The sequence below is a fragment of the Chloroflexota bacterium genome (assembly GCA_011322445.1).
In the GTDB taxonomy this organism is placed as follows: domain Bacteria; phylum Chloroflexota; class Anaerolineae; order Anaerolineales; family DRMV01; genus DRMV01.
Genome location: DRMV01000020.1, coordinates 57672 through 114586, shown reverse-complemented (window position 1 = coordinate 114586; position 56915 = coordinate 57672). Strand labels below are relative to the sequence as shown.

The following is a 56915-nucleotide window of genomic DNA, read 5'->3' as shown; positions in this document are numbered from 1 at the left end:
CGCCCGCGAGCAATACTGTGTCGGCGGTGGGGGGTGGAAGGAACTGCCCGTCGCGGCGAATGCCGATGACGTACACGCCGTGGCGGGCGCGTAAGCCGCATTCCCGCAGACTGAGCCCGACCAGCGACGAATCGGGCCTTACAATGGCTTCGTGGAGCACTTTATCCAGCAGGTAAGAGCGAATGAGGGCGTCGCTCTTTTGCAGCAGGTCTTCGTATTCCGGCGGTCGGTGGGGCAGGAGCACGTTTTTGAGCACGACCATCAGGGCTACCGCCGAGATGACCGCGGGAAGGATGAGGGGGGCTTGCTCGAAAATTTTGAACGGCTGCAGTGAGGCCGCCCCTAAAAACTCGTTCATGATGATGGTGGGTGTTGCACCGATGAGGGTCAGCATGCCGCCGATGATGGTACCGACGCCCAGGGGAAACACCAGGCGGCTGGGCGGAATTTTGGTTTTGCGGCTGGCGCTCATGACGGCGGGCAAGAGCACGGCCGCGGTGCCGATGTTGACCATGATGGCCGAAAGGGCTGCTGCTGTGCCCATGAGGATGGCGATGAGGACGGATTCGTTCCCCCTGGCGAGCCCTACCAGTTGGTCGCCGAGCCAGCCAGCGGCACCGCTGCGCTGCAGCGCGCCCCCGATGATGAACAGCCCGAACATTGCCATGACCGCGTTGCTGCTGAAGCCGGCAAAGGCTTCTTTCCACGAGACGAGGCCAGTCGCGCCCAGCGTGAACAGCACGCCCAGCCCGATGATTTCCGGGCGCAGTGCATCGGTGAGCAACAGCGCCATGGTGACCAGAACGATGAGCGAGAAAATGAGGATCTGCATGGAGGGCCTCAAAAGAGCCCCCACCCGGCCTACTTGCACAAAGGCGGGCGGGGCGCTCGGCAGCATGTTTTAGATTGTACTACGGGGGCATGAAGGCGCGGGCTGTTCGCGCGTAACGCGGGCTGCTGGCCTTCGGGAGAAGGCCGACAGCGGGCTGCTTTCCTGCAAAAGGGCGTGTGGAGGGGCTTGACGCCTTCCTGAAAATGCATTATACTGACCGCACCCCACCCCCCTGGGGGGGGGGTAACGGAGGTGTGACATGAAGCACGAAGCAGCTTATCGGCGGCTGAAAACCGTGGAAGGCCACATTCGCGGCATCGAGCGCATGTTGGAAGAAGACGCCTATTGCATTGACGTCTTGCGGCAAATCCAGGCCGTGCAGGCAGCACTGAACAAGATCAGTGCCCTGATTCTGGATGAGCACTTGCACACCTGCGTGATTTCAGCCATCCGCAGCGATGATGTCGAAGAGCGCGAACGCGTGCTGAATGAAATTCTCGACATTTTCGAGGCATTCCAGAAACTATAAGGAGCGTTTGCTGTGAAGGTCACTTATCACATTCCCAACATCACCTGCCACCACTGCATCCATACCATCAAGTCGGAACTGACCGAACTGGAAGGCGTGGCTGCGGTGGAAGGCGACGTGGCCGAAAAGCGCGTCACCATCACTTTCGAGGCCCCCGCCGACGAAGCGCGCCTCAAGGCGCTGCTGGCGGAAATCAATTACCCCGTGGCAGAGTAAGCCGCTCAAAAAACATGAGGCCGCTCTGGTGGGCGGCCTCTGGCCTTCCAGGAGGAAGCACGTATGACCGAAACTCAAGTGGTTTTGCCCATCACGGGCATGACCTGCGCGAACTGCGTGGCTACCGTGGAGCGCAATTTGAAGAAAGTCCCCGGTGTGGCCAATGCCGTGGTCAATCTGGCCTCGGAACGCGCCACCGTGGCCTTCGACCCTGCCGCCGCGGGCCTGGACGACCTGGTCCACCGCATTCGGCGCGCCGGTTACGATGTGGCTACCGGCGAAGCCAACTGGCTGGTGCAGGGTATCGGCGACGACAACGACGCCCGCCGCCTCGAAAAAGCCCTGCGCGCCATCGACGGGGTGCTGGAAGTCAGCGCCAACCTTGCCAGTGAGCGGGTGCTCATCCGCTACATTCCCACGGTGGTCAGCCAGGCCGAACTGCGGGAAGCCGTCGCCGGTGCCGGTTTTCGGGTGGCGACGGCCGAAAGCGCCGATGAAGACGTCGAAGCCCGTGTCCGTCGGGAAGAAATTGCCCGCCAGCGCCGCCTGCTGTGGACGGGCGTCTTTCTCACCCTGCCCCTTTTCCTGCTTTCCATGGGGCGTGACTTCGGTTTGCTTCCAGCGGCTGTGGCGCAGGCCCCCTGGTGGGGCTGGGTGTTCTTTGCCCTCGCCACGCCGGTGCAGTTTTACGTCGGCTGGCAATACTACGAAGGCGGCTACAAGGCGCTCCGCAACGGCGCGCCCAACATGGATGTGCTCGTAGCCCTGGGCTCGTCCGTGGCCTACTTCTACTCGGTGGCCGTCTTGCTGAACCTGCTCCCTGGCCACCTTTACTTCGAAACCTCGGCCACCATCATCACCCTCATTCGCATCGGCAAATACCTGGAAGCCAAAGCCAAAGGCCGCACTTCCGAGGCCATCCAGAAACTGATGAGCCTGCAGGCCAAAACTGCCCGTGTGGTGCGGGAAGGCCGCGAGGTGGACGTGCCGGTGGACGAAGTGCGTGTGGGCGATGTGGTCATCGTGCGCCCGGGCGAGAAAATTCCGGTCGATGGCGTGGTGATTGAAGGCCGCTCCGCGGTAGATGAATCCATGATTACCGGCGAATCGCTGCCGGTGGAAAAGGCCGCCGGCGACCCGGTGGTCGGCGCGACCCTCAACAAACTCGGCCGCCTCAAAATCGAAACCACCAAAGTGGGGCGCGACACCGCGCTGGCGCAAATCGTCCGCCTGGTGGAAGAAGCCCAGGGCTCCAAAGCGCCCATCCAGCAACTCGCCGACAGGGTTTCGGCTGTTTTCGTGCCCACGGTCATTGGCCTGGCGGTGCTGACCTTTGTGGTCTGGTACTTCTTCATTCCCCTGCCTGCTGACGCTGCCACCAACGCCTTCACCCGCGCCCTGGTGAACATGGTGGCCGTGCTGGTGATTGCCTGCCCCTGTGCGATGGGGCTGGCGACGCCCACCGCCGTGATGGTCGGCGCGGGCAAGGGCGCCGAGCATGGCATTCTTTTCAAATCTGGGGAAGCCCTGGAACGCGCCGGGCGCTTGACGATGGTTGTGCTCGACAAAACCGGCACCGTCACCCGCGGTCAGCCCGCCGTGACCGACATTGTGGCGGAAGGCATCGAGGAAGACGAACTCCTGCGCCTGGCTGCCTCGGTGGAGCAGGGCAGTGAGCACCCCCTCGGGGAAGCCATCTGGGCCGAGGCGGGCAACCGCGGCCTGGCATTAGGCGAAGTGGGCGGCTTCCGTGCCGAGGTGGGGCGCGGGGTGGCTGCTGAAGTGGACGGTCGGGCGGTGATGGTCGGCAACCGCCGCATGATGGAAGCCCACGGCATTCCGCTGGAAGGGCTGGCCGAAGCAGCGCAGCGACTGGAAGAGGAAGCCAGGACTGCGATGTTCGTGGCGGTGGATGGCGTCGCGCGCGGCGTGATTGCTGTGGCCGACACCGTCAAAGCGCATTCCGCCGAAGCCGTGGAAGCGTTGCACCGCCTGGGGCTGAAAGTCGCGATGATGACGGGCGACAATCAGCGCACGGCTGAAGCCATTGCCCGGCAAATTGGCATTGACCGCGTGCTGGCCGAGGTGCTGCCCGACGGCAAAGCCGACGAGGTGAAGCGGTTGCAGGCCGAGGGGGAGGTGGTGGCGATGGTCGGCGACGGCATCAACGATGCCCCGGCGCTGGCGCAAGCCGATGTGGGGCTGGCGATTGGCACCGGCACCGATGTAGCCATGGCCACCGCCCCCGTGACCCTCATCAGCGGCGACCTGCGGGGTGTGCCGCGGGCCATTCACCTTTCCCGCCGCACCGTGCGCACCATCAAGCAAAACCTGTTCTGGGCATTCTTCTACAACGTGGTGCTCATCCCTGCTGCCGCGGCCGGGCTGCTGCACCCCATCCTTGCCGCGGGGGCGATGGGCTTTTCCAGCGTCTTCGTGGTCAGCAACAGCCTGCGTTTGCGGCGCTATCGGCCGCTGTTGTAGCCCCGCGCGCCCGCAGTTGCCGTAAACGACGAACCGCCCCTGTGTTGAGGGGGCGGTTTTGGTTGGGGTGGGTAGGCGATGGCGCTGCTCAACGCTGTTTTACCGGGCGGTCTTTGACGGCCAGCCAGAAACCGAGGTACATCACCACCGCGCCCAGGAATTCGCTCACGTAGAGCCAATCGCCCAGGCCGGCGCGCAGCAGTGACCCTCCGATGGCGGGGCTCATCGCTCCCGCGGCGATCAAAATGTTCCCCCACATGCGGGAAGCCAGCACCTGCTTGCGCCAGAACAGGTAAGCGGAATACAACGCGCCGCCGATCAGCGTGAGGCTGCCATAGATGTTGAGCAAAATGGTGAGCACAATCATCAGCGCGGGGCGGCTCATCATGGTGCGGTATTGCGAAGATACCGGCAGGTCGGGGCGGAAGTGCGCCGCCGCGGGCAAGATGCTCGCCGAGAAAACCAGCACCGCGGCCAGCGCCGAAACCGCCAGCAGCACCCACGCGCTCCACTTTGCCCAGCCCTTCCGCCGCACCAGCAGGAACACCGTGCCCTGGCCTAACCACGCAGCGGTGAGCATGGCGCCGCTGAGATACCACAATTTGAGCACCCAGGGGTTGAACGCCGCGCCGAGGATGACTTCCGAAAGCGTGCCCAGGCCATACCAGCCCAACCCCATGCCCCACCAGAGCAGGTGGTTGCCGCCTTTCAGGCGGTAGCGGTTGAGCACCGAGACGGCAAAAGCAAGCGTGACCAGCGTGGAAAGCAGGGAAATGAAGTTCATGGCAGACTCCTGCGTTCAGATGAGACTGAGCACGATCACGGCAAGCAACGCCACCAGCAGGATGCCGATGACCGCTGGCACCAGCCAGCGTGTGGCCCAACTGTGCTCGAAATGAAGAGGATTGCGTTTTTCGCTCATGGTTGCACCCCTGCAACGGGCGAGAGGAAGACCGAGGCGGGTCCATTGTAGTCCTCTTGTGTGGTGGGGGCTATGCAGGTTTTTATATATTTAGATGAGTGCGGGATGAGGTTTTCGTATAGCCATGAAAGCGGAAGGCGTCGAGCGCGCCGGGTGGGGTAGAAGGGAAAGGCCGGGCGACTGGTCGGGGAAGCCGACGCTGGAGCGCATCGCGCGCTTGACACCCCTTCGCGCGCCGTGGTACACTCATCCTGCCACATTGTTCAACGGCTGTGAACAGGATGGGTAGGCGCTGCCCCGCGCGTCCAGAGAGTTGGGTCCTGGCTGGAAGCCCAACCGTAGCAGCAGCGCCGAGTGGGCCTGGGAGCCGCCGCCTGAACCCCGCACGGGGCAGTAGGGCGTGCCGGTTGGCCCCCGTTATCGGGCTGCGAGTGGGCGCCGATGCGCGCCAAGCGGGGTGGCACCGCGGACGGTTACGCGTTCGTCCCCAGTGGGGCGGGCGTGTTTTTGTTTCCCCTGAGCCCCCAGCGCCCGCGCCGTAGATGGTTCGACACCGCAGCCCTTGCCACTGAAGCGCCTGACACCGGAATACTGCAACACCCCTCGTTGATTTTTCCCCTTTGGAGGTTCCTTCATGAGCGATGCAAAACCCAAAAAACGCCTGCTCACCGGCGACCGACCGACCGGCAAACTGCACCTCGGCCATTACGTCGGCAGTCTGAAGAACCGCGTTGCCCTGCAAGACGAATACGAATGCTTCTTCATCATCGCCGACCTGCACACTCTCACGACCAAGTCGTCCAAGGCCGAAATTGCCCAACTGCGTCAGAACATTCACGATATTGTGCTCGATTACCTCGCGGCCGGCATTGACCCCGCAAAGAGCACTATTTTCGTGCAGTCGGCGGTGCCCGAAACCTATGAACTCAACCTGATTTTTGAGATGTTGGTCACTTTACCGCGGCTGACGCGCCTGCCCAGCATCAAAGATATGGCCCGCGCCGCCCAGATGGACGACGAGGCGATTCCCTTTGGGCTGGTGGGCTACCCTGTGCTGCAGGCGGTGGATATTCTGCTGCCGCGCGCCCATCTGGTGCCTGTGGGCAAGGATAACGAAGCCCATGTGGAAATCACCCGCGAAATCGCTCGCCGCTTCAACCGCATGTATGGCGAGGTCTTCCCGTTGCCGAAGGCGCTCATTGGCGAGGTGCCGACCCTCATCGGCATCGACGGGCAGGCCAAGATGAGCAAGAGCCTGAACAACGCCATTTTCCTCTCCGACAGCGAAGAAGAGGTCAACGCGAAGGTGCGCCGCATGTTCACCGACCCCACCCGCGTGCGTCCCGACATCCCGGCCGACCCCGACAAGCCCACCAATGTCGTCTTCCGCTACCACGATATCTTCAACCCCAACAAGGAAGAAGTGGAAGACCTCAAGGCGCGCTATCGCCAGGGCAAGGTGGGCGATGTGGAAGTCAAGCAGAAACTGGCGCGGGCGCTGAACAATTTCCTGGAACCCTTCCGGGAGCGGCGGGCGCAATACGAGAGCAAGCCTGAACTGGTGGAAGAGATTCTCATGGAAGGTACCCGCCGGATGCGGCAGGAAGCCCGCGAGACCCTGGCATTGGTGCGCGAGGCGATGGGGATGTACGGGCTGAACCTGAAGCATCGGCTGGATTTGGAGGAGTCTCCCCCCAGCGCGCTGGAAGGCTGATGAGCGCGAGACTTCCCCAGGCGCCGATAGCACAATAAACCCCAGTTTCGGATAACCGCTCCGGCAGCGTTTGGTCCTTCGTCCTCGCTCCCGCCCTGAGTGGAAGCGTGAGCACTTCGACGCGGCTCAGTGCGAGCGCTGAAGTCGAAGGACGCTCCGCTCAGCACGAAACGCCACGAACAACGCGTTGAGCGGAGATTGCGGAGCAATCGCAGTCGAAACGCGTGACCTGAAGCCCATGTTTGTAAGGGCAAGGGCGAGTCGCCGACTCGCCCTTTTTTGCATTTTTTCTAATGGTGGGGTGTGTGTCGTCAAAGGACAGCGCTTTTTGGCATCTTTGCGTTTCCCTGTTATCCCCCCAGTTTGTGGAGCAAGGCTTCCAGTTCTTCGTCGGAGTAGTAGTAAATCGTAATTGCCCCCCCTTTGCGCGTGCGGGTCAGGCGCACACGCGTGCCGAGGGTGGTTTCCAGGCGGGCTTCCAGGTCGCGCAGTTCGGGGGCTGCAGTTTGGCGGGGGCGGGCGCTGGGGCGTTCCCCTTGCAGGCGGCGCACGAGTTCTTCGGTTTGCCGCACGGTCAGGCGTTTGTTTTCGACGGTGCGCAAGGCGGCTTCCTGGGCTTCGGGGGAAGCCAGCCCCAACAGGGCGCGGGCGTGGCCCTCTGTGATGCGCCCTTCCAGCAGGGCCTTCTGCACCGCGGGGGGCAGTTTCAGCAGCCGGAGGGTGTTGCTGACCGCGACCCGGCTTTTGCCCACCCGGCGGGCAATTTCTTCGTGCGAAAGGCCAAATTCCTCGTGCAACTGGCGGTAGGCTTCGGCGGTTTCCAGGGGGTTGAGGTCGGCGCGCTGGACGTTTTCGATGAGCGCCAGTTCCAGCAACTGCTGCTCACTGGCTTCCCGCACCAGCGCCGGCACGCGCGTCAGTCCGGCGCGTTTGGCTGCCTGCAGCCGCCGCTCGCCGGCGATGAGCACATAGCCCTCGCCCTCGGGCGCCTGTGCCACGATGAGGGGCTGGATGACGCCATGCTCGCGAATGGAGGCCGCCAGTTCGTCCAGCGCCTCTTCTGAAAAGTGGCTGCGCGGCTGACGCGGGTTGGGGCGGATGGCGTCCACCGGCAGCAGCGCCACGCTGTTACCCGGCAGGCGGCTTTCCCCGCCGGGGATGAGGGCGTCCAGCCCTTTGCCGAGTCCGGAACGTTTGCGTGCCATGGTTTACTCCCCGCGGAAGGCATCGGCGGCGCGGCTATCGGCCGTGGGTTCGGCTAAAGTGGGTACGGTCAGCCCGTCGCCTTCCAGAAGTTCCCGTGCTAAGGCGGCATAGGCGCGTGCCCCCCGCGATTGGGGCGCATAGGCCGAAACCGGCACGCCGTAGGATGGCGCTTCGGCCAGCCGCACGCTGCGGGGGATGATGGCGTGAAAGACCTTGTCGGGGAAGTGTTTTTGCACTTCGGCCACGACATCGCCTGCAAGGTTGGTGCGCCCGTCGTACATCGTCAGCACCACGCCCCGCACCGCCAGTTCGGGGAAGAGCGCCGAGCGCACCTTGTCTAAGGTTTGCGTCAGCAGCCCCAGCCCTTCCAGCGCCAGGTACTCACACTGCACCGGAATGATGACGCCATCTTGCGCGGCGACCAGCCCGTTGATGGTCAACAGCCCGAGGGAAGGCGGGCAGTCGATGAGGATGTAATCGTAGCGGTCGGCAATGGGCTCCAGCGCCCGGCGCAGGCGGGTTTCCCGCCCCAGTTCGTTGACCAGTTCCACCTCGGCGCCTGCCAGGGCGGGCGAGGCGGGCAGCAGCGACATTTTGAGGCGCGGGTTGTGCAGCACAAGCGGCGCGGCCGGGGAGGCGCCCAGCAGCACTTCGTAGGTGCCGCCGCGCAGGCGGTATTTGTCCACTCCCAGGCTGGAGGTGGCATTGCCTTGCGGGTCCAGATCCACCAGCAGCACCCGCTGGCCGTAGTAGGCCAGGTAGGCGCCGAGGTTGATGGCGGTGGTGGTCTTGCCGACGCCGCCTTTTTGGTTGACAAGGGTGTAAATACGAGACATAGGCACTCCGAGTGGAACCTCAGGTTTTGGATGCCTTACAGCAGGGCGCGGATTTCATCGGGGGTAGGGGGGGCGGCAAGGCCAGGGCGCTGCACCGAGAGGGCGGCCACCTGGCTGGCAAAGCGAGCCGCGGCCAGCGGGTCGCGGGTGTGGTACAGACGGATGAAGAAGGCCGCAGCGAAGATGTCGCCCGCGCCGGTGGTGTCGGTGGGGCGCGCGGGTGGGGCCGGGATGGTGTGGGCTTGGCCCTGCCAGTGGAGGGTGGCGCCAGCCGCCCCCCGCGTGACCACCAGCACCGGCACCATCTCGGCCAAAGGGGGAATGCGGCTTTCGTCACCGCCCAGGTCTTCCAGGCTGAGGACGGCAGCGGTGGCTTGGGCGAGTACGGTTTTGGCTTCGGGCCATGCCGTGGGGCGGATGATACCGTCATCTCCCCAGGCGCGCAGCCAGCCCTGGGGGGTGACGCCCACGAAGCGGCCGGCGAAGCGGGCGGCCAGCCCTGGGGGCAACTCGGCGGCCACCGGGGCCAGATGCACCAGCGGGGCACGCTGCCACGCCGCAGGGATGCTTTCCCACTTCAGTGGCGCTGCCTGTGCCTGGAGCGCCAGTCGCCGCCCTTGCGGTGTGCTTTCCAGCACAAAGGTGGTGGTGGCGTTTGAGGGCACGCAGTGGACGGCGATGCCTTCCAGGGCACCGCTGAGGGAGGTGTCGGGGCCGCAGGCCGTGACGATGGCGGACTGCAACCCGAAAGCCTGGGCTGTGCGGGCGGCGTAGGCCACACTGCCGCCTAAGCGAGGGCCTTCCGGCGTCAGGTCGCGGCTGATGTGCCCGATGGCGAGGTAATTGGGGGTGTGCACAGAGGAATTATACACGATGGAAAGGCCACGTGGGGGTGGGTGGCCTGGCGCAATCCTCCCATTTTTTATCGCTGGCTACCCTTCCCTCCCAATGAAGGTAGTGGTAGACTAAACCACGACCCAGAAGGGCGATTCTATTGTTTTTTGGAGGTAATCCTATGCGCAGTTTCCTCGGCCGTGACATCCTTTCTTTGAAAGACTTCGAGCGGAGCGAGTTCTTCCGCACGTTCGAGGTCGCCGAACAGTTGGAGCCGATTGCTCGCAATCGCAAGAATGTGGATCTGCTCAAAGACAAGACACTGGTCACCGCTTTCTATCAGCCCTCCACCCGCACCCGCCTGGCGCACGAAGCCGCGATGCTGCGCCTGGGCGGCAAGGTCACCGGCTTTGCCGACCCCAAGATGACTCGCGCCGGCGACTTCTACCGCGAGTCTATCAAAGACACTGTCCGCATGCTGGAATACTACGGCGACGTCATCGTGATGCGCCACTTCCAGCAGGGCGCACCCGCCGAAGCCGCCAAGTGGGCTTCCATTCCGATTATCAACGGCGGCGACGGCTGGGGCGAACACCCCACCCAGATCCTGACCGACCTCTACACCGTTTACCGCGAAAAAGGCCGCATCGATGGCCTCACCTGGGTGGCCGTAGGCGATATGCGCATGCGCACCATGCACTCCCTCGCCTATGCCCTCACCAAGTTCGACTGCCCCATCACTTTCATCGCCCCGCCCGAAATGAGCCTCACCGACGAGTTCAAGGCCGAAATCAAGGAAATGGGGCTCAACTTCAAGGAAGCCGAACACATCGAGCAGGTGATTCACGAGGCCGATGTGATTCTGGTCGAGCCCGTGGTGCAGCCCGACTACACCAAGCCGCGCGACGAGCGCACCGGCGATGTGGGCCTGACACCGCCCAACTACAAAATCACCAAAGAACTGCTGGAAACCAAAGCCAAGCCCGACGCCATCTTGCTGCACTCCTTCCCGCGGATGGATGAAATCCCCACCGATGTGGATGGCACCCGCTGGGCTCGCTACTGGCAGGAAGCCTTCAACGGCGTGGTGATGCGCATGGCATTGCTGGCATTGGTGCTCGGGGCGATGGAATAAATAGTCAAATAGTCTGACAGTCCGGTAGTCTGATAGTCGGGTAGTCGCCTGGTGCCGACTACCCGACTAAACGACTACCTGACTAACCGACTACTCGACTAAACGACTACCTGACTAACTGACTAAGGAGACTATCATGCAAACCGATCTGCGCGGTCGCGACCTGATTGGCGACCTGGACTTCAGCAAAGAGGAAGTGGAAACCGTTCTCGAGGTGGCCTGGGACCTGAAGCGCAAGCGCGCTTTGGGCGAACCCCATGCTTACCTGCGCGACAAGGTGCTGGCGATGTTGTTCTTCTTCCCCAGCACCCGCACCCGTGGCTCTTTCGAGGCTGGCATTGACCAGTTGGGCGGCCATGCGGCCTTCATTGAAAGCCGTACCACCCAGATTTCCCACGGCGACACCGAGCGCGAACTCGGCGAGATCTTTGGCCGCTACTTCGACGGCATCGCCATCCGCCATGTGACCTGGGGCGTGGGCAACCGCTACATCAACCATGTTGCCGAGGCTTCCCGCGTGCCGGTGTTCAACATGCAGTGCGAAATCTATCACCCCTTCCAGATCTTGGCCGACCTGATGACCATGATGGAAAAGAAGGGGCGTGACCTGCGGCGCAAGAAACTGGTGGTTTCCTGGGCTTACGCCTCGTCGTACCTCAAGCCGATTTCCGTGCCGCAATCGCTGATTTTGCAGATGACCCGCTTCGGCATGGATGTGACCCTGGCGCACCCGCCGGAATTTGGCCTGATGCCCGACATCGTCGAGCAGGCCAAGGCGCAGGCGGCCAAGTACGGCTCGTCGTTTGAGGTGATTTCCGACCCCAACGGCATGGAAGAGGCGATGAAAGACGCCGACGTGGTGTATGCCAAATCGTGGGGCCCGCTGATGACCACCACCGACCCCGACGAAGGCAAGCGCATTCAGGATCAGTACAAGCACTGGATTATGGATGCGCGGAAGATGGCGCTGGCGAAAGACGACGCCATTTACATGCACCCCTTGCCCGCCGACCGTGACATTGAGGTCACCAGCGAGGTGCTGGATGGCCCGCACTCGGTGGTCTTCGACGAGGCCGAAAACCGCCTGCACGTCCAGAAGGCCGTGATGGCGCTGACCATGCGATAGGCATCCACAGATTGGCACAGATTTTCACCGATTGGATTTTGAAACCGCAGATTACGCAGATTCCACAGAAAAATCTGTGCTGATCTGTGAAATTTGTGGATTGCTTTCCCCAAAGGAGGTTTCATGAGCACCGAGCGTAAAGTTGCCGTTGTTGCCGTTGGCGGCAATGCTCTCATCAAAGACAAGCAGCACAAGACCATCCCCGACCAGTATGCTGCGGCCAAAGAGACCATGCACCACATCACCGAGATGATTGCCAGCGGCTGGGACGTGGTCATCACGCACGGCAACGGGCCGCAGGTGGGCTTCATTTTGCGGCGCGCCGAACTGGCCGCCCACGAACTGCATACCGTGCCGCTGGATTCCTGCGGTGCCGACACCCAGGGCGCGATCGGCTACATGTTCCAGAAGGCGCTGCACAACGAATTCAAGCGCCGCGGCATGAGCAACCAGGCTGCTACCGTGGTCACCCAGGTGCTGGTGGACAAGGACGACCCGGCTTTCGAGCACCCCAGCAAGCCCATCGGCTCGTTCATGGACGAGGAAACCGCCAAACAGCGCATGGCGCAGGGCTGGCACGTGATGGAAGACGCCGGCCGCGGCTGGCGGCGGGTGGTGCCTTCCCCCAACCCCAAGAAAATCATCGAACTGGATGCCATCCGCACCTTAGTGGAAAACAAGTTCACCGTGGTTGCCGTGGGCGGCGGCGGCATTCCGGTCGTCGAGAACGAAAAGGGCGAACTGGAAGGCGTGGAAGCGGTCATCGACAAGGACTTTGCCTCGGCGCTGCTGGCAATTTCCATGAAGGTGGACCTGTTCCTGATTTCCACCGCCGTGGAAAAAGTGGCGCTCAACTTTGGCAAGCCCAACCAGCAGTGGCTGGACAAGATGACCGTGGCCGAGGCCGAAAAGTACCTGGCCGAGGGCCATTTCAAGCCCGGCAGCATGAAGCCGAAAATCGAGGCCATTTTGCGCTACCTGAAGGCCGTACCCAACGGCAAGGCGCTGATTACCGACCCCGAACACATCCCCGCGGCGTTGCGTGGCGAGACCGGCACCTGGATTGTGCCCTGAGGGCATAAACACACTGGCCTCTGGAAATGCCCAGAGGCCTTTTTTCTGCCTCCTTACTCCTCCCGCAGCACTTCAACCACCGGCAGGCGGGAAGCCCGCCGCGCGGGCAGGTAGGCCCCTAGCGCGGCCACCGCCACCATGCCCGGCAGCAGCAATGCCAGCCCCACCGCGTCGGCAGGCACAGGGATGGGCCCCAGCCCCGTCATTCGCGCCAGCGCGTCGAACAGCGCTTTGGCCGCTGCCACGCCCAGGGGCGCGCCCACCCCGTAGCCAACCACCGCCATCGCGGCCGCCGCACTGAGCAGCGTCAGCAGCACCTGCCCTCGCGTCATGCCTAACGCTTTCAAAATGCCCACCGTGCGCCGCTCTTCGGCCACGCTCAGGCTCAAACTGCTCAGCACCCCCACCGCGGTCAGCAGCCCCAGCAACACCGAAAGCACGATCACCGTGGTCTTCAAGATTTTCCCGATATCTCTTCCCGAGTCGTCATTTTTGAAAATGTTTTGCAACACTTCGCCGTCAAGCCTTTCGCCGAATTGGCTTTTGAGGTCGGCCAGCACCGCATTGGGGTCAGCGTTGGGTTTGAGTTTGATGTAAATCAGGTTGGGCGCCTCTTGCGGGAAAGCACGCAGTGGAAGCAGGAACATCTGCCCGAGGTTGTTTATATCGCGGTAAACGCCCACAATGCGGAAGGTGTGTTCCTGCCCCTTTGCCACGATGACCACCTTGTCGCCCAAATGCCAGCCGTGCTGATGGAAGATGGTGTAGGCCGCTACGGCTTCGTCTTCTGCCTGCGGCAGCCGCCCTTCCAGCAGCATGTTGGCAAACAGGTCCCAATCGCCGCAAATTAATCGGGGGTAGAGGTCGCGCTTCCCGCCCTTCAACCGCACGCCGGTCATGGCCTGACACGCGTATGCCAGCACATCGTCGCGCCCTTCCACTGCCGCGATCACCTTGCTGGACGAAATGCCATTCTCCGCCCAGATCGCGAGGTCGGCGTTGGGGACGATGCCCATCCCCATAGGGTCGCGGGTGAACTCGGCAACGGTTGCGCCGAGGGAAAGGGCTACCGCGATGGCCAGCGCGCCCACGGCCAGCCCCAACGAGGTGAGCGCGGTGCGGGTGGGCGTCGCGAACAGGCTGGTCAGGCCATAGGCAATGGGGAAAGGCAGGCGGGGCAGGCGCACCGGACGGCGGCGCGGCGGCTCCATGCCTTGGCGGATGGCGGTCACCGTGTCCAAGCGGGCGATGCGCCGCAGGGGGAAGGCCGCGGCCAGCCCCACCAGCGCCAAAATCGCGGCCAGCACGGCCAAAAGCGCTCCCAGCGGCGGCAAAGGCGTGCCCACCGCGTAGGTCTCGGCCAGTTGGGCAAACACCCCGCGGGAAATGGGGATGCCCGCAGCCATGCCCACGGCCGCCGCGCTCAGCGCAATGAGCAGATATTCGCCCAAGTACATCAGCGACAGTTGCCCGTTGGTGAAGCCCACCGCCCGTAGCAGGCCGATCTGCCGGGTCTGCGAGCGGAGCGCGCCGGCCACCGCGTTGGCAATCAGAAAACCGGCCACCACGAGGGCCATCACGGCAAAGGCCAGCACAAACACCGACTGCATTTGTTGCCCAAAGCCCGCCAAGCGGCGTATCAGGAGCCAGGTGTAGCCTTCCACCGTTGCGTCTGCAGGGAAGGCGTGGCGCAGGGCTTCCAAAACCGCCTCCGCGCGCTCAGGCTGGCGAATTTGCAGGCCTACATCCCACGAGTCAGGCCTCACCCCGTGCGCCTTCATGGCCGCGGCCAACGTCCCTTCCCCCGTGTAAGCGCGGGCGGGCTTGCAGTTGGGATAATCGCAGAATTCTGAGGTGATGAAGGTGCCGCTCACGGTGAAAGTGTTGGGCGTTTTGCCAAGCCACACTTTCACCGTGTCGCCCACATGCACGCCCAAGGCGCGGGCGAGGTTGTTATCCAGCGCGATTTCGGCGGAAGCAGGCTTGGGCGCGCGGCCTTTCACCCACAGCAGGCGGGCGATTTTGCGGTTGGGGTTCAGGTCGCGCAGCAACACCCCGGCTTTTTTGCCGTTTGCCGCCTCCACCGTGGCGCGGAAGGTTGCCATCGGCTCGGTGGCGGCGGTGACTTCGGGGTTGGCGTGGACGGCGCGGCGCACTTCCTCCGCCGAGACCGTCTTGCCATCAACGCTGAGCCAGATGTGCGCGCCGTTGGTGGAGGCCATCAGGCGGTCGTAGATCCGATAGCCGGAAAAGTAGCCGAACACGGCCACCACCAGCAGCAAGGCCGCCGCGGCTAAGGTGAGGAAAACCAGCAGGTGCTGGCCTTTGCGCGAGCGCAAATTGGCGCGGATGGCACGCCATACGGCTTTCATCGTTCCACCTCCACCAGTTTGGCGATGACCTGCGCGGGGTCGCCGCCGCCCGCGGTGTGCATTTCGGAGACGAAGCGGCCGTCGCGCATGAAAATCACCCGTCGGGCGAAACTGGCGACTTTGGGGTCGTGGGTCACCAGCAAGATGGTCTGGCCTTCGGTGTTGAAGCGGCGGAAGAGCGCGAGCACCTCGTTGCCGCTGCGGGAGTCCAGGTTGCCCGTGGGCTCATCGGCTAAGAGGACGGTGGGAGTGTTGATGAGCGCGCGGGCGATAGCCGCCCGCTGCTGCTGCCCGCCGGAGAGTTGGCTGGGGAAGGCGTCCGCCTTGTCGGCCAGGCCCAAGGCCGCCAGCAACTCGTCCCGCCTGTGGGCCACCTCAGCGGCCGGGCGCCCCGCCAGCAGGCCGGGCAAGTCCACGTTGTCGGCCACGGTGAGGTTGGGGATCAGGTTGTAGGCCTGGAACACGAACCCCACGGTGCGGCGGCGCAAGATAGCCCGCTGCGATTCGTTCAAGTCGTTCAGCCGATGGCCGTCCAGCACCACCTCGCCCCCGGTGGGGATGTCCAGCCCGGCCAGCAGGTGCAGCAGGGTGGACTTGCCGCAGCCCGAAGGCCCCATCACGGCCACGAATTCACCGGGTTCCACGCTCAGGTCGACGCCGCGCAGCGCGGGCACGGCAACGCCGTCGTTGCGGTAGGTCTTTTGCAGGTTATGGGCTTCCAGTACCGGCATGGTGATACCTCCTGAATGGGAAAGTTGGGCGCGGATGATGGTGGACGATTGTGGATTTTTTTGTGTGTCAAGGGGTCGCCAAGGGCGCCAAGGGCACAAAGGACGCCAAGGGAAACGCAGAGACGCAGAGAAAGCAAAGAACGCAAAGAAAAGTTTTTTCTGTGTTCTCTGTAAATTTCTGTGTCCTCTGTGGTTTTCTTGCTCAATCGGTGTAAATCTGTGTCAATCGGTGGATGATGACGCCAAGGGCGCAGAGGAGATTAAGAGCCACCACAGCCCATTCACCTCAGCACCTTAATCCCTCAATCCCTCAATCCCTCAGTACCTCACTCCCTCAACAACTCTTCCTCACATCGTTCCAACCATTTCAAATCAGCCTCCAAGTGCAACTGTAAGCCCTCGGCCAGGAGGCGGCGCTCCTCGTCGGGGTCGGTGAGCAAGGGGGTGAGGTCGGCCATGGCCTGCAGGAGGGTTTGGCGCTGCTGCCAAATGAGGGTTTGCAGATCAGCCGCGCCGGAGCGGCGGGCGAGGAGTAGTTTGAGGTAAAAATCCACCCGCAGGCGGGCGGAAGGCCGCGCGGGTTCAGCCAGCCAGCGGGCGAGGGCGGCGCGCCCCTGCTCGGTGAGCGAGCATACCTTGCGGTTGGGCAGCAGTTCCTGTGGCACCTCGTGGCAGGTTACCAGGCCATCGCGCTCTAAGCGGGCTAACGTGCTGTAAATCTGGCCAATGTTGACCGACCAGGTATGGCCTAACATGGCCTCGAAGGCCTGCTTGAGGTCATATCCGTGGCGCGGCGCTTCGTCCAGTAATCCTAAAAGGGCGTATTTAAGCATATGCCTACTCCGTATGTACTGCATACTCAGTATATATTGAACAAAGAGAAAGGTCAAGAGAAAAAATGAGGGGGTTCAAGCGGGAAGACAATCGGATACGCTTTCTAAACTTGGCGCTGGCGCTGGATGCTCGCGCCCGGCGCGAGGGGGTGGTTTACTTGCTCTAAAAAGAAGATGTACGGGGGCACTATCAGCGTTTGGCCACATACAGAACTTTTCCACCCGATTTGGCACGGTCACTACTTGCCCACGCGCGTGCAGGAAGGCCGCCTTTATGCTATGATGAGATTATGAACAAATCTCCTCGAGTGCGGGCCGTGCTGGTGGACGACCACCCCGTGGTGCTGGCCGGTCTGAAGAGCGTGCTGGAAAGGGCCACCGAGGTGGAAGTAGTAGCCGCGGGAACCACCGGGGCCGAGGCCCTGCGCTTGGTGTCCGACCACCGGCCCGAGGTGCTGGTGCTCGACCTGCATTTGCCCGACATGAACGGCCTGGAAGTGCTCCGGCGATTGCGCCATCTGGGCTACCCCGTGGCCGTGCTGGTGCTCACCGCGGCGCGCGACGAAACGCTGATGCTCACCCTGCTGCGCGAAGGTGCCCAGGGCTATGTGCTCAAAGACGAGGCCCTGGAAGTGCTGCCCCACGCGGTGCGCGCCGTAGCCCGGGGGGAAACCTGGCTCAGTCCCTCGGTCGCCACCCAGGTGGTGCGCCGCCTGCGCGCCGAGGCCGCGGCCCCATCCTCGCCGTCGTCCTCCGGGCCCGTGCCGCCGCTGACCCGGCGCGAGGCTGAGGTGCTGCGCCTGCTGGCCCAGGGGCTGGACAACGCCGCCATCGCCGCGCGGCTGGTCATCACCAAACGCACCGTGCAGAACCACATCAGCGCCATCTACGCCAAACTGGGGGTGCGTTCCCGCACCGAGGCCATGCGCCTGGCCATCGAGCGGGGCTGGGTCAGCCTGGGGGAATCCTGACATGCGCGGCCCAACGCGGGTGCTGTATGCCTTCGCGATGCTGGGCATTCCTCTGTTTCTGCTCACGGAGGGGCGCGCCGCGTGGCTGCTGCTCCCCCCGGCGGTGCGCACCGCTTACTGGCTCCCCGCCACGCTGCTGGCGCTGGTGTACTGGCTTTCGGGCAGCGTGACCCTGCTCTTCTACGCCCACCGCTTAGACGCCCGCCTGCTCTTTCTTGCCTCCCAAACCCTGGGCCTGACCCTCTGGGCACCCTTTGCCTTCCCCGACCCGCACCAAGCCCCCTTCCGCACCATGACCATCAGCGTGTTCGCCCTTCACGCCACCGCCCCCCTGCTGCTGCACCTGCACCTGAGTTTCCCCCGCCTGTGGGGAGCAGTCGTCCAGCGCCGCCGGGTGCTGGGTGCGGCCTATGGCCTGGCTGCGGTGAACGCATTGGCCTGGCTGCCCCAGGTGGCGCCCTGGTGGGCAGGCGGCATCCTGCTCACCGTGGGGATGCTGCTGGTCGCCAACGGCGTGCTCATCGGGCGCTATCGCCGTGGGAACACTCCGGCGGAACAACGCCACCAGCGCATCATCGTCGTGGGAACCGCCCTTCCGGCCTTGACAGTGCTCCTGGGCGACCTGTTGCCCACCCTGGCCCAGCAACCTTCCCGCTTGCCCACCTGGGGGCTGGCGGCCCTGCTGGCCGTCACGCCCTTGAGTTACGCCTACGCCATCACCCGCGGCCGCCTGCTGGGGTTGAGGCAATGGGTCAACCGGGCCTTAGTGTACCTGGTCCTCTCCCTGACCATCCTGACCATCTACCTGGTACCCTTCATCCTCTTTTCCCTCTGGCATCCCCTGACCCAGCCGCTGCAACTGGTGCTGGTCTCGGCCCTGACGCTGCTGGTGGGGGCATCGTTTCAGACCGCGCGCCGCTATGTACAGCAGAAGGTAGACCGCCTGCTCTACGGCGGCTGGTACGACTTCCCTACGGTGGTCGAGGGAGCCAGCGCGGCCTTGCAGCGGGCCAGCACGCGGGCCGCGGTGGTGGACATCCTCGCCCGGCAGGTGCCCGCGGCCATGAAGGTGCGCCACGCTCACCTGTGGCTGGGGGAAGCCACGCAAAGCACTCCCCCGCAGCCAGCGTGGGCCGAATTCGAGTATGCCTTCCACCTCCCGGCGCGCTGGTGGGTAGGCAGCCACGGCGACGGCGAACCCCTTTCGGCCCTGGACATACGCATCCTGCACACCGTGGCCGCCCAGGCTGAAATCGCGCTGAGCAATGTGGCGCTCATCGAAACCCTGGAGCGCCAACTGGAGGAAATCCGCGCCAGCCAGCAGGCCCAGCAGCGGCTGCAACACCAACTGCTGCGCTCGCGGGAAGCCGAGCGGGCCCGCCTGGCCCGCGACATCCACGACGGCCCCATCCAGGCCCTGGTGAGCCTCAACCTGCGCCTGGGTCTGCTGCGCGAGACAGGCGACCTGCCGCCGGGCATGGTCTCGGCAGTGGATCACCTCCGCGGGGAAGTGCGCGAACTCATCCATGAACTGCGCTTAGTGTGCACCGAACTGCGGCCGCCCATGCTGGATACGTTAGGGCTGGCCGCTTCCCTGCGGACTTACGGTGCAGCCTGGGAGCAGCAGTACGGCCTTCCCCTGACCCTGCACCTGCCGGAGGATGAAATCGGGCTGCGCGCCCTCCCCGACGAGGTGGCCGTCAACCTCTTCCGCATTGCCCAGGAGGCCCTGACCAACATCGCCCGCCATGCCCAGGCCGCCCACGCTTCCCTGGCCCTGCGCTGGGACGGCCGGCGGCTGGAGATGACCATCGCCGACGACGGGCAGGGTTTTGCGCCGCCCGCAGCCCTGAACGACCTGACCACCCAGGGGCACTTTGGCTTAGCGGGCATCCGTGAGCGGGTAGAACTCATCGGCGGGCGCCTCACCCTCACCACGGCTCCCGGCGAAGGCACCCACCTGCGGGTGCAATGGCCCTGGCCAGACGCCACGTGATGCCGGTACCCCGGTACCATGTTCTCGTTCTCAAGTTAGTACCTCAAACGGTACGCCGCGCCGATGCGCTTTCAGGGGGAAAAGGCTAAGGTAAAAGGGCAAGTGTCGTGACCGCCTTGCCCGGAGTCCTTATGTCTCAGGTGCTCATCATCGACGACAACCCTGCCTTTCGCAATCAACTGGCTGACCTGTTGCGCCGGGCCGGTGCGGCGCGGGTGCACACCGCCGCCGACATTCCCCAGGCCTTAGCGCGGATGGCTGGCTGCGCTTACGACCTGGCCGTGGTGGATGTTCTGCTGCCCGGCACCAACGGCCTGGAAGGCGGGCGCCTGCTGCGGGAACGCTGCCCCGGCCTGCGGATCGTGCTGGTGAGCGCCTACCCGCAATTCGCGGCCGCAGCGGCTGCGGTCGGGGCCGAAGCCTTCTACGCCAAAGATGACCTGGACCTGGCGGCCGTGCGCGGCTGGCTGCGAGAGGAGAGGTGAGGACACCCCCGCTGGAGCGAAGCGATCCCTCTTTTCGGCCAGCGTGGAAGATGGATCTCACCCTTCCCCCAAGGAGGAAAACCCATGAACCGATACCGTTGGCTATGGCTCGTGATGCTCGTCTTCGCGGTGACCGCGTGTAGCCGCACAGCGGCCCCCGGCCCGCAATCGTGGATGGATTATCCCCTATCCGGCGACACCTTTGCCGTGGGCGAGGCCGTGACCGTGCTTTCCCACCATTACGCGCCTGCCGGGGTGGCCGAAATCACCCTGCTGGTCAACGGGGTGGCCTATCGCCGCGATGCCTTCCCCACGCCCGGCGATGATTTTGGCTCCCTGGAGCAGGCGTGGGTGCCCCCCGCTCCTGGCACGTACACCCTGGCCGTGTATCTCACCGATGCCCAGGGGCAACGCGGCCCGGCAGCCTCGGTCACCATTGAAGTCACCGGGCCAACGCCGGTGCCCACCGTGGCTACGGCGACCACCCTGCCGCCTACTCCAACTTCCATCACGCCCACACTGACTCCAACGCCTACCCTCACTCTCACCCCCACGCCCACTTTCACTCCCACCCCCACCGCCACGCCCACCTTCACCCCAACGCCGGACACCACGCCGCCACCCGCACCGCAACCCTTTGCGCCTATGGACGGCTCCACCTTCGCCTGCCGCTCCGAGCAGACCTTAGTCTGGCTTCCGGTGGACGACCCCAGTGGCGTAGCAGGCTACTATGTCAAACTGGAAATGGAAACCCAGGCCAACCAATGGCAACCGGTTGCCGGGTATGGCCCCTTGAAAGAACGCCAGGTCGCCGTGCAGGTGCAATGCGGCGGTCATTATCGCTGGATGGTGCGGGCGCAAGACGGCGCCGGCAACTTCAGCAATTGGTCCACCCCCTGGTATTTCACCATCCAACTCCCCTGACGGAGGACAATCATGGGTAACGCCACAGTTTCCAAACACAAAGCCGGGCTGCTGGCTCTGGGATGTCTGGCGCTGTTCCTTTGGGGCCTGGTGCTCCTTGGCGGGGGGTACGTGCTTTATCAACTCAACCGCCGCCCCACCACCCCCGGCTTAGTGCTCTTCCAAAGCCCGCTGGAAGGCGCCCAACTCACCGCCGGCGACACGGTCCCCGTGCGGGCCATGGCCCGCTCATCCCAGGGTGTGGGCCGGGTGGAACTCTGGGTGGATAGCCGCCTGTTTCACACCATCACCCCTCCGGCGGGCACCCACCCCACCGCCTTGCCCATCGAAACGGTCTGGATTCCCGCAGAAGGGGCCCACGCCCTGGTGGTACGGGCCTACAACACCCAGGGGAAAGCCTTCCTGGCCAGCGTGCATGTGACCGCAACCACCACGACCTCCTCCGACCGCGACGACGACGGCATCGCCGACGCGGCGGACGCCTGCCCCGACCAGGCCGGCCTGGGCGACGGCTGCCCGGCCCCCAGCGCCGCCGACCGCGATGGCGACGGCTTGCTGGACACCGCCGACCTCTGCCCTGATACCCCGGCGGCCCCCACCACCGACGGCTGCCCCGATGCCGACGCTGACGGCGTGGCCGACCCCCGCGACGCCTGCCCCGCCGAGTGGGGAGCGGGCATGGATGGCTGCCCTGTGCCCGAAGAAGCCCTGGCCGACGACGCCCCTGCGGGTGAACCGGGCGCTGTGGTTCCCCCCGGCGGAGAGGGCGGCATGCCTCCAGACGGTGACAGCCCACCCGCGGAGCCGCCCGGCGGTGGTGACGGCGGCATTCCCCCCGGCGGCGACGGCCCGCCGGCCGAACCCCCGCCCGCGGATGCCGAGCCTGCCCTGGATCCCGGCCCCGGGCGCTTCTTCTCCCCCGACACGCCCATGGTCGGCCAGGTGGAGATTGACCTCCAGCCCCTGCACACCGACGGCACCCCGTATGTGGACCTGTTCTGCTACCTGCGTGTGGACGACGACCCACCGGTGCGCTTTGAGTTTGAGCGCACCATGGCCCGGGAAGGCGAGGAAGTCTGGTCGCCGGCCGAGGTCTTCGGCCCCGGCACCGCTTCCGACACTCTCAGTTTGCGCTTCCGCCACGACCTGCGGGAACCCCTGGGGCTGCGCCTGGAGTGCTTGGCCCACCAGGCAGGCCGTCCCCCGCTGTTGATGGGCGTAGTCACCGGCCGCCACGCGCCGGAGACCTGGGATGGCCGCGTCCACGATATCACCTTGGGCGGCGCGTGGGGCACCTATCGGGTGTGCCACCCCAGTTGTGAGGAAGCCGCGTTGCCGCCGCCCATGCTTGAGTCCCTCACCTTCGGCCCCCGAGGCGACGGTCCCTTCCAGTTGCACTGGCAGTGGGAGGGGCAGGAAGAGGCGCTGAATCACTTCGAACTGAAGGTGGATTCCTCGAACAGCGACTGGGGCTGGACCTTGGCGATTTCTCACCCTACCTGGCGCTCGCTGGACGTGAGCGATTTGCAGCCCGCCTGCGACGAGCACCTCACCCTGCAAATGCGGGCCTGCCGGAACGCGCCCGACGGCGGCGCGCTCATCTGCTCGCCCTGGAGCAACCGTTTGGTATGGGACGGCCTCCCCTGCATCAGCAGCGTTCACATCACTTTCACCGGCATAAGCGTGCACGACCTGCCCAACGACGAAGGGAACCGTGATTCGGTAGGGCCGGTCGGATTCGCTGAATTCTGGGCTGAGACCGGAGGGCAACACCAATACTTCTTGTGGCACCTTAGGCCTCATGGCCGGGCATGTCGCCTGGGGCCGCGCCTCACGCGGGGTACTTTCAGCATCGAACGCGACATCTTCGGCTGGATGCAAACCCAAAACGAGAGTTGCATCGGTCAAGGGTGTCCCCACTACGAAATGCCCGATTCCACCACCATCGTTTTGCCCTACGAGCCCGGCCAACCCATCTTTATCGGCGCCATGATGGCAGACTGGGATTGCTGGACACTTGCCGATTCCCTGTTGCATACCTACACCGTCTTTACCTTCACCCCTGCCATGCTGCGAGATTTGAGTTCCCCCCAGCAAGGCGTTATCCGCGGGCCTTACCTCGATGTGCATTTCCTCGTGCGCCCTTCGCGGTACCCGTAAGGGAATGCCCGGCGGCCTCCCCCCACCCGTAGGGGCGACCCCGCCGGGGTCGCCCCTACGCCCTTTTCGGAGTGCGGTGCCTTGGCACCGCTTTGGAAAGCGGCCCTTCGATGCACTCAGGACAGGCAACTCGTCGCCGCACTCCAAAGAAAAACCGCCGACAGAGGCGTTTTGCCACCACGCAGGTAATTACAGAAAATCTGTCGGCCCAAGGAGGTTTTATGAACAAACCCCACTTCCTTGTACTGCTGACCCTGGGCATCCTGCTGAGTTGCAACCTGGGCCGCACGCCCCTCACGGCAGCCCCGGCGCAGAACCCGGCCCAAAGCCCGGCCACCGCGCCCCCGATGACCGCGGCCCTCGAGGCGGCTACCGCCCCGCCTTCCGGCCAGGAGGGCGGCCCGGCACCCACCGCGGCGCGCATCCGGCCCCAAGACCTGGAATACTTAGGCGCTTTTCGCCTGCCCGATGCTTCGGGCGGCTCCAGTTGGGCCTACAGCGGCCAGGGGCTCACCTACATCCCCGGCGGCGACCCCAACGGCCCGGACGACGGCTTTCCCGGCTCGCTGATGGGCTTCGGCCACGACCAGGAGATGCAGGTCTCGGAAATCAGCATCCCCGCGCCGGTGCGCTCCCGCAACCTGGACGACCTGCCCACCGCCACCACCTTGCAGCCCTTCGCCGACCTCAGCGGCGGCCTGTTCGACCCCCAGGCCGTGGACCTGCCCCGCGCGGGCCTGGCCTACCTGCCGCCCCAGGAAGGCCAGCAGGAGGCCCACCTGTACTTCACCTTCGGCGCCCACTTCCAGGAGTTCGGCGAGCCCTCCTTGGGGCGGCGGGGGCTGAACCTGAGCCAGGGCGCGGCCGATGGGCTGTGGGTGTGCGACGGGTATTCCCCCTATGTCACCGACGACTACATGTTCGCCATTCCCCCGGCATGGGCTGCGGCTTTAGGTGGCCGCGCCTTGGCGGTGGGGCGGGCCCGCGAAGGCCCCTGGAGCGGCCGCGGCCCGGCCCTCTTCGCCTTAGCCCCCTGGCAGGAAGGCAACCCGCCCGCGCCCGGCGCCACGCTGCACACCGTGCAGCCCCTGCTGCTCTACGGCCGGCAGGAACCCGGCGCTACGGACATCGTCAGCGACGAGACCACGGCCATGCAGGGCTACGGCGACGCGGATCACTGGTGGGGCGGCGCGTGGCTCACGGCCGGGGACAAAGCCGCGGTGGTCTTCGTGGGCACCAAAGCCGTGGGCCAGTCCTGGTACGGCTTCGCCAACGGCGTGGTGTGGCCCTACGAATGCGCGGAGCAAAACCCGCCCACCTGCCCCGAAGTGCCCGACTGGCCCTACGACGACCGGGGCTACTGGGCCGAGGGCTACCAGGCGCAACTCATCTTCTACGACCCCGCCGACCTGGTCGCGGTGGCCCGCGGCGAAAAGGAAACCTGGGAACCCCAGCCTTACGCCACCCTGGTGCTGGACGACGTCCTCTTCGACCCGCACATCCACCTGGAAGCGTACAAACGCGACCTGGTGGGCGCCATGGCCTTCGACCGCGAGCGGGGGCTGATTTACATCATCGAGCGCCTGGCCGACGAGGACAAGTCGGTGGTGCATGTGTTCCGCGTGCAGCCGCGAATGGAGAACGGGTAGGGGACGGCACTGCTGCCCCTACCCATCACTGAATACAAAAGGAGAACCTCATGCGCCGTATTTCATCTTTCTTCCGCTTTTGGCCTTTCACCGCGGCCTTGCTGCTGACCTTTGGGCTGGCCGCCTGTAACCTCCCGACCACGCCTGCGCCTCAAGCCACGCCGATAGCTCCCGGTGGCACCACGGCGGCCCCAGGGCTGCCCCTGCCCGTGTGCGATTCCGCGCACATGGGCGCCCTGACCCAAACCAGCCCAGGCGACCGGGCGGTGGTGGACACCCTGACGCCGGAACTCACCTGGCAGTACGGCGACGCGACCACCCCCTGCGTGCCCGACCACTTCGAACTGTACTTCTACACCGGCCCCACCTTCGACGACGCCACGGTCGTCCGCGAAGCCCTGCCCGCCACCGCGCGGCGCTGGACGCCTCCCACCGCGCTCCAGCCCGCCACGGCTTACGCCTGGTCCATCCACGCGGTGGGCTCCGATGGCCGGGCCGGTGCCTCGGCCGGGCGAATCGTTTTCTTCACCGGCCCCATGTGCGACGCGGGCACCGCCCTGGCCGCGCCGGTGCTGCTCGCCCCCGAAAACGGGGCGGCCTTCGACTACCCCGCAGATGCCTTCGTTTGGGACTATCCGGAGCCCTGCCTGCCGGACGGCTATCGCATCGAGGTATCCACCGCAGCGGATTTTTCAGTCGACGTGGGGCTGAACGGTGGCACCGGCGACCCCTCCACCGTCTGGGGCCTGGGGCATGAGCCGTCAGCCTGCCAGATTTACTACTGGCGCGTGGCCGCGGTACGGGCCGACGGCACCGTGGGCCCCTACTCCGAGACGCGGCATTTTCTGGTCAACCCACCCACCGGCAGCGACTGCGCGCCCTGGGGACGGATCGAAGGTGTGGTCTGGAACGACCTATGCGACGTGCCCGACGGCCCCCTGCCCGACCCGCCGCCGGAAGGCTGTGTAGTGGACGCCGACGGCAGCGTCCACGGCGATGGCATCCGCCAGGCCGACGAGCCGGGCATCGCAGGGGTGAAGGTGAACCTGTATGTCGGCGGTTGCGATGGGGTGCTCTTCGACAGCGCCCTCACCGACAGCGAGGGGCACTACGCCTTTGGCGTTCCCGAGGGTTCGTTCTGCGTCCAGGTGGACGCTGGCGAGACGCCCAACGACGGCATCCTGCCCCCCGGTCGGTGGACGCACCCGGCGACCACCGAGGGCGTGGCGGCCCAACCCGTCGCCGCCGCGCTGGAGACCAGCGTGAGCGCCGACTTCGGCTGGGACTTTCAGTTTCTGACGGTGCACCCGGTGGACGGCTCGCCCACCCCGCCCAGCCCGGTGCCGCTGGTCTTCCATCCCACGCAAAACGCCTTCTGCCGCCAGGGCCCCAGTCGGGTTTACGCCGCGGTGGCCACGCTGATGGCGGGCAGTGAGGTTCCCGTCGAGGGACGGCTGGCCGACAACTCGTGGCTGTATGTATATTGGGAGCCTTACCAGGTGCACTGCTGGGTGGCGACCTACCTGGGCGAAATCGAGGGTCTGGAAGCCGTGCCCGTTGTCACCCCGCCGCCACCGCCCACGCCTACCCCAACCCCTACGCCGACACCCACCCCGCCCCCGGCTTCGGACACCACGCCGCCCACCATCCGCGATGTGCGGGCGTTGGAATCCCAGGTGTTCTACGGGCCGGGGTTGTGCGGCTCGACCATCCTCCACGTGACCGCGCGGGTGACGGATGACGGCGGCATCAGCCAGAGCAACATCACCTTGGTCTACCGCTTCACCCCCAAGGGCGGGAAACCCAGCGCCTGGCACACCGCGCCGGTACACGATGCGGCCATGGGCGGTCAGGTAGGTTTTGAGGTGTTGGTCAATACCAAAGAAGCCGCAGGCTGGATGAAGCAACGGGACGGCTATGTGGAATTCTACATCAAAGCCGTGGACGACGCGGGCAACGGTGCGGAAAGCACGTTGCAGCAAACACAATTGCGCTATTGCCCGTAATCGAGGTTGAAAAGGGATGGGCGCGTTGCAGCGCGTCCATCCCTAAGCCCCCAACCCGTTACGGTTTGCAGCAGCCTACCCTGCGCCAGTAGTGTAAACTTTTTTCTGTAAAAAAGGATGGGGCCGGTGGAGGATCTGATTCAGCGAGGTCTGGATGCGCTCCCTGCACTTGTCCAAGCCTTTCTCAACGCCGCCATGCTCGCCGAGCGCCAGGAAGACCTTCAAGCCGCACCTTACCAACGTACCCCAGACCGCCAGAATTACGCCAATGGCTTCAAGCCCAAAGCCCTCGAAACCCGCCTTGGCCCCATTGAACTCCGGGTGTCCCAGGTGCGCATACCCCTCCGTGCTCGCCAAAGGCCAGCGTAGTGAACGGGCCATGATGCTGGCGCCTGCAGAGATGTATGTCCTCGGTGTGGCCACCCGCAAAGTGGCTGTCCTCGTGGAAAAGATCCTGGGCGTGAAAATTCCTTCCACAGCCGTCAGCCAGGTTGCACAAGCCCTGGACGAAACGCTCCAGGGCTGGCGGGAGCGCAGCCTGAGCGCCCAGGCGACACCCTATCTCTATCTGGATGCCCACTACGAGCATGTTCGGGTGAGTGGTCAGGTGCGAGATGTGGCCGTTTTGTGAAGGCCGTCGGTGTGCGAGAAGACGGCAAACGCACCGTTTTAGGGGTTTCTGTGGCTCTGAGCGAGCAGGAAGTACACTGGCGCACCTTCCTGCAGAGCCTGGCGCAACGGGGCTTGCGGGGTGTGGAACTCATCATCAGCGACGACTATGCCGGTTTACGAGCCGCACGCGGTGTTTGGCGGCATTCCGTGGCAGCGTTGCCAGTTCCACCTGCAGCAAAACGCCCAGGCAGTGGCAGTTGACTTTTTCCCCAACATGGCTATAATAAAAGAGGAAGTAAGGTCGGTTCGTGTTCCCAGGCGTTAGTAACGCGTGTTACTAAAAAAGAAAACAGGCGGAAGTGAGGCCCCTGAGGGACGTTCCTTCCGCTAAGTGTGATAAGTAACGCGCGTTACCAGGTAAAGGTCCGGTGTATGGCTTCTTCCCCCAAACGTTCCACTTCTTACGACGTGGCTCGCCTCGCGGGCGTCTCGCGCACCACGGTTTCCCTGGTGCTCAATAACGCGCCGAATGCCCACATCAGCCCCGAAACCCGCCAGCGGGTCCTCGAGGCTGCCCACAAATTGCACTACTACCCCCACGCCTCAGCGCGACGCCTGGCTCAGGGCAGAACGGCTACCGTCGCGCTGGTGTGGCATCGCGGCCCCGATGCCGACTATCGTGACGCCTTTCTGCCAGCCTTGCTTCAAGGCATCACCCGCGCTCTGCGGCAACATGGCTATCATCTCATCTTCCGCCCGCTGGAGCCCGATGAGCCCGACGATGCCTTCCTGGAACTTGCCCAGGGGCGCCATGCTGATGGGCTGATCCTCTCTGGGCCGCGGGCTGATTCCCCTTATCTGGAAGCCCTTCACCAGCAAGGCTTTCCCCTGGTGCTGCACGGCCAGTTGCCCGATAGCGACATTCCCTGGGTAGACGTGGATAACCGCCAGGGCGCTCGCCAGGCCACAGAGCATCTTCTGAGTCTGGGGCATCGGCGCATTGGCATGATTACCAACGCCCCCCTCGATTATGTCGCCAGCCGCCAGCGGTTGGAAGGCTATCGCCAGGCGCTGGCAGAAGCGGGGGTGACGCCTGACGAAGCCTGGGTGCAGTGGGGGAACTTCGATGAGGAAAGCGGCTATCGCGCAATGCAGAAACTCCTGGCGTGCTTGCCCCGTCCCACGGCCGTCTTCGTTGCCAGCGACATGGTGGCCTTAGGTGCCTTGAAGGCCGTGTGGGATGCCGGCCTACGCGTGCCCCAGGATGTCGCCATTGTGGGCTTCGACGACCTGACGACGACCCGCTTTACCATTCCACCACTGACTACTGTTCGGGTGCCGGCTTTTCGTTTGGGGCAAGAAGCGGGCAACCTGCTGATTGAAATCATTACTCGCGGCAAAGCGTTCCAACCTCATATCTTACTTCAAACTTCACTCATCGTGCGCGCCTCGTGTGGCGCGGCCATAACCCCAAAAGGAGGTGAGTCGGCCCAATAGTGATTTGCATTCCCTCTCTTTTGTCCCGTTCGTTCCTTGCGCATGATTTTTAAGGAGGAGGTCCATGTTTCGCTATCGCAAAGCGATGGTTGTTTTAAGCCTTTTGGTTGCGTTGAGCATGGTGCTGGTGGCCTGCGGTCAAAAAACCGTCACCGTCACCGTGCCCGTAGAGCGCACCGTCGAAGTCACCGTGCCCGTGGAACGCACGGTTGAAGTCACCGTGCCCGTCCAGGCCCACAAAGGGACCATCACCGTGATGGGCGTGTGGGGTGGTGACGAGCGCGTGGCCTTCCAGGATGCTGTGCAACCCTTCACCGAGAAAACCGGCATCGGCGTGGCTTTCGAAGGCACGCGTGACCTGTCCGCGGTGTTGACCACGCGTGTGCAGGCCGGGAACCCGCCCGACATCGCCATTTTGCCCAACCCCGGCTTGCTTTACGAGCTGGCCAAAGGTGGTCATCTCGTGGCGTTGGATTCCTTCATGGATGTCAACAAGGTCAAGCAAGACTACGGTCAATCGTGGGTTGACCTGGCGAGCTACGACGGCCACCTTTATGGCATTTTCTACAAAGTGGCCATCAAGAGCCTGGTGTGGTACGACCCCAAGGCCTTTGAGGCCAAAGGCTATCAAATTCCCAAGACGTGGGATGAAATGATGGCCCTCTCGGACCAAATCGTGGCCGACGGCGGCACGCCCTGGTGCATTGGGCTGGAAAGCGGCGCGGCCAGCGGCTGGCCTGGCACCGACTGGATTGAAGACATCATGCTCCGCACTGCCGGGCCTGAAACGTACGACAAGTGGGTGCGCCACGAAATCCCCTGGACCGACCCTGCCGTCAAGAACGCGTGGGAAATCTTCGGCAAAATCGCGCTCAACGACAAATACGTCTGGGGCGGCACGCAAGGTGAACTGAACACCAACTTTGGCGACGCCCCGCGCCCCTTGTTCGACAACCCGCCGGGCTGCTACATGCACCGCCAGGCTTCGTTCATCACCAGCTTCTTCCCCAAGGGGCTGAAGCCGGGTGAAGACTATGATTTCTTCGTTCTGCCGCCCATCGACGAAAAATGGGGCACCCCGGCGCTGATTGCGGGCGACGTCATCGTGATGCTCAACGACACGCCCGAAGTGCGCCAGTTTGTGGAATACCTTGCCAGCGCCAAGCCGCAGGAAATCTGGGCTGCCAAGGGTGGCTTCATCTCGGCTAACAAACAAGTCAGCCTGGATGCTTACCCCGACGCGCTGACCCGCAAGATGGCCGAAGCCATCATCAACGCCAAAGTTGCCCGCTTTGACGGCTCGGATATGATGCCGCCCGCGGTGGGCGCCGGCGCATTTTGGACCGGCATCTTGGATTACGTCGGCGGCACTGATTTGGATACCGTGTTGCAAGACATTGAAGCCGCGGCGAAAGACGCGTACAAGCAGTGACGCCTTGAAACCCGAAGGGGCGGCCCCGCGGGGGTCGCCCCTTTTTTGCCGGTGGTGGCCGGAAGGCGGTCTGTGCGCCGCCCTCCGGCAAAGCCCCACCTGCCTCAACCCCCATCTTTCTTCCTTCCCCATTCGGGGAAAGCAGCGCGGGCGGCTTCGGGGGAGGGTGTGTCTCAACGCTCGTTTTGAACGGCGCCATTTGAGGAGAGATCCATGCACTGGCGAAAGTCGTGGGTGGCTTGGCTGTATCTCGCCCCAGCGTTGCTCATCGTGACGGCTTACCTGGTTTATCCTACGCTGGCAACGGCCTATTACAGTTTCCTGGATGCCCATTCAGAGCACTTTGTAGGGCTGGAAAACTACAAATGGGTATTCACTTCTAACGCAATGCACGTTGCTTTCCGCAACAACTTGTTGTGGATTGTGGTCTTCACCAGCGCGACCGTTGGCCTTGGGCTTGTGCTGGCTGTGATGGCCGACCGGGTGCGCTATGAATCGATTGTCAAGTCGGCTATCTTCCTGCCGATGGCGATTTCCTTTGTGGGCGCTGGTGTCATTTGGCTGTTCATGTACGCCTATCGCCCTATCCACGTGCCTCAAATTGGCGTGCTCAACGCCATTTGGGTGGAACTGTTGCATCATCATCCCGTGGGCTGGCTGACCAATCGTGCCATCAACAACTTTGCGCTCATCGCCGTGGGGGTCTGGATCTGGACGGGTTTCAACATGGTCATCCTTTCCGCGGCTTACAAGAACATTCCCAAAGAGCTGCTGGAAGCCGCCAGGGTGGACGGCGCGAATGAGTGGATTATCTTTTGGAAAATCGTGCTGCCCCTGATGAAGCCCACCCTGGCCGTGGTGGTCACCACCATGATCATCAACGTCCTCAAGGTCTTCGACATTGTGTATGTGATGACCAACGGGAATTACGGCACCGAAGTTATGGCGAATCGCATGTACAAAGAGATGTTCCACTACTATAACTTCGGCCGGGCCAGCGCAATTGCCGTGATTCTCCTGCTGGCTATTGTTCCGGTGATGCTGGTGAACAACCGCCGCTTCCGAGAACAGGAGGCGATGTAATGATGACCCGTGCGCTCCGCTGGCTTTCTCGTCTGCCCCTCCACGTGATCTTGATTGCTGCCGCGGTGGTCTGGATGATTCCCACCGTCGGCCTGTTTGTCAGTTCCCTGCGCCCCGCCGATGCTGTTGTGCGCACGGGGTGGTGGACCGTTTTCGCCCATCCCTTTGATTTCACCCAGTTCACCTTGAAGAACTACATTGATATCCTCACCGCGCAGGGCATGGGGCGGGCCTTCCTCAACAGCCTGATTATTACCATTCCCGCGACGATCATCCCCATCAGCGTGGCTGCGTTCGCGGCCTATGCCTTTGCCTGGATGGACTTCCGCGGCCGCGACGCGCTCTTTGGCATTGTGGTTGGCCTGATGGTGGTGCCGCTCCAAATGACGCTGATTCCCTTGCTCAAGGTTTACAACCATTTGGGCCTGGCTGGCACCTATTTAGGAGTTTGGCTGGCCCACACTGGTTACGGCCTGCCCTTTGCTATTTATTTGCTCCGCAACTTCTTTGGTGCCCTGCCGCGCGATTTGCTGGAATCCGCCTATCTGGATGGCGCTTCTGACTTTACGGCGTTCTTCCGACTGGTGCTGCCGCTTTCCATCCCGGCGTTGGCCTCGCTGGCTATCTTCCAGTTTTTGTGGGTGTGGAACGACCTGCTGGTGGCCCTGATTTACCTCGGCGGCACAGAAAAGGTCGCACCGCTGACCCTCAAACTGAGTAGTTTGATCAACTCGCTGGGGCAAAACTGGCACCTGCTGACCGCGGCGGCCTTTGTTTCCATGGCCTTCCCGCTGGTGGTCTTCCTCGCCTTGCAGCGCTACTTTGTGCGTGGTATCCTTGCCGGGTCGGTCAAAGGCTAACGAGGGCATATGTGGTACAAAAACGCCGTTTTCTACGAACTCTACGTCCGGGCATTCTACGATAGCAACCACGACGGCCGCGGCGACCTGCAAGGCGTTATCCAAAAACTGGATTATCTGCAGTGGCTTGGGGTGGATTGCATCTGGCTGCTGCCGATTTACCCTTCGCCGCTCAAAGACGACGGCTACGACATCGCGGATTACTACAACATCCATCCCGATTACGGCACCTTAGACGACTTTCGCCAACTCATCCGGGAAGCCCACAAGCGCGGCATGCGGGTCATTGCCGACCTGGTGCTCAATCACACCTCCGACCAGCACCCCTGGTTTCAGGAAGCCCGCCGCAACCCCCACTCGCGCTATCGGGATTATTACGTTTGGAGCGATACCGACCAGAAATATCGCGACGCCCGCATTATCTTTCTGGATACCGAAAAATCCAACTGGGCCTGGGACCCGGTAGCCGGGCAATATTACTGGCACCGGTTTTACAGTTGCCAGCCCGACTTGAACTACGACAACCCCGCGGTGCAGGAAGAAATGCTCCGTGTGGTGCGCTTTTGGCTGGAAATGGGCCTTGATGGCTTCCGAGCCGACGCGGTGCCTTACCTTTTCGAGCGGGAAGGCACCAACTGCGAAAACCTGCCCGAAACCCACACCTTCCTCAAGCGCCTGCGCCGTTTTGTGGATGCCTACGACCCCGAGCGCGTGCTCCTCTGCGAAGCCAACCAGCCGCCCGAAGCAGTGCGCGCTTACTTCGGCGGGGACCTTCATGACTCCTCGGTTCCGGGTGATGAGTTCCACATGGCCTTTCATTTTCCTCTCATGCCGCGCATTTTTATGGCCCTTAAAAAGGAAGCACGCGGCGATTTAGTGAGCATTCTGGAAGCCACCCCGCCTATTCCGCCCAATTGCCAGTGGTGCACTTTTTTACGCAACCACGACGAACTCACCCTGGAAATGGTGACCGAGGAAGAGCGCCAATGGATGTGGGCGCAGTATGCCCCGCATCCGCGAATGCGCCTCAACCTGGGCATCCGCCGCCGCCTGGCCCCCTTGCTGGATAACAACCGCGCCAAAATCGCGCTGGCCAATTCCCTGCTCTTCACCCTGCCGGGCACCCCCATCATCTATTACGGTGATGAAATCGGCATGGGCGACAATATCTGGCTGGAAGACCGCGACGGCGTGCGCACCCCCATGCAGTGGACGGCCGCCCCCCAGGGGGGCTTCACCGCGTCCGATGTTCAGCCTTATTTGCCCGTGATTGACGACCCAGAATACGGTTACCAGCGGGTCAACGTGGCCGCCCAGCAGGCGGACCCCCATTCCTTGCTCAACACCATCCGCACGATGATCGCGGTGCGCAAAGCCCACCCGGCCCTGGGCTGGGGTGACCTCGCCTGGGTAGATTTCGGCGCAGAGCACATCGCGGCCTATCGTCGCCGTCACCGCGGTGAAACCCTGTTCATCATCAACAACCTGAGCCACGAAAGCCAAACCATTACCCTGCCCCCGGGCGAATACATGGACCTTTTCGCCCACCGCGCCTTGAGCGGGGGAACCCCCTACACTTTCGGGCCTTATGGCTTTCTGTGGCTGCGGCAAAGGGGCTGAGCTTGCTTGCCTGGGGGAAGGCCTGGACTGAGGTGTTAGGGGCAGCGCAAGGGGAAAAGTGGAGGCTGAAGGGGAAGGTTAATGGCTTGCCACGGGCAGGGTGAAGAGAAAAGTGCTCCCCTGCCCCTGACCGCCGCTTTCGGCCCAAATGCGCCCCCCGTGGGCTTCCACCAACAGGCGCGCGATGGTCAGGCCGATGCCGCTGCCGCCGCGCGTGCGCGATCGCGAAGGGTCAACCCGGTAAAAGCGCTTGAACAGATGCGGCAGGTGTTCCTGGGGAATGCCTTCCCCTGTGTCGCGCACTTCAAAGCGCACCATCTTCTTTTCCCCGTCTGAGGCGTTTGGCGGCACGATGCGCACAGTCACCTGCCCGCCGGGTGGGGTATGGCGCAGGGCGTTGTCAACCAGGTTGCTGAGCACTTGGGTGATGCGCTCTTCGTCGGCCCACACAGCGGGGGTGTGGGCTGGCACTTCGGCCGCGAGTGTGACTCCTTTGGCGGCTGCCGTGGGGGCAAAGCGCTGGAGGATGTTGTCAACCAGTTGTTTGGGCGGCAGGGCCCGGCGTTCCAGCGTGAACGCCCCTGCTTCCAGGCGGCTCAATTCGTGTAAATCGTCAACCAGCCGTTGTAGGCGACGGGCCTCGCGCACAATTTGGGCATAGGTTTCCGGCTCCTGGGGCAGCACTTCGTCTTGCAGGCCTTCCGCGTAAGCAAGGATGGATGCCAGCGGGGTGCGCATTTCGTGAGAAATGTCGGCCAGCCATTGGCGGCGGGCTTCTTCGGTGTGGGCCAGTTGAGCGGCCATACGGTTGAAGTTTAAGGCCAGTTCCCCCAGTTCGTCGGTGTGTTCCAGGGTGTGGGAAGGCACGCTCACGCGCTCGTCGTAGTGCCCTTCGGCGATGCGGCGGCTGGCGCGCGACATGGCCTGGATGGGCGCGACGATGCGGCGGCTGACAAACCAGCTGGCGACGGCCGCGAGGCTTCCTGCGGCCAGCATGGCCATGAGCATGGCTTCGTTGAGAGCGGCGCGAAAATTTTGAAAGAGGTCGGCGTTCAGGTCGGTGGTGTTCCCCCAGGCGGCGCCGTGCCGCATCATCCTTTGCATCATTTGCGCCATCGCGGCCAGATGGCGGTCGAAGGCTTTGGGCGCGATTGACTCTCCCGCGGCCAGCAGCACGACCCCGCCCACGGCGATGACGAGCAGGTGAGCGAGGAACAGTTTAGCAGCCAGGTGGCGATGCCACCACGCCAAGAGACGGTTCATAGGGCAGGTTCTCCATCGAAGCGGTAACCGACGCCGCGCACGGTGGCAATCCACGCGCCTAACGGCCCGAGTTTGCGGCGCAGGTTGCCAATGTGCACATCGACCACGCGGTCGTCGCCGTAGTAGGTGCCCCAGACGCGTTCCAGCAGTTGGGCCCGGCTGAGCACCATGCCGTTGTGTTCGGCTAAGGCCTGGAGCAATTCGAATTCCCGGGGGGTGAGGTGCAGCTCTTCGTCGTGCAGCCACACGCGCCGGGCGGATGGGTCGATGCGCAAGCCGCGGAAGAGCAGGGAGGATTTGTTTTCACCGGTTTTGCCCAGCCGCCGCAGGGCTGCCCGGATGCGGGCGGCCAACTCGCGCGGGCTGAAGGGCTTGGTGACATAATCGTCGGCCCCCAGCGTGAGACCCACCACGCGGTCGGTTTCGTCCACGCGCGCGGTTAGCAAAATGATGTAGACGTCAGATTCCCGCCGCAGGGTGGTGAGCACTTCCAGCCCGTCCATGCCGGGGAGCATGATATCCAGCACAATGACGTCGGGGCGGAAGGCACGGGCTGCTTTCAGCGCCCCCGGGCCGTCGGTCGCGGTGTAAACCTGGAAGCCTTCTTTTTCGAGGTAGGCTTGAACGGCGCGCACGATAGGGGGCTCGTCATCCACGACCAATACTTTGGCTCTGTCCATCATTTCGCTCCAGGGAAAGGGATGGAACGATTGTACCATTGGCGTTGGGGCGGTTGGGTTCCCCGGGCCTGCGGGGAAAGGTGGTTTAAGCGCGCCTTTCGCATGGCAAGTGATGCTGCTGCCAAGGGACGCAGGAAACGAAAATTCGCAGGGGCAAAATGTCATTTTGTGGCATTTTCCTATTGACATTGCCTTTAAAATTTGCTATAGTGTTTGTGTCATTTGTGCAATGCGTGCACATCTGTGCGCGAACGCGGAGAAATGATCGTCGTGACCGCTGTGTGAAACTTGTGCGCTGGGAAGGAGGTGACGGGCAGCCAAGATAGCGACAAATGAATAAACGCTCCTGCAAGTTTTGTCTTCTCTTATTCGTCCGTTTTTCCACGTCTCACAAGGAGATGAAAAGATGAAGGAGAAAGGTTTATGGGGTGAGTTTGTTGCCGAACTCGTCGGCACGTTTGTCCTTATTCTTTTTGGCGACGGCGTAGTGGCTAATGTTGGTTTGGCGCCGCGCCTGGCCGCTCCCGGCTACGACTGGAACACCATCGCCTGGGGATGGGGTTTGGCCGTAGCCGTTGCTGTGTATGTGGCCGGCGGCATTACGGGCGCCCACATTAACCCCGCCGTGACCCTGGCGGCGGCTGTCAAGCGTGGGTTCGCCTGGTCGAAGGTGCTGGTGTACTGGGTAGCGCAGGTGATTGGCGCTTTCCTGGGCGCCCTGGGCGTGTACATTGTCTATTATGACGGCCTGAAGGCTGCTGGCATGCCGAACGTTTGGTGCACGGGCTGGGGCTCGGTGTTCGGCAAGGCCTTCTGGGGCAGCGCGCAAGGCGCCGCCGCGGTGGGGCATTATTCCCTCTGGAATGCGACGGCGGCAGAGATTATCGGCACGGCGATGCTGATCTGGGGCATCTACGCCCTGATCGACAGCAGGAACGTGCCGGTGGGCGCCAACCTGTGGCCTTTCCTGATTGGCTTCGTGGTGATCGCCATTGGCTTGTCGCTGGGCGGCCCCAGCGGATACGCCATCAACCCGGCGCGTGACTTTGGTCCGCGTGTGTTTGGTACCCTGGTCGGCACCAAGGGCTTGTTCGATGGCTGGTACTGGCTCGTCGCACCCATCATAGGGCCGCTCGTCGGTGGCGTGTTGGGCGCGTACACCTACGATTGGTTCATTACGCCGTTCCTGCCCGCTGAGGAATCGTAAAGTCGTTTGTCGGGGGAAGGCGCAGGACCGTCAGGCCGCGCGCTTTCCCCCGCTTCATGTTGCAAGGAGGCAACACCCATGAAAAAGCTGATTAACAAGCCCGAAGATGTCGTAAAAGAAGAACTGGAAGGCATCGCTCTTGCGCACCCCGACCTGGTGAAGGTGCACATTAGCCCTCACTACATCGTGCGCGCCGATGCGCCGGTGAAAGGCAAAGTCGCATTGGTTTCCGGCGGCGGCAGCGGGCACGAGCCCCTGCACGGCGGCTATGTGGGCGTTGGCATGCTGGATGCGGCCTGCCCTGGTGAAGTGTTCACTTCGCCGACCCCTGATCAGATTTATGAAGCCACCAAGGCCGTGAGCGGCGGCGCGGGCGTGCTTCACATCGTCAAGAACTACAGCGGCGATGTGATGAACTTTGAAATGGCCGCTGAGATGGCGCAGAGCGAGGGCATTGAAGTCGCGACGGTGATCACCAACGACGACGTCGCGGTGGAAGACAGCCTCTACACGCAGGGGCGCCGCGGTGTGGGTGTGACGGTGTTTGTGGAAAAGATCGCCGGCGCCGCCGCTGAGGCCGGGCTTCCGCTGGCAAAAGTGGCTGAAATTGCCAAGCGCGTCAACGAAAACGGCCGCAGCATGGGCATGGCCCTGACTTCCTGCACCGTGCCGGTTGCCGGCAAGCCCACCTTCGATATTGGCGACGATGAGATGGAAATCGGCATCGGCATTCACGGCGAACCGGGCCGCACCCGCATGAAGATCAAACCCGCCGACGAAATCGTCGATATGCTCGCCGAAGCCATCCTGGAAGACCTGCCCTTCAAGTCCGGCGATCGCGTCATTGCGATGGTCAACGGCATGGGCGGTACCCCGCTCATCGAACTCTACATCGTCTATCGCCGCCTGGCGCAAATCTGCGATGCCAAAGGCATCAAGATTGAGCGCAACCTCATCGGCAACTACATCACCTCGCTGGAAATGGCAGGCACCTCGATTACCCTCTTGCGAGTTGATGACGAACTCCTGAAGTTCTGGGACGCGCCGGTGAAGACGCCAGCCCTCCGGTGGGGCATGTAATCAACCCCGATGCCTTGAACGCGGGAGATGAGGTATGGTAACCAAAGCCGATGTGCTAAACTGGCTCAAGCATTACGCCCACGTCATTGACGAGCAGAAGGAATACCTCACCCAGCTGGATGCTGCCATCGGGGACGCCGACCACGGCATCAACATGCAGCGAGGGTTTGAGGCTGTGATGGCCCAACTCCCCACCGTGGAAGACAAGGACATCGGCACCATCCTCAAGAAAGTGGGGATGGTGCTGGTGTCCACCGTGGGAGGCGCAGGGGGCCCCTTGTATGGTACCCTTTTCATGCGCATGGGGATGGCGGTAGGCAACAAAGACGCGCTGAGCCCTGAAGACGTCGTGAAGATGTTCCAGGCTGCGCTGGAAGGCGTCAAACAGCGCGGCAAAGCAGAGCCTGGCGATAAAACTATGGTGGACGCTCTCACCCCCGCAGTGGAAGCCCTTCAAAAGGCCGTGGAAGCCGGTGAAGACCTGCACACGGCGCTGGAAAAGGCCACCGCTGCGGCCGAAGAAGGCATGAAAGCCACCATTCCCCTTGTGGCCCGTCGAGGGCGTGCCAGCTACCTGGGCGAGCGCAGCGCCGGACATCAAGACCCCGGCGCGACTTCCTCGTATCTGCTCTTTAAGTCCGCAGCCGAAGTGTGGAACCATGCGGACGCCTGAGTAAGAAAGGAGTGTTGAGATGGCGAAGAAATATGTTGGCGCAGTAGATCAGGGTACGACCAGCACCCGTTTTATGATTTTCGACCATTCCGGCCAGGTGGTTGGTGTGCACCAGTTGGAGCACGAGCAAATCTACCCCAAGCCCGGTTGGGTGGAACACGACCCGATGGAAATCTGGGAGCGCACCCAGCAAGTGATCAAGGGCGCGCTGGAAAAGGCCGGTGTGGACCCCTCTGAGCTGGCAGCCATTGGCGTCACCAACCAGCGCGAAACCACCATCGTGTGGGATCGCAAAACCGGCAAGCCGTTCTACAATGCCATCGTCTGGCAAGACACCCGCACCAAGGAAATCTGCGACACCCTGGCAAAGGAAGGCGGGCAAGATCGCTTCCGCGCGAAAGTGGGCCTTCCTCTGGCGACCTACTTCTCTGGCCCCAAAATCAAATGGATTTTGGAGAACGTCCCCGGCGTGCGTGAGGCGGCGGAGAAGGGCGACGCCCTCTTTGGCAACATTGACTCGTGGGAAATCTGGTGGCTGACTGGCGGCCCCAACGGCGGCGTGCACATCACCGACGTCACCAACGCCAGCCGCACCATGCTGATGGACCTCAAGACCCTGGATTGGGACGACGAGATTCTGAGCATTTTGGGCATTCCGCGCCAGATGCTGCCCGAGATCAAACCCTCCAGTGCCGTTTATGGCATGACCACCAAGGACGGCCCCTTCGGCTACGAAATCCCCGTCGCGGGCGACCTGGGCGACCAACAGGCTGCGTTGGTGGGGCAGACCTGCTACGATGTCGGTGAAGCCAAGAACACCTACGGCACGGGCTGCTTCATGCTGCTCAACACCGGCACCGAGGCCGTGCCCAGCAAGAGCGGGCTGCTCACCACCCTGGCCTACAAGTTTGGCGACCAGCCGGCTCACTACGCGCTGGAAGGCTCCATCGCCATCACCGGCGCGCTGGTGCAGTGGCTGCGCGACAACCTGGAATTCTTCGAAAAGTCGGCCGACATTGAACCCTGCGCCCGCAGCGTGGAAGACAATGGCGGCATTTACTTCGTGCCGGCCTTCTCGGGCCTGTTTGCCCCCTACTGGCGCTCCGATGCTCGCGGCGTGATCGTGGGCCTGACCCGCTACATCAAGAAGGGCCATATCTGCCGCGCCGCGCTGGAAGCCACAGCCTACCAGACCCGCGAAGTGCTCGATGCCATGAAGAAAGACTCGGGCGTAGACCTGAAAGCCTTGAAAGTAGACGGCGGCATGGTTTACAATGAACTGCTCATGCAGTTCCAGGCCGACATCCTCGGTGTGCCCGTGGTACGCCCCAAGGTGGCTGAAACCACCTCGTTGGGCGCTTCGTATGCGGCCGGTCTGGCCGTGGGCTTCTGGAACAACCTGGATGACCTGCGGGCCAACTGGCAAATCGATCACACCTGGGACCCGAAGATGGACGCCGACGAGCGCGCTCGCCTTTACAAAGGCTGGCTCAAAGCAGTGGAACGCACCTTCAACTGGGTTGAATAAACCCAGCTCCTCCAGTCCGTAGGGGCGGCCCTCGCGGTCGCCCCTACGGGGGTACTGGCGCATAGGCATACCGGAGCACTGATATGAGCAAACCCCATGTGGTCATTATCGGCGGCGGGGCGACGGGCGCGGCGCTGGCGCACGATCTGAGCCTGCGCGGCGTGCAGGTCACCGTTGTGGAGCGCGGCGAGGTTACCTCGGGCACCAGCGGCCGACACCACGGCCTGCTTCACAGCGGCGCGCGCTATGCGGTCAAAGACCAGGAATCCGCCAAAGAATGTATCCAGGAAAACACCATCCTTCGCAAAATTGCACCGGGTTCCTTTGAACTCAACAACGGCCTCTTTGTTGCCATCACCGACGAAGATATGGCCTACCGCCCGGCCTTCCTTGAGGGGTTGGAAACTTGCGGCATCCCTTATAAAGAAATCACACCTCAGGAAGCCCTGGCCCGTGAGCCTAACCTCAACCCGGAAGTCAAAGCCGCTGTGGAAGTGCCCGACGGCACGATGGATGCCATGCGGCTTCCCCTGCGCTTTTTGGCGACGGCCCAAAGCAATGGTGCGGTCATCAAAACCTATACCGAAGTCGAAGAACTTCTCATGCAAGGCAAGACCGTGGTGGGCGTCCGGGTGCGCGACCATGTGACCGAAAAAACCTACACCATTGGCGCCGACATCGTGGTCAACGCTGGCGGGGCCTGGTCGGGGAAGATCGCGGCCATGGCAGGCGTGCATGTGCCCTTACAGCCTTCCCCGGGTGTGTTGGTGGCCGTGTACGGCCGGTGGAACAACATGGTCCTCAACCGGATGCACCGCTCGGGCGATGGCGACATTATTGTGCCTCAACGCACCCTTTCGGTCATCGGCACCAGCTCGTGGGTTGTGGAAGACCCTGACCGCCTGGAGATGAAGAAAGAACACATCCAACTGATGTATGAATATGGGGCAGTGTTGGTGCCGGCGATCAAAAACGCGAAAATGCGCGCAGCATGGGCGGCGGCAAGGCCGCTGATCGGTTCCGGTGGCGCGCACACCGGCCGCGAACTCAGCCGTACCTTCAAATGCTTCGACCACGCCGACCGCGATGGGGTCGAGGGCTTTGTCACCATCGCCGGAGGCAAGGCAACCACGGCCCGCGGCATGGCTGAAGTGACGGCCAACGTCGTGGTGCGTAAATTGGGTCTCGACGCCCCGTGCCGCACCCGTGAGGTCGTCTTGCTGCCGCACACCGCTTACTACCGGCGGAGGTGGTGACATGGCAACGGTGACCTTCAAAATCTTTCGCTACAAGCCCGGTGAAATCGACCCGCCGCGTTACGATACTTTCCAGGTGGAAGTGGAAGACCACACCACCGTGCTCGATGTGTTGGAAATGCTGCGGCTGGATGACCCCACGCTGACCTACCGCCATTCGTGTCACCACGGTTCCTGCGGCACGTGCGGTATGCTGGTCAACGGCAAAGAGGTGTTGGCCTGTGTAACCAATGTCCTGGCGCTGAAAACCAAGACGGTCGTCGTGGAGCCGCTCCGCAACGCGCCGCTGGTGAGCGACCTGGTGGTAGACATGACGCCGTTCTTCGAGAAATACGAACCGGTGGGCATGCCTTACATCCGCCAGAGCGAATATTGGCCGGAAGCCACCCCGCCGGAAGCCGTTGGCACCTACATGCGCTTTGAGAGCTGTCTGGAGTGTGGTTTGTGTCTCTCGGCGTGCCCCGTGGTCGCGACAGACCCCGACTACCTGGGCCCGGCCGCCCTGGCTGCGGCAGCGCGAGTAGTGCAAGAGCCGCGCGGCCAGAGCGTCCCCACGGTGTTGGCGATGGTAGACAACGAGTCTGGGTGCTGGCGTTGCCATGCTGCCATGGAATGTTCGGCGGCATGCCCCAACGACGTCAACCCGGGCAGCATGATCATGTACCTGCGGGAAACACTGCTCGCGGGCAAGCACAAATAGGCGCTGGAGGAGGACGTCATGGTTTCTGATACTTACCAACGACCTGAGCCGCGTCAACCGAAGCGCCGTTTTGGCGACTGGTTCCGCCTGCGAGGACGCAGTGTGGGTGGTTGGGCTTTCGTACTCCACCGTTTGACCGGCTTGGTGCTGGTGTTTTACCTGTTCCTCCATTTTTACTTTTTGAGTTATCTGGCTCGTGGACCAGAAGCATACGCTGCCATGGTGGCGGCCATGAAAAGCCTCTGGATTACGGTGCTTGAGGTAGGGCTGATCGCCGCAACACTTTTCCACGGCTTGAATGGCTTGCGCTTGATGCTCATGGGCCTCAACGTGGGCGTGGAGCGGCACGAAGCCATGTTCTGGGGCACGGTGGTGCTTTCGGCGCTGTTGACGCTCGTTGCTGCCGTGCTGATGCTCTAAGGAGACCGCAATGTCACGACGCCTGAACACCTGGGTTTGGCAGGCTTTGAGTGGATTGCTGCTGGTGGTGCTGTTGGCGGTGCACCTGATTGTCAACCACTTTGCCGCGGGAGGGCTGCTGACTTACCAGCAGGTGGTGGATTATCTTTCCAACCCGTGGGTGCTGACGCTGGAAATCCTGTTTCTTGCCACGGTGATTTTCCACGCGCTGGCTGGTGTGCGTGCCCTTGTGCTCGATAGCGGTGTCTCGGCCAAAACCGCGCGAGGCGTGACCGTCGCGTTGACCCTGCTTGGGCTGTTGTTGTTTGGCTATGGGCTTTGGTTGTTCGCCGCCATTGTGTGAAAACCGATTTCCGGAGGTTGTTTTGAGCAAAAAACGGGATGCACAAGAGCAAGAAGCCGTAGAAGTCAGCACGACGAAGAGCACGGCAAAGCCCTGGATAAGCCGCCGGACAGGCACGGTGTTGATGGTGCTTTTGACCCTGGCGGTGTTTGTGCTGGTGTGGCTGTCTGCTCCTCCGGGGGCTGACTGGCAGGTGAGTTTGAAAGTCGCGGCCGTGATGACCGCTGCCATGTGGTTGGTGTTCCTGTTCGTTTTCACTTTGAGCCGTTGGTTACATTCACGATGAAGTGGGAAGCCAAGGCCCCGCAGTTCCAGGGCGACGTGGCCGCGTTTGCGGCGCAACGGGGATTGAGCCCCTGGGAAGTGTGGTACGCCCCTTACGATCCTTCGGTGTATGCTTTTGTGTTAGAGCACTTGAAACCCGAAGACGTCGTGCTGGACATTGGGGCAGGCGATTTCCGGCTGGCTGTCGCGGCTGCCCGGCGTGTGCGCAAGGTCTATGCGGTAGAGGTGCATCCGACGTTGGTGGCCGACTTTTTACATCGCATGGGCGCCGGGCTACCGCCCAATTTGCAAGTTATTTGCGCCAACGCACTGGATTTCCCCTTTCCCCATGATGTGACCACGGGGATCTTGTTGGTGCGTCATTCGGAACATTTCGCCGTTTTTTTCTCACGGCTGCAAGCCGTGGGGGCGCAGCGTTTGTTTACCAACGCCCGTTGGCACATGGGCGTCGAACTCGTGGATTTGCAGGCGCCGAGGATGAGTCTTGACGCGGCCCCGCCGGGATGGTATGCTTGTGCGTGCGGCGCGGTGGGGTTCAAAGAGCCGCCTTCTTGGGATGACCCCTGGACAGAAGAGACGGTTCATGAAGTTGCCACTTGCCCTCGGTGCCGCGCGTCGAAGGAGCAAAGCAGATGATTGGAATCGTTGTTGTTTCACACAGCGCCAAGGTGGCCGAGGGCGTCAAGGAAATGGCTGAACAGATGAGCCAGGGGCGCGTGGCAATTGCCGCCGCTGGTGGTGTGGATGATGAAACCCTGGGCACCAACGCCGAGCGGATTTTCGCAGCCTTGCAGGCCGCATATTCCCCCGATGGGGTGTTGGTGCTGATGGATTTGGGCAGTGCAGTGATGAGTGCCCAAATGGCCATCGAGATGATGGATGCCGACCAACAGGAAAAAATTCAAATGACTGATGCCCCGCTGGTCGAGGGTGCCATTGTGGCTGCTGTGGAAGCCTCGCTGGGGCGTGGGTTAGACGAAGTCAAAAAGGCCGCCGAGGCTGCCAGCACGATGAGGAAAATTTTGTGATGAGCGAAGGCGAAAGTTTATCCCTGGTGTTGCAAATCAATAACCCCGTAGGGCTACACGCGCGCCCCGCAGCGTTGTTTGTCCAAACGGCTGGTGAGTTCCAGGCCAACGTGCAGGTCCGCAATATCACCCGCGGCACGCCCTTCGTTGATGCCAAAAGCATCTTGGGTGTGATGAGCATTGGTGTGGCGCAGGGGCACGAAATCGAGATCGTCGCTTCGGGAGAAGATGCTGCGGAGGCGCTGCAAGCCCTGAAGGCGTTGGCAGAAAGCAATTTTGGCGAAGGCGAAACCGAAACTGAAAGCAAAACCGAAAGCAAGGGCTGACACCTCGCCGATGGGTGAAATTGTATGCCGACCACCGATCCCTATCACCTGAAACTGGCGCGCGTGGCTCGCCTGTATTATGAGCAAGATCTGACACAGGCGCAGATTGCGCGCGAGATGGGGGTTTCCCGCTCGCAGGTTTCGCGCTGGTTGGCAGAGGCTCGCGACCTTGGCATTGTGGAAATTCGCATTCAAGGGCCGTGGAGCCGGGTGGCGGAACTGCAATCACGGTTAGAACGGCGTTTCCCCTTGCAGGAAGCGCTGGTGATGGACCGGGGCGGGCGCGGCTATATGCAGGTGGTGCAGGCGTTAGGTGTGTTGGCCGCGAACCGCCTGGCCGAGTTGCTGGAAGGCAAGTCGGTACTCGGCATTGCCTGGAGCACCGGGGTGTATCAGGTGGTGAGCGCCTTGCGCTCGGCGCGCCAAAAAGGCGTGACCGTGGTGCAATTGATGGGCACCGTAGGCTCGGTAAACCCCTTGCTGGATGGCCCTGACCTCACCCGCTGGCTGGCGCAGACGCTTTCTGGGCAATACCGTTACCTGCCAGCCCCTTTGCTTGCCAGCACCCCCGAAGCCCGTGAGGCCATCGTCAGCGCGCCAGCGGTGCGCGATGCCATCGCGCTGGCCGAGCAGGCCGATATCGCCCTGGTGGGCATTGGCGCGGTTTCCCCGCCGACGCTTTCCAGCATGTTCAATGCGCAACTGCTCTCGGAAGCCGACCTGGAGCAGATTACCGCCTTGGGCGGCGTGGGGGATGTCTGCGGTTATTTCTATAACCAGCATGGCGAACTGCTCGATTTGGACCTCCATCGTCGGCTGATTGGCATCTCGTGGGAAGGATTGACGCGCATCCCCGTGGTGGTGGGCGTGGCTGGGGGACGCAGAAAGGCCCCGGCCATCCTCGGTGCGTTGCGCAGCGGTGTCATTGATTACCTGGTGACCGATAGCGAAGCCGCAGAATTGATCCTTTCCCTGGATGCCACAACGCCTCAAGGACAAAACCATGACTGAACGACGATTTCGCGGCATTGCGGCTTCCGGCGGGGTGGCAATTGCCCCGGCGTTTTTGTTTGCGGCTGCTTCCACAAAGGGGCAGGGGGCCTCGGCATCGGTGGGAAGCCCCGAAGAAGAACTTGCCCGCCTGAAGCGCGCCTTGCAAGCCGCCCGTGAAGAAATTCAAAGGCTCTATGAGGAAGCCCAGCGTCGTGTGGGGGGGCAAGAGGCCGAGATTTTCAAAGTCCACGCCATGTTTTTGGATGACCCGACCTTGACGCAGCAGGTCGAAGCGGCCATTCGCGAGGGCACAAGCGCCCTCACAGCCTGGCAGCAGGCCATTGAGGCCCAGGCGGCCATGCTTGAAGCGTTGAACGACCCGGTGTTCAGCGCCCGCGCGGTGGATTTGCGCGACGTCGGTGCGCGGGTCGCGGCTCATCTGAGCGGCACGGCAGGGGCCATTGCCCAGCCCGAAAAGCCTTCTGTGATTGTGGCGCAGGAACTCACCCCTTCTCAGACGATTTTGCTTCCTCACGAACTCGTGCGCGGTTTTTGCACGGTGCAGGGCAGCAAAACCTCGCATGTCGCCATTTTGGCGCGCGGTTTGGGGTTGCCTGCCGTGGTGGGGGTTGATGCTGCCGTGCTGGAAACTGCACGGGAAGGCGTCTTGATGATCGTCGATGGCGAGGCGGGCGAGGTCATTGTTTCCCCTGAGGAAGCCACCCTGGCTGCCTACCGGGAACGGGAAACCGCGCTGGCGCGGGCGCGCCGCAGCGCGCAGGCCGAGGCCGGCGCGCCCGCGATTACGCCTGACGGCCACCGGGTGGAAATTGGCGCTAATTTGGGCGGCGGTGGCCGGGAGGAGGCCGAGCAGGCCCTGGCTTTCGGGGCCGAGGGCGTAGGCCTCTTGCGCACGGAATTCCTTTACATGGAGCGGACGTCGCCGCCGGACGAAGAAGAGCAAATGGCGGCTTATGCACCTTACCTGGAAGTCATGGCCGGGCGGCCGGTCATCTTCCGCACCGCCGACATTGGCGGCGACAAAGACATTCCGTATCTGCACCTGCCCGCCGAAGCCAATCCCTTCCTCGGCCAGCGGGGCATTCGCCTTTCTCTGGCGCATCCGGAAATGTTCCGCACCCAACTGCGCGCGATTTTGCGCGCTGGCGCGAATGCCGAGGGCGTCAAAATCATGTTCCCCATGGTGGCGTCGGTAGATGAAGTGTGCGCGGCTAAAACCCACCTGGCGGCTGTTCGTCAGGCGTTGGAAGCAGAAGGCTTGCCTTACGCGCAAAACGTGGAAGTGGGAGTGATGATCGAGATACCCTCCGCGGCGGTGCTGGCCGATGTGCTCGCGCGCGAAGTGGATTTCTTCAGCATTGGCACCAACGACCTCTCGCAATATACCCTGGCCGCCGACCGCACGCACCCGGCGGTGGGGCCGATGGCCGACGCGTTGCATCCTGCGGTGTTGCGGCTGATCAAGCAGGTGGTGGAGGCTGCCCATGCCCACGATGTTTGGGTAGGGGTGTGCGGGGAACTCGGCGGTGACCCGCTGGCTGCTCCGGTGCTTTTGGGCCTGGGTGTGGATGAACTGAGCATGGCCGCGCCTTCGATTCCGGCGGTGAAAGCCGCGGTGCGAGCATGGCCGCTTGCCGAGGCGCAGGCCCTCGCGACAGAGGTGCTTTCGCTGGCTTCTCCGGCAGAGGTGCGTGAACGGCTGGAAAAAGCCCGCCGTGCCTGAGCACGCTGGGCCTGGGGGGCTGCTGATAGGGGGCAGGCGAGCATTCAGCGCAACATGGTATCATAACCATAGCGCGTCGCGATGGCGCTGCGCAGGCGGTAGTGCTTTGCGGAGTCGCGCTGAAGCGCTTTCCTGTGGCTGTATTTTGTCGAAACCAATGGAAGCAGTGTGTGAAGTTTGTCCCGCCAAGGAGGTCTCACGATGCCCCACCCTTTGAGTTGGCTGGCCCCGATGCACCGCCGTGCGGCTTTTGGGGTGTTATTGATCGCTACGCTGGTGGTGTTCGCTGCCATCAGCGCCCTGGATGTGCCTTTGCACACCGCGGCCGCGCCGAATGGCATTGTCTCTTTTGAGTTTGCCGGCGGTCCTGAGCAGGCGCAGGCGATTTTGGCGTCGTGGGATGCGACGGCGCGTATTGCCGCGGGCTTGAGCCTGGGGGTTGATTATCTTTTCATGGTGCTCTATGCTCTGACCATCGGGCTGGGTTGTGTGCTGGTGGGGGAGAAGTTAGGGGGCGCGGCTGCACGGATGGCGGTGGGGCTGGCCTGGGGGCAGGTTTTGGCTGCTGTGCTGGATGCTGTGGAGAACTGGGCCTTGATTCGCTGGCTGTTGGGCTCGCGCGCGGAGTTCTGGCCTTCCCTGGCGGCAGGTTGTGCCACGGTTAAGTTCGCGCTGGTGGGTCTGGGTTTGGCTTTTGTGTTGGTCGGCGCGGTGGTGTTGGTGCTGCGGCGTGGACGATGATAGGGCGTTGTGCTCTGAGGAAGTGGAAGGTGTACTCGCGAGGAGGCGGAAGACATGCGTAAAGGCAAAATTTCGTTAGTCGAAGCCATCGCTATGGCCGTGGGCACCATGATTGGCGCCAGTATCTTTTCGATTTTCGGGGTGGGCGTTCAAATTGCAGGCCGAGATCTCCCCTGGGCGTTTGTCGTCTCGGGGGTCTATGCGGCCATGGTGGCATATTCCTACGGCAAGATGGGAAGCAAAATTGTCTCGAACGCGGGGCCGATTGCCTTTATCTTGAAAGGGCTGGGCGACTCCCCTCTTGTGGGGACTTTGAGCATCCTCATGTGGCTTAGTTTTGTGGTCTCGATTTCGCTTTTTGCGTCGGGCTTTGCTGGCTATTTTTTGCCTTTGATTGGCTTGAGTGCACCGGTGGTGAAGATGGGGGTTGAAGTGCTGGTGATTGCTTTGTTCGGCTCGTTGAATTATTTCGGCGGGGCAAAGGCCGTGGGCAAAGCGGAGTTTTGGATTGTGATGGTCAAACTCACGGTGTTGGGCGTGTTTATTGTCGCTGGCTTCACCGTGCTCCACCCCGGATATCTCAAGCCCGATGCCTCACCGACTGGCCTGAACGGCGTACTCGCGGCTTCGATTATTTTCTTCCTCTCTTACATGGGCTTTGGTTTGGTGACCAATGCCAGCGAAAACATGAAAGACCCGCAGCGCAACGTGCCCCGGGCGATTTATATCAGTATCGTCATTGTGATGATTGTCTATATTGGCGTCTCGGTGGCGGCTGTGGGCGCTTTGCCCATGGGTGAACTGCAAAAATTTGGGGAGAATGCCCTCGCCGTGGCTGCTGAACCGGCGCTGGGGCAGTTTGGCTTCCTGCTTCTTAGCATTGGTGCCCTTTTCTCGATATCCTCAGCCTTGAATGCCACCCTTTACGGGGGGGCCAACGTCGCGTACGCTTTGATGAAAGATGGTGAACTGCCTTTGCCCGAGGAGTATTCGCGGAAAGAGTGGTTTAGTGAGCATTTGGGGTTGTATCTTACGGCGGTGCTGGGTATGGTTTTCGCCCTGTTTTTTGACATTGGCGAAATTGCTTCTATGACCAGTTTGATTATGACGGTCATTTACATTTTCGTGCTTTATGCGCACCTCTTGTTGGCTGAGGAAGTAGGGGGGCACCGCGGCATTGTCTTTTTCAACCTGATGGTCATCTCGCTGGTGGCGATTGAGTTGGTGATCAACCAATGGCACCAAGACAAGCCTTTGTTTTTCACTTCCCTCGGCCTTTTCGTGCTGAGTTATGCGTTAGAGGTGCTGTACTATCGGCGAAAGCGGCAGTTGAAAGCCTCTTTGCTCTCACGAGCGGCACCAAGGTGAGCTGATGGCAAATAAGCGCCTGGAAAGCGAGGAAGCCAGGGCGAAAGAACTGTTGAAAGAGTCGCTGCCGGCCTTGATCACAGGGGGCGCGGGGGATGACCCGGCAGGGGTGTTGACCTATACGGTGGTGGGCGCGACCACCGGGTTCAGCCAGTTGTGGCTGTTGGTGCTTTCGACGCCCATGCTGGCCGCAGCGAACAGTATGGCCGCGCGGATTGCGGTTGCTGCCCATGATGGCCTTGCCGCGGTGGTGAGGAAGCGGTACGGGCGGGCGGCGGCACTAATCATTGTGCTGGTTTTAGCCATCGCCAACATTGCTACCATTGCTGCCGATGCTGCCGGGGTGGCTTCTGCGCTTCAGATTGCCACGGGGGTTCGCTGGGAGTTTTTTGTCCCCCTCATTTTGGTCTCGCTGTTGGTGGTGCTTCACCGTGGTTATACCCAAATCAAGCGCATTTTGGTGTTCCTCACGGCGGTGCTTTTGGCTTATGTGGCCGCTGCTATCATGGCAAAGCCCGATTGGGCGGCGCTTCTGCAGGCCACTTTCGCGCCCCATATCGGCGGCCATAAAGCGTGGACGATGGCTTCCCTGGGGCTTCTGGGCACGACCATCTCGCCCTACTTGCTGTTCTGGCAGGCAGGCGAGGAGGTTGAGGAATTGCAGGAAGGCATTACCATTCAGGCCAGCGAAACAGGGCTGGGGGTGTGGCCGGGCATGGTGTATAGCAACCTCATCGCGTTTTTCATCATTGTGGCTGCGGCCATGACCATCCACGCGGGGGGAGGTCATATTCAGAGCGTGGCCGACGCCGCCCAGGCGCTCGCGCCGCTGGGCAAAGCAGGCGTTGCCATTTTCATCGTGGGCATTGTCGGCTCGGGGTTGTTGGCGCTGCCTGTGCTGGCGGGTTCCACGGCCTATGCCATTGCCGAGTTGATGGGCTGGCCGGAGGGCTTTGGCGCGAGAGGCGCGCACGCTCGTGGTTTCCTGGTGGTGCTGGTGGCAGCGCTGGGAGGCGGTATGCTCATTTCTTTGTGGCCGAATTTTCGCCCTGCCGAGGCATTGTATTACTCGCAAGTGTTGGATGGCGTGTTGCTGCCGGTGTTGATGCTCATTTTGTTGGTGCTTTCCAACGATCGGCGTGTGGTGGGAAGCGCCAAAAATCCGCTGTGGGTGAATGGCATTGCTGCTTTTACCATTCTCATCGCCTTTGCGGCTGATGCGGCCGCGCTCGTGTTGCATTAAACTTCAAAGAAGGAAGGAACGACCGTGAAAGTTGCTACGCTTACACTTAACCCTTGTCTGGATGTCAGTTACGAATTCCCCACCCTCGTTCCCGACCAGAAGGTCCGGGCCGACCATACGCGCTTTGACCCCGGCGGCAATGGCATCAATGTGGGGCGGGCGCTGAAACGGCTGGAAGTGCGGGCTACCAATTTTGCCCTCCTGGCAGGCGAAATTGGCTTGTTGGTCCAGCGGTTGGTTCGCCATGAACTGGATGACTTCCGCGTCGTGAACATTCCCGGCGAAACCCGCATCAATTGCACTATTTTGGAAAAGTCGCCGCGCACCCAGTATGAGCTCGACGGTATTGGCCCGGAGGTGCCGCCAGAGGCGCTGGAGGAGATCAAGCGCCAGTTTGTAGAAGCCTCGGCCGGTGGGTTTGGCGTGGTGACGGGTTCGTTGCCTGCCGGCGTGCCGCCTACGGTTTATCGTGACCTGGTGCGGATGCTGCACAAGGTGGAGGCCAGGCCCGTGGTCGATACCAAGGGCGAAATGCTGGCCGAGGCGTTAGAGGCGCGCCCCTTTTTGGTCAAGCCCAACCGCTACGAACTGGAGATGTTCTGCGGGCGAAAACTTTTGACCTTGGACGACGTGCTGCAAGAAGCGGTCAAAATGCAGGCCAGGAGCACTTATGTGTGCGTTTCGCTGGGCGAGGAAGGCGCGCTGCTGGTGGGGCCGGAGGGCGCTTACCACGCGACAGCCCCGCGAGTGCGGGTGCGCTCGACGGTGGGGGCGGGGGACTCGCTGGTGGGCGGCCTGGTGGCCGGCCTGACCCGCCGCTTGCCGCTGGAAGGCGTCCTTCGGCTGGCAGTCAGTTGCGGCAGCGGGACGGCCGCGCACCCCGGCACGGCGTTGTTTGCGCCGGAGGAACTTGACGGATTGATGGCGCAGGTGAAGGTGCGCAGGCTGGCATAGCGCCAGGGGGGGCAGACCTGCCGCGGGGTTGTGCTACAATGAGGCTTCAAGCCCCCGGTGGGCTGCATGACCGACGATATGAGGAGTGTTCATGGCGCAATTTCGTATAGCCAAAGATTCTTTGGGGGAGGTGCAGGTGCCCCAAGAGGCTCTTTATGGCGCCCAAACGCAGCGCGCGGTGGAAAATTTCCCCATCAGTGGGTTGCGAATGCCGCGTGAGATGATTCGCGCCCTGGGCATTATCAAAGAGGCTGCGGCTCAGGTCAACGCCGAACTGGGCAAACTCGACCCTGCCCTTGCCGAGGCCATTCGTGAGGCCGCGCGGGAAGTCGCCGTGGGCCGTTGGGATGAGCACTTTCCTGTGGACGTTTTCCAAACCGGCTCTGGCACTTCGACCAATATGAACGCCAACGAAGTCATTGCCAACCGGGCAATGCAACTGCTGGCGGCGCGGAGAGCGTCGGCGCACGTGCACCCCAATGACCACGTCAACATGGGGCAGTCTTCCAACGATGTCATTCCCTCGGCCATTCACATTGCGGCTTTGCTGGCGACGCACGAGCGCCTTTTGCCAGCGTTGGAAGGCCTGCATGCCGTGGTGCTGGAAAAAGCAGAGGCCCTTGACGAAGTGGTCAAAACGGGGCGCACCCACTTGATGGATGCCTTGCCCATTCGTATGGGACAGGAGTTCCAGGGCTATGCCGGGCAGATTGAGCGCCGCGTCGCAGGGCTCAAGCGGTCGGCTGCGGCGTTTGAGGAAATCACCTTGGGCGGCACTGCTGTGGGTACAGGCGTCAATGCCCCGCCGGGCTTTGGCCGGCGTGTGGCGGAAGCCGTTGCGGCTTTGACCGGCCAGCCTTTTCGGGAAACCGACAACCACTTTGCCCTTCAGGCTTCTCAAGACGCGGCGGTAGAATTTGCCGGCCAATTGCAGGCTACCGCGGCCGCTATGACAAAACTTGCCAACGACCTGCGCTGGATGAACTCGGGGCCTCTGGCCGGGTTGGGTGAAATTGCCCTCCCGGCTGTGCAGCCGGGCTCGTCGATCATGCCGGGGAAGGTCAATCCGGTCATTCCAGAGGCTGTGGTGATGGTGTGCGCGCAGGTGGTTGGCTATACTACGGCAATTGCCGTGGCCGGGCAGGGCGGCAATTTTGAACTCAATACCATGCTCCCTCTCGTTGCCTACGATTTGTTGGAATCTATTCGCTTGCTCGCCAACGCGGCCGAAGTGCTGGCTGAGAAGGCAATTCGAGGGCTGCAGCCTAAGCCGGAAAAGGCACGCCGGGCGCTGGCGCGTAATCCCATTCTGGTGACGGCCCTCAACCCGCACATTGGTTACGACCGCGCTGCGGAAATAGCCAAGCGCGCCTACCGTGAAGGCCGGCCGGTGCTGGAAGTGGCGTTGGAGATGACGGATTTATCCGAAGAGGAGCTTCGGCGCTTGCTGGACCCACGCGGCATGACGTAAGCCGGAAGAAAGCAAACCAGTGGTGGATTTCGTATAGCCAGTGTGTGTAAAGGGCAATGAGATATCCTGCCACGTCAACGCCAGATGCCAACCACTGTCCAGAGGGTGCATTCGTGCTGAGCGGGGCGCTCAGGGGGAATGGAGTCGGAGCACGGCACGCTGCGAGCGCGATTATCCGAAACTCGGGTTTCTTTACCAAATCTTCACAGCATCTTGGAAAGGTCTTGACCTCAGGGCGCTATTCTTAGAGCGTAAGATAGCAATTCCACAACGAAACTTTTTCAAGGAGGTGCCCGATGATGGGTGGTTGCTGTGGAGGTTTGGGATGGTTAGGCGGCTGGGGCTGGCTTGGTGCCCTGCTGAATTTGTTCCTGGTGTTGCTGTTCGTCGGCGGCGTGGTCTGGCTGATCGTTTGGCTGGTACGCCGTGCGGGTTACGGCGGGCGTGGTGTGCCCACGGCGCCTTTCCAAACACCCCCGCCCGGGAGTGTGGACGACCCCAAGGTGATTCTCAAAGCCCGCTACGCGCGGGGCGAGATTACCCGTGAACAGTACCTGCAGATGTTGAACGATCTGGAAGGCCCGGAGGTGCCGCGGTGATGTTCTTTGGTTTCTTCTTTCTGATTGCTCTGGTGGTGATTGGCGTGCTGGCAATGCCTTCCCGCTACCATCATCACCACATGATGCATCCCATGAGAACCTCGTATGAGGTCATGCCCGAAGAGATCTTGCGAGCGCGATACGCTCGCGGCGAGATTTCCCATGAAGAGTTCGTGCGAATGATGCACGACTTGCACGCCTCGTAGCCTGACATCCCAGACCTGAGACGAGACCGCCGGGTAAACTTTGCCCGGCGGTTTGTTTTTTAACCTCGGTTTTGGGTAAAGCGCCCTTCTCAACGGGAAAGTGGTGGTTCGTAAGGCGGCTCGATGGTGAGTTGGTCGCGGGGGAGGGTGGGTGCGCCCCGCAGGTTCAACCACGCCATGTAAACCAGCCCTTTCAGCAGGCGGAAGCCCCGCAGGCTGCGGTATTCCACAAAGGGCTTGTGATTGCGCTCGAGTAAGCGTACCAGGGCCTTCGCGGGCACTTCGGGCGACGTGGCGAGGGCAGCCAGCACGCGCGGCAGGTTCCGCAGCCGCGCCGCGGCTTGTTCGCCGACCACTTCGCGTACCCGCAGCATGTCGGTGGTCATCATACCCGGGCTAAAGCCAATAAAGCGGATGGGCAGGTGGTGGTATTCCTGCGCGAGGGTGCGGGTGAACGAGGTAATCCACGCTTTGCTGGCTGCGTAGAGGCCGGTAGGGCTGCCCGGGCGGCCGTTGCTGCCGCGCCCATACAGGTTCACGATGGTGCCGCCTTCGGGCTGCCGCTTCATTACCGCCACCGCGACTTGTGTGCCGAGCAACGTGCCCAGCGCGTTGACGCGCCAAATGTGCTCGGCGGTGGCTGGCGGGAAATCGAGCACACCGCCCGGCGGCGCGGTAATGCCGGCGTTGTTGACCCAGATATCAATGCGGCCGAAGCGCGAGAGGGTCGCTGCTGCCAGGGCGTGGACTTGCGCCTCCACGCTGACGTCACAGGCTATGCCCGCTACTGTGCCTTGCGGGGTGAGTTGGGCAACGGTGGCATCGACCGTCTCTTGTTGACGGCCGGAAATCACCACCGTCGCGCCGCGAGCTAACAATGCTCGCGCCAACGCACGACCAAAGCCACGGGTCGAGCCAGTAATGACGGCAACTTTGTTTTGGAGGTCCATGGGCATGCGAAGAAAATTTGAGGGTGGAGATAAGATTGCTGCCATTATACCGCCTTCTCAGTGGGGCTTTCCCTGTGTTTGGGGTGACTGGCGGCCACTGGCGCGCGGAGCGAGGGTTGTGTGCCTTTTGGGGTTTGCAGCCAGGGGGACGTAACTTTTAGGTTTTCTTCAATGTTTCTTAAGGCTGTGCCGCTATACTGAAAGCAGGTGTTGGGAACGTGTTTTCACCGGCGCGTTGCTGGTGGCCTGGATTGGGAGGTACGGGGATGAAGCGTTTAAGATGGATGTTTTTGGGTTTGTTGGGGTTGGGAATAACTTTGTTGTTAGGCGGATGCTTTCCGGGGCCAGCGGGTCCGGGTGCCCCGGCGCCTCCGGGTGTAGGGCTTTTGTGTCTCGTGCCGTTGACCATTGGGGTGATTCTCGCGGTGATTGTCGCCGTGGTCGTTTATCTGGTTTGGAACAAAGAGGCTGGGGGTGTCTCGCAAGGGCTGATGGCGAAAAAACCGGCGATGTCGGCTGAAGAGATTGCCCGGCGGCGGTATGCCAGCGGCGAAATCACTTACGAAGAACTTCAGGAGATCTTGCGGCATCTGGAGGAGACGCGAGAGAGGGGGGCGGCATGAAAAACTGGAAACGCTATGTGGCCATAGCAGGGTTGGTGTTCCTGGTAGGATTACTGGTGCCGTTGATGGTCGTGGCGGCGGCAGGGTTCTCTGGCGTGGCTGGGAGAATGTTCCCCGCGTGGGGCGGGGGACGGCAAGCATCGCCGCAGGCTGTGGCCCAACAGCCGCCGCAGCCGTCGGTATCGGTATCGGCGCAGGCATCCGGTGTTCCTGATCAGCCGGTGCCGCAAGGCATCGTGCCGCCTCCACCGCCGGGCGGCGCACCGCAACCAGGTGTGTTGCTGCCTCCACCGCCGGGCGGCGCACCGCAAGCGGGTGTGTTGCCGCCTCCACCGCCGGATAGTGCACCACAGCCAGGTGTGTTGCCGCCCGCACCGCCGGGTGGCGCACCGCAAGCAGGCGTATTATCGCCCGCACCGGCTGGTGGTGAATCGCAAGCAGGGGTGCTCCCGACGCCGCCGACGGGAGAAGTGCCTCCTGCCCCGGGCGAGACGTTGCCCTCTCCAACGCCCACGGAAGCGCCTTGAGCTCTCGGCCTTTTGAGGCCCCCTGCGAGAGAAGACAAACAGCTTGCGGGCGAGGCGCCCCTTGGTTCGCGTAAACCTTTCCCTTCTTCTCTGGAGCCATCTCTGCCTTGGCTTGGCAGAGATGGCTCCATTGGCTTGGTGGTGAGGGGGCTTTGGCGAGGCAGGGGGAACTTTGTCGTTAGCGGTGGCGTGAGGGATGCAGAAGTCACGGTTTGCTGTCCCTAAAGTTTGCCCATGCAACCCTTGACGCCCGTCTTCGTTGGGTTTACAATGTCTGCAAACAAGTTTGTGGCACAAACATGTTTGCGAGGAGGGGAGGTCGTGACGACAAATGTTTTGTCACCTCGTGCTCGTGAACGGCAGGTGCGGCGGTATTGGACGGAGGATGGTTTCGCTGAACTGGTGATAGGCGTGGGCTTTGTGGGGCTCGCGGTGCTGCTTTGGTTGAGCGACCGGTCTGGTGCCGCGCAGGCTCGTCTGTGGGGCGTTGTGCAGGCGGTTTATATTTTGGCTTTTGCCTGGGGTACCCGTTGGGTAGTGCAGCGCCTGAAATGGCGCGTGACCTATC

The 56915-nt window shown here is 62.4% G+C and carries 56 protein-coding genes and 1 pseudogene (2 of these 57 cut by a window edge); 46 read left to right on the top strand and 11 right to left on the bottom strand.

What is annotated here, in order from left to right; all coding sequences use genetic code 11:
• A protein-coding gene (locus tag ENJ54_03760) for an SLC13 family permease (GenBank protein ID HFC08964.1) crosses the window boundary here: on the bottom strand, positions 1-898 show its start. The gene continues 968 nt to the left of window position 1, outside the view; only the first 898 of its 1866 coding nucleotides appear in the window; its start codon is at positions 896-898; the stop codon falls past the left edge of the window.
• Positions 899-1091: 193 nt separating this feature from the next.
• Between ENJ54_03760 and ENJ54_03755 the strand changes: the two genes are divergently transcribed.
• From ENJ54_03755 to ENJ54_03745, 3 genes are all read left to right on the top strand, one after another.
• Entirely contained in the window at positions 1092-1361 is a 270-nt protein-coding gene (locus ENJ54_03755; GenBank protein ID HFC08963.1) for a metal-sensing transcriptional repressor, read from the top strand.
• 12 nt (positions 1362-1373) lie between these two features.
• The gene (locus tag ENJ54_03750; GenBank protein HFC08962.1) at positions 1374-1577 is read left to right on the top strand and encodes a copper chaperone; all 204 of its coding nucleotides are present in this window, start codon (positions 1374-1376) and stop codon (positions 1575-1577) included.
• 63 nt (positions 1578-1640) lie between these two features.
• Positions 1641-4061 carry a copper-translocating P-type ATPase gene (locus tag ENJ54_03745; protein HFC08961.1) on the top strand — a complete coding sequence of 807 codons (2421 nt, stop codon included), beginning with the start codon at positions 1641-1643 and terminating at the stop codon, positions 4059-4061.
• A gap of 88 nt (positions 4062-4149) precedes the next feature.
• On the opposite strand, the gene ENJ54_03740 is transcribed toward ENJ54_03745, so the two are convergent.
• Positions 4150-4845, bottom strand: a complete 696-nt coding sequence (locus tag ENJ54_03740) for a hypothetical protein (protein HFC08960.1) — start codon at positions 4843-4845, stop codon at positions 4150-4152.
• 772 nt (positions 4846-5617) lie between these two features.
• Here ENJ54_03740 and trpS point away from each other — a divergent pair.
• On the top strand, positions 5618-6697 hold the full coding sequence (trpS, locus tag ENJ54_03735; protein ID HFC08959.1) for a tryptophan--tRNA ligase: 1080 nt from the start codon (positions 5618-5620) through the stop codon (positions 6695-6697).
• A gap of 350 nt (positions 6698-7047) precedes the next feature.
• On the opposite strand, the gene ENJ54_03730 is transcribed toward trpS, so the two are convergent.
• Genes ENJ54_03730 through ENJ54_03720 form a run of 3 tightly spaced genes read right to left on the bottom strand, consistent with a single transcriptional unit; the run spans position 7048 to position 9665 of the window.
• Positions 7048-7902 carry a ParB/RepB/Spo0J family partition protein gene (locus tag ENJ54_03730; GenBank protein HFC08958.1) on the bottom strand — a complete coding sequence of 285 codons (855 nt, stop codon included), beginning with the start codon at positions 7900-7902 and terminating at the stop codon, positions 7048-7050.
• Positions 7903-7905: 3 nt separating this feature from the next.
• Positions 7906-8739 carry a ParA family protein gene (locus ENJ54_03725; protein HFC08957.1) on the bottom strand — a complete coding sequence of 278 codons (834 nt, stop codon included), beginning with the start codon at positions 8737-8739 and terminating at the stop codon, positions 7906-7908.
• A gap of 35 nt (positions 8740-8774) precedes the next feature.
• Positions 8775-9665, bottom strand: coding sequence for a ribokinase (locus ENJ54_03720; GenBank protein ID HFC08956.1), 891 nt, complete (start codon positions 9663-9665; stop codon positions 8775-8777).
• Positions 9666-9754: 89 nt separating this feature from the next.
• Here ENJ54_03720 and pyrB point away from each other — a divergent pair, with 89 nt between their 5' ends.
• The 3 genes from pyrB (at position 9755) to arcC (ending at position 12908) form a co-directional block, all read left to right on the top strand.
• Positions 9755-10708, top strand: a complete 954-nt coding sequence (gene pyrB / locus ENJ54_03715; protein HFC08955.1) for an aspartate carbamoyltransferase — start codon at positions 9755-9757, stop codon at positions 10706-10708.
• A 136-nt stretch (positions 10709-10844) separates the two neighbouring features.
• Complete coding sequence (locus ENJ54_03710; protein ID HFC08954.1) at positions 10845-11834, top strand: ornithine carbamoyltransferase; 990 nt, start codon at positions 10845-10847, stop codon at positions 11832-11834.
• A 123-nt stretch (positions 11835-11957) separates the two neighbouring features.
• Complete coding sequence (gene arcC, locus ENJ54_03705) at positions 11958-12908, top strand: carbamate kinase (protein ID HFC08953.1); 951 nt, start codon at positions 11958-11960, stop codon at positions 12906-12908.
• Between the two features lie 53 nt (positions 12909-12961).
• On the opposite strand, the gene ENJ54_03700 is transcribed toward arcC, so the two are convergent.
• The 3 genes from ENJ54_03700 to ENJ54_03690 form a co-directional block, all read right to left on the bottom strand.
• Positions 12962-15280, bottom strand: a complete 2319-nt coding sequence (locus ENJ54_03700; protein HFC08952.1) for an ABC transporter permease — start codon at positions 15278-15280, stop codon at positions 12962-12964.
• Positions 15277-16011 (bottom strand): ABC transporter ATP-binding protein, encoded by a 735-nt coding sequence (locus ENJ54_03695; GenBank protein ID HFC08951.1) that lies wholly within the window; start codon positions 16009-16011, stop codon positions 15277-15279. Before ENJ54_03695 ends, ENJ54_03700 begins: the two co-directional genes overlap by 4 nt.
• Positions 16012-16337: 326 nt before the next feature.
• On the bottom strand, positions 16338-16844 hold the full coding sequence (locus ENJ54_03690; GenBank protein ID HFC08950.1) for a PadR family transcriptional regulator: 507 nt from the start codon (positions 16842-16844) through the stop codon (positions 16338-16340).
• A 290-nt stretch (positions 16845-17134) separates the two neighbouring features.
• On the opposite strand from ENJ54_03690, the gene ENJ54_03685 reads away from it, so the two are divergent.
• From ENJ54_03685 to treS, 15 genes and pseudogenes are all read left to right on the top strand, one after another.
• The gene (locus ENJ54_03685; GenBank protein ID HFC08949.1) at positions 17135-17815 is read left to right on the top strand and encodes a response regulator transcription factor; all 681 of its coding nucleotides are present in this window, start codon (positions 17135-17137) and stop codon (positions 17813-17815) included.
• Position 17816: 1 nt separating this feature from the next.
• Complete coding sequence (locus tag ENJ54_03680; protein HFC08948.1) at positions 17817-19811, top strand: hypothetical protein; 1995 nt, start codon at positions 17817-17819, stop codon at positions 19809-19811.
• 131 nt (positions 19812-19942) lie between these two features.
• Positions 19943-20296: a response regulator gene (locus ENJ54_03675; GenBank protein HFC08947.1), complete on the top strand. Its 354-nt coding sequence runs from the start codon at positions 19943-19945 to the stop codon at positions 20294-20296.
• Between the two features lie 84 nt (positions 20297-20380).
• The gene (locus ENJ54_03670) at positions 20381-21220 is read left to right on the top strand and encodes a hypothetical protein (GenBank protein HFC08946.1); all 840 of its coding nucleotides are present in this window, start codon (positions 20381-20383) and stop codon (positions 21218-21220) included.
• 12 nt (positions 21221-21232) lie between these two features.
• Positions 21233-21883: pseudogene (locus tag ENJ54_03665) on the top strand (hypothetical protein).
• A gap of 1718 nt (positions 21884-23601) precedes the next feature.
• A complete protein-coding gene (locus ENJ54_03660; GenBank protein HFC08945.1) occupies positions 23602-25029 on the top strand; it encodes a hypothetical protein in 1428 nt (475 codons plus the stop codon).
• A gap of 50 nt (positions 25030-25079) precedes the next feature.
• Positions 25080-27035: a hypothetical protein gene (locus tag ENJ54_03655; GenBank protein ID HFC08944.1), complete on the top strand. Its 1956-nt coding sequence runs from the start codon at positions 25080-25082 to the stop codon at positions 27033-27035.
• A 117-nt stretch (positions 27036-27152) separates the two neighbouring features.
• On the top strand, positions 27153-27404 hold the full coding sequence (locus ENJ54_03650) for a hypothetical protein (GenBank protein ID HFC08943.1): 252 nt from the start codon (positions 27153-27155) through the stop codon (positions 27402-27404).
• On the top strand, positions 27304-27666 hold the full coding sequence (locus ENJ54_03645) for a hypothetical protein (protein HFC08942.1): 363 nt from the start codon (positions 27304-27306) through the stop codon (positions 27664-27666). Before ENJ54_03650 ends, ENJ54_03645 begins: the two co-directional genes overlap by 101 nt.
• Positions 27558-27908: a hypothetical protein gene (locus ENJ54_03640; GenBank protein HFC08941.1), complete on the top strand. Its 351-nt coding sequence runs from the start codon at positions 27558-27560 to the stop codon at positions 27906-27908. The genes ENJ54_03645 and ENJ54_03640 overlap by 109 nt, the downstream gene beginning before the upstream one ends.
• A 171-nt stretch (positions 27909-28079) precedes the next feature.
• Positions 28080-29144 carry a LacI family transcriptional regulator gene (locus ENJ54_03635; protein ID HFC08940.1) on the top strand — a complete coding sequence of 355 codons (1065 nt, stop codon included), beginning with the start codon at positions 28080-28082 and terminating at the stop codon, positions 29142-29144.
• A gap of 118 nt (positions 29145-29262) precedes the next feature.
• Entirely contained in the window at positions 29263-30576 is a 1314-nt protein-coding gene (locus tag ENJ54_03630) for a carbohydrate ABC transporter substrate-binding protein (protein ID HFC08939.1), read from the top strand.
• A 213-nt stretch (positions 30577-30789) separates the two neighbouring features.
• Entirely contained in the window at positions 30790-31659 is an 870-nt protein-coding gene (locus ENJ54_03625; protein ID HFC08938.1) for a sugar ABC transporter permease, read from the top strand.
• Between the two features lie 2 nt (positions 31660-31661).
• Positions 31662-32519 carry a carbohydrate ABC transporter permease gene (locus ENJ54_03620; GenBank protein HFC08937.1) on the top strand — a complete coding sequence of 286 codons (858 nt, stop codon included), beginning with the start codon at positions 31662-31664 and terminating at the stop codon, positions 32517-32519.
• Positions 32520-32528: 9 nt separating this feature from the next.
• Positions 32529-34139, top strand: coding sequence for a maltose alpha-D-glucosyltransferase (gene treS, locus ENJ54_03615; protein HFC08936.1), 1611 nt, complete (start codon positions 32529-32531; stop codon positions 34137-34139).
• A gap of 78 nt (positions 34140-34217) precedes the next feature.
• On the opposite strand, the gene ENJ54_03610 is transcribed toward treS, so the two are convergent.
• On the bottom strand, positions 34218-35402 hold the full coding sequence (locus ENJ54_03610) for a HAMP domain-containing protein (GenBank protein HFC08935.1): 1185 nt from the start codon (positions 35400-35402) through the stop codon (positions 34218-34220).
• Positions 35399-36082, bottom strand: coding sequence for a response regulator transcription factor (locus tag ENJ54_03605; protein HFC08934.1), 684 nt, complete (start codon positions 36080-36082; stop codon positions 35399-35401). Before ENJ54_03605 ends, ENJ54_03610 begins: the two co-directional genes overlap by 4 nt.
• 406 nt (positions 36083-36488) lie before the next feature.
• On the opposite strand from ENJ54_03605, the gene ENJ54_03600 reads away from it, so the two are divergent.
• The 21 genes from ENJ54_03600 to ENJ54_03500 all read left to right on the top strand — a co-directional run bounded on the left by ENJ54_03600 (position 36489) and on the right by ENJ54_03500 (position 54247).
• Complete coding sequence (locus tag ENJ54_03600) at positions 36489-37289, top strand: aquaporin family protein (protein HFC08933.1); 801 nt, start codon at positions 36489-36491, stop codon at positions 37287-37289.
• 78 nt (positions 37290-37367) lie between these two features.
• Positions 37368-38369: a dihydroxyacetone kinase subunit DhaK gene (gene dhaK, locus ENJ54_03595; protein ID HFC08932.1), complete on the top strand. Its 1002-nt coding sequence runs from the start codon at positions 37368-37370 to the stop codon at positions 38367-38369.
• 34 nt (positions 38370-38403) lie between these two features.
• Positions 38404-39042 carry a dihydroxyacetone kinase subunit L gene (gene dhaL, locus ENJ54_03590; protein HFC08931.1) on the top strand — a complete coding sequence of 213 codons (639 nt, stop codon included), beginning with the start codon at positions 38404-38406 and terminating at the stop codon, positions 39040-39042.
• 19 nt (positions 39043-39061) lie between these two features.
• Positions 39062-40570, top strand: a complete 1509-nt coding sequence (glpK, locus tag ENJ54_03585; GenBank protein HFC08930.1) for a glycerol kinase — start codon at positions 39062-39064, stop codon at positions 40568-40570.
• 83 nt (positions 40571-40653) lie between these two features.
• Positions 40654-41826 (top strand): FAD-dependent oxidoreductase, encoded by a 1173-nt coding sequence (locus ENJ54_03580; protein ID HFC08929.1) that lies wholly within the window; start codon positions 40654-40656, stop codon positions 41824-41826.
• A gap of 1 nt (position 41827) precedes the next feature.
• On the top strand, positions 41828-42526 hold the full coding sequence (locus ENJ54_03575; protein ID HFC08928.1) for a succinate dehydrogenase/fumarate reductase iron-sulfur subunit: 699 nt from the start codon (positions 41828-41830) through the stop codon (positions 42524-42526).
• 18 nt (positions 42527-42544) lie between these two features.
• Positions 42545-42946 carry a succinate dehydrogenase, cytochrome b556 subunit gene (gene sdhC, locus ENJ54_03570; protein ID HFC08927.1) on the top strand — a complete coding sequence of 134 codons (402 nt, stop codon included), beginning with the start codon at positions 42545-42547 and terminating at the stop codon, positions 42944-42946.
• 10 nt (positions 42947-42956) lie between these two features.
• Positions 42957-43289, top strand: a complete 333-nt coding sequence (locus ENJ54_03565; GenBank protein ID HFC08926.1) for a hypothetical protein — start codon at positions 42957-42959, stop codon at positions 43287-43289.
• A 22-nt stretch (positions 43290-43311) separates the two neighbouring features.
• On the top strand, positions 43312-43575 hold the full coding sequence (locus ENJ54_03560; GenBank protein HFC08925.1) for a hypothetical protein: 264 nt from the start codon (positions 43312-43314) through the stop codon (positions 43573-43575).
• Positions 43572-44210: an rRNA adenine methyltransferase gene (locus tag ENJ54_03555; GenBank protein HFC08924.1), complete on the top strand. Its 639-nt coding sequence runs from the start codon at positions 43572-43574 to the stop codon at positions 44208-44210. The genes ENJ54_03560 and ENJ54_03555 overlap by 4 nt, the downstream gene beginning before the upstream one ends.
• On the top strand, positions 44207-44602 hold the full coding sequence (gene dhaM / locus ENJ54_03550; GenBank protein ID HFC08923.1) for a PTS-dependent dihydroxyacetone kinase phosphotransferase subunit DhaM: 396 nt from the start codon (positions 44207-44209) through the stop codon (positions 44600-44602). Before ENJ54_03555 ends, dhaM begins: the two co-directional genes overlap by 4 nt.
• Positions 44602-44928, top strand: a complete 327-nt coding sequence (locus tag ENJ54_03545) for an HPr family phosphocarrier protein (protein HFC08922.1) — start codon at positions 44602-44604, stop codon at positions 44926-44928. Before dhaM ends, ENJ54_03545 begins: the two co-directional genes overlap by 1 nt.
• Before the next feature lie 24 nt (positions 44929-44952).
• On the top strand, positions 44953-45939 hold the full coding sequence (locus tag ENJ54_03540; protein HFC08921.1) for a sugar-binding transcriptional regulator: 987 nt from the start codon (positions 44953-44955) through the stop codon (positions 45937-45939).
• Positions 45932-47665: a phosphoenolpyruvate--protein phosphotransferase gene (ptsP, locus tag ENJ54_03535; GenBank protein ID HFC08920.1), complete on the top strand. Its 1734-nt coding sequence runs from the start codon at positions 45932-45934 to the stop codon at positions 47663-47665. Before ENJ54_03540 ends, ptsP begins: the two co-directional genes overlap by 8 nt.
• A 201-nt stretch (positions 47666-47866) precedes the next feature.
• Positions 47867-48406, top strand: a complete 540-nt coding sequence (locus ENJ54_03530; GenBank protein ID HFC08919.1) for a hypothetical protein — start codon at positions 47867-47869, stop codon at positions 48404-48406.
• 54 nt (positions 48407-48460) lie between these two features.
• Entirely contained in the window at positions 48461-49774 is a 1314-nt protein-coding gene (locus ENJ54_03525) for an amino acid permease (protein ID HFC08918.1), read from the top strand.
• Between the two features lie 4 nt (positions 49775-49778).
• Positions 49779-51017: a divalent metal cation transporter gene (locus tag ENJ54_03520; protein ID HFC08917.1), complete on the top strand. Its 1239-nt coding sequence runs from the start codon at positions 49779-49781 to the stop codon at positions 51015-51017.
• Positions 51018-51041: 24 nt separating this feature from the next.
• Positions 51042-51971: a 1-phosphofructokinase family hexose kinase gene (locus ENJ54_03515; GenBank protein HFC08916.1), complete on the top strand. Its 930-nt coding sequence runs from the start codon at positions 51042-51044 to the stop codon at positions 51969-51971.
• 91 nt (positions 51972-52062) lie between these two features.
• Positions 52063-53442: a class II fumarate hydratase gene (locus tag ENJ54_03510; protein HFC08915.1), complete on the top strand. Its 1380-nt coding sequence runs from the start codon at positions 52063-52065 to the stop codon at positions 53440-53442.
• Positions 53443-53738: 296 nt separating this feature from the next.
• Positions 53739-54041, top strand: a complete 303-nt coding sequence (locus tag ENJ54_03505) for an SHOCT domain-containing protein (GenBank protein ID HFC08914.1) — start codon at positions 53739-53741, stop codon at positions 54039-54041.
• Entirely contained in the window at positions 54038-54247 is a 210-nt protein-coding gene (locus ENJ54_03500; protein HFC08913.1) for an SHOCT domain-containing protein, read from the top strand. Before ENJ54_03505 ends, ENJ54_03500 begins: the two co-directional genes overlap by 4 nt.
• A gap of 89 nt (positions 54248-54336) precedes the next feature.
• Here ENJ54_03500 and ENJ54_03495 read toward each other — a convergent pair whose 3' ends face one another.
• The gene (locus tag ENJ54_03495; GenBank protein HFC08912.1) at positions 54337-55242 is read right to left on the bottom strand and encodes an SDR family NAD(P)-dependent oxidoreductase; all 906 of its coding nucleotides are present in this window, start codon (positions 55240-55242) and stop codon (positions 54337-54339) included.
• A gap of 350 nt (positions 55243-55592) precedes the next feature.
• Here ENJ54_03495 and ENJ54_03490 point away from each other — a divergent pair, with 350 nt between their 5' ends.
• The 3 genes from ENJ54_03490 to ENJ54_03480 all read left to right on the top strand — a co-directional run.
• Positions 55593-55820, top strand: coding sequence for an SHOCT domain-containing protein (locus tag ENJ54_03490; GenBank protein HFC08911.1), 228 nt, complete (start codon positions 55593-55595; stop codon positions 55818-55820).
• Positions 55817-56347, top strand: a complete 531-nt coding sequence (locus ENJ54_03485) for a hypothetical protein (GenBank protein ID HFC08910.1) — start codon at positions 55817-55819, stop codon at positions 56345-56347. Before ENJ54_03490 ends, ENJ54_03485 begins: the two co-directional genes overlap by 4 nt.
• Before the next feature lie 321 nt (positions 56348-56668).
• Positions 56669-56915, top strand: partial view of a hypothetical protein gene (locus ENJ54_03480; protein ID HFC08909.1) — the 5' end (the start) only. The gene runs 404 nt beyond the window's last position; the window shows 247 of its 651 coding nt (coding positions 1-247); it begins with the start codon at positions 56669-56671; its stop codon lies off the right edge, out of view.

Coding starts and splice junctions, on each gene's coding strand:
- ENJ54_03755 (HFC08963.1), top strand. CDS start 1,092: ATGAAGCACGAAGCAGCTTATCGGCGGCTGAAAACCGTGGAAGGCCAC.
- ENJ54_03745 (HFC08961.1), top strand. CDS start 1,641: ATGACCGAAACTCAAGTGGTTTTGCCCATCACGGGCATGACCTGCGCG.
- ENJ54_03740 (HFC08960.1), bottom strand. CDS start 4,845: ATGAACTTCATTTCCCTGCTTTCCACGCTGGTCACGCTTGCTTTTGCC.
- trpS (HFC08959.1), top strand. CDS start 5,618: ATGAGCGATGCAAAACCCAAAAAACGCCTGCTCACCGGCGACCGACCG.
- ENJ54_03730 (HFC08958.1), bottom strand. CDS start 7,902: ATGGCACGCAAACGTTCCGGACTCGGCAAAGGGCTGGACGCCCTCATC.
- ENJ54_03725 (HFC08957.1), bottom strand. CDS start 8,739: ATGTCTCGTATTTACACCCTTGTCAACCAAAAAGGCGGCGTCGGCAAG.
- pyrB (HFC08955.1), top strand. CDS start 9,755: ATGCGCAGTTTCCTCGGCCGTGACATCCTTTCTTTGAAAGACTTCGAG.
- ENJ54_03710 (HFC08954.1), top strand. CDS start 10,845: ATGCAAACCGATCTGCGCGGTCGCGACCTGATTGGCGACCTGGACTTC.
- arcC (HFC08953.1), top strand. CDS start 11,958: ATGAGCACCGAGCGTAAAGTTGCCGTTGTTGCCGTTGGCGGCAATGCT.
- ENJ54_03700 (HFC08952.1), bottom strand. CDS start 15,280: ATGAAAGCCGTATGGCGTGCCATCCGCGCCAATTTGCGCTCGCGCAAA.
- ENJ54_03695 (HFC08951.1), bottom strand. CDS start 16,011: ATGCCGGTACTGGAAGCCCATAACCTGCAAAAGACCTACCGCAACGAC.
- ENJ54_03690 (HFC08950.1), bottom strand. CDS start 16,844: ATGCTTAAATACGCCCTTTTAGGATTACTGGACGAAGCGCCGCGCCAC.
- ENJ54_03685 (HFC08949.1), top strand. CDS start 17,135: ATGAACAAATCTCCTCGAGTGCGGGCCGTGCTGGTGGACGACCACCCC.
- ENJ54_03680 (HFC08948.1), top strand. CDS start 17,817: ATGCGCGGCCCAACGCGGGTGCTGTATGCCTTCGCGATGCTGGGCATT.
- ENJ54_03675 (HFC08947.1), top strand. CDS start 19,943: ATGTCTCAGGTGCTCATCATCGACGACAACCCTGCCTTTCGCAATCAA.
- ENJ54_03670 (HFC08946.1), top strand. CDS start 20,381: ATGAACCGATACCGTTGGCTATGGCTCGTGATGCTCGTCTTCGCGGTG.
- ENJ54_03660 (HFC08945.1), top strand. CDS start 23,602: ATGAACAAACCCCACTTCCTTGTACTGCTGACCCTGGGCATCCTGCTG.
- ENJ54_03655 (HFC08944.1), top strand. CDS start 25,080: ATGCGCCGTATTTCATCTTTCTTCCGCTTTTGGCCTTTCACCGCGGCC.
- ENJ54_03650 (HFC08943.1), top strand. CDS start 27,153: ATGGGGCCGGTGGAGGATCTGATTCAGCGAGGTCTGGATGCGCTCCCT.
- ENJ54_03645 (HFC08942.1), top strand. CDS start 27,304: ATGGCTTCAAGCCCAAAGCCCTCGAAACCCGCCTTGGCCCCATTGAAC.
- ENJ54_03635 (HFC08940.1), top strand. CDS start 28,080: ATGGCTTCTTCCCCCAAACGTTCCACTTCTTACGACGTGGCTCGCCTC.
- ENJ54_03630 (HFC08939.1), top strand. CDS start 29,263: ATGGTGCTGGTGGCCTGCGGTCAAAAAACCGTCACCGTCACCGTGCCC.
- ENJ54_03625 (HFC08938.1), top strand. CDS start 30,790: ATGCACTGGCGAAAGTCGTGGGTGGCTTGGCTGTATCTCGCCCCAGCG.
- ENJ54_03620 (HFC08937.1), top strand. CDS start 31,662: ATGACCCGTGCGCTCCGCTGGCTTTCTCGTCTGCCCCTCCACGTGATC.
- treS (HFC08936.1), top strand. CDS start 32,529: ATGTGGTACAAAAACGCCGTTTTCTACGAACTCTACGTCCGGGCATTC.
- ENJ54_03610 (HFC08935.1), bottom strand. CDS start 35,402: ATGAACCGTCTCTTGGCGTGGTGGCATCGCCACCTGGCTGCTAAACTG.
- ENJ54_03605 (HFC08934.1), bottom strand. CDS start 36,082: ATGGACAGAGCCAAAGTATTGGTCGTGGATGACGAGCCCCCTATCGTG.
- ENJ54_03600 (HFC08933.1), top strand. CDS start 36,489: ATGAAGGAGAAAGGTTTATGGGGTGAGTTTGTTGCCGAACTCGTCGGC.
- dhaK (HFC08932.1), top strand. CDS start 37,368: ATGAAAAAGCTGATTAACAAGCCCGAAGATGTCGTAAAAGAAGAACTG.
- dhaL (HFC08931.1), top strand. CDS start 38,404: ATGGTAACCAAAGCCGATGTGCTAAACTGGCTCAAGCATTACGCCCAC.
- glpK (HFC08930.1), top strand. CDS start 39,062: ATGGCGAAGAAATATGTTGGCGCAGTAGATCAGGGTACGACCAGCACC.
- ENJ54_03580 (HFC08929.1), top strand. CDS start 40,654: ATGAGCAAACCCCATGTGGTCATTATCGGCGGCGGGGCGACGGGCGCG.
- ENJ54_03575 (HFC08928.1), top strand. CDS start 41,828: ATGGCAACGGTGACCTTCAAAATCTTTCGCTACAAGCCCGGTGAAATC.
- sdhC (HFC08927.1), top strand. CDS start 42,545: ATGGTTTCTGATACTTACCAACGACCTGAGCCGCGTCAACCGAAGCGC.
- ENJ54_03565 (HFC08926.1), top strand. CDS start 42,957: ATGTCACGACGCCTGAACACCTGGGTTTGGCAGGCTTTGAGTGGATTG.
- ENJ54_03555 (HFC08924.1), top strand. CDS start 43,572: ATGAAGTGGGAAGCCAAGGCCCCGCAGTTCCAGGGCGACGTGGCCGCG.
- dhaM (HFC08923.1), top strand. CDS start 44,207: ATGATTGGAATCGTTGTTGTTTCACACAGCGCCAAGGTGGCCGAGGGC.
- ENJ54_03545 (HFC08922.1), top strand. CDS start 44,602: ATGAGCGAAGGCGAAAGTTTATCCCTGGTGTTGCAAATCAATAACCCC.
- ENJ54_03540 (HFC08921.1), top strand. CDS start 44,953: ATGCCGACCACCGATCCCTATCACCTGAAACTGGCGCGCGTGGCTCGC.
- ptsP (HFC08920.1), top strand. CDS start 45,932: ATGACTGAACGACGATTTCGCGGCATTGCGGCTTCCGGCGGGGTGGCA.
- ENJ54_03530 (HFC08919.1), top strand. CDS start 47,867: ATGCCCCACCCTTTGAGTTGGCTGGCCCCGATGCACCGCCGTGCGGCT.
- ENJ54_03525 (HFC08918.1), top strand. CDS start 48,461: ATGCGTAAAGGCAAAATTTCGTTAGTCGAAGCCATCGCTATGGCCGTG.
- ENJ54_03520 (HFC08917.1), top strand. CDS start 49,779: ATGGCAAATAAGCGCCTGGAAAGCGAGGAAGCCAGGGCGAAAGAACTG.
- ENJ54_03510 (HFC08915.1), top strand. CDS start 52,063: ATGGCGCAATTTCGTATAGCCAAAGATTCTTTGGGGGAGGTGCAGGTG.
- ENJ54_03505 (HFC08914.1), top strand. CDS start 53,739: ATGATGGGTGGTTGCTGTGGAGGTTTGGGATGGTTAGGCGGCTGGGGC.
- ENJ54_03495 (HFC08912.1), bottom strand. CDS start 55,242: ATGGCAGCAATCTTATCTCCACCCTCAAATTTTCTTCGCATGCCCATG.
- ENJ54_03485 (HFC08910.1), top strand. CDS start 55,817: ATGAAAAACTGGAAACGCTATGTGGCCATAGCAGGGTTGGTGTTCCTG.